The 56,976-nt window shown below is 61.1% G+C and carries 53 protein-coding genes and 1 tRNA gene (2 of these 54 only partly in view); 20 read left to right on the top strand and 34 right to left on the bottom strand.

The genetic code is table 11. The features are described 5' to 3' along the window. The 4 genes from Q0859_RS14990 to Q0859_RS14975 all read right to left on the bottom strand — a co-directional run. On the bottom strand, positions 1 to 793 hold the 5' portion of the coding sequence (locus Q0859_RS14990; RefSeq protein ID WP_299152462.1) for a glucokinase. It extends 104 nt beyond the left edge of the window; only the first 793 of its 897 coding nucleotides appear in the window; it begins with the start codon at positions 791 to 793; its stop codon lies beyond the left edge, outside the window. Positions 794 to 813: 20 nt separating this feature from the next. Next, positions 814 to 1,590, bottom strand: coding sequence for an ATP-binding cassette domain-containing protein (locus Q0859_RS14985; protein WP_299152459.1), 777 nt, complete (start codon positions 1,588 to 1,590; stop codon positions 814 to 816). After that, complete coding sequence (locus tag Q0859_RS14980) at positions 1,587 to 2,912, bottom strand: sugar ABC transporter permease (protein ID WP_299152456.1); 1,326 nt, start codon at positions 2,910 to 2,912, stop codon at positions 1,587 to 1,589. The genes Q0859_RS14985 and Q0859_RS14980 overlap by 4 nt, the downstream gene beginning before the upstream one ends. Before the next feature lie 132 nt (positions 2,913 to 3,044). Continuing rightward, complete coding sequence (locus Q0859_RS14975; RefSeq protein WP_299152452.1) at positions 3,045 to 4,079, bottom strand: substrate-binding domain-containing protein; 1,035 nt, start codon at positions 4,077 to 4,079, stop codon at positions 3,045 to 3,047. Positions 4,080 to 4,253: 174 nt separating this feature from the next. Between Q0859_RS14975 and Q0859_RS14970 the strand changes: the two genes are divergently transcribed. Both Q0859_RS14970 and Q0859_RS14965 read left to right on the top strand, forming a co-directional pair. Beyond that, positions 4,254 to 5,456, top strand: a complete 1,203-nt coding sequence (locus Q0859_RS14970) for an ROK family transcriptional regulator (protein WP_299152450.1) — start codon at positions 4,254 to 4,256, stop codon at positions 5,454 to 5,456. Next, complete coding sequence (locus Q0859_RS14965; RefSeq protein ID WP_299152448.1) at positions 5,449 to 6,948, top strand: CRTAC1 family protein; 1,500 nt, start codon at positions 5,449 to 5,451, stop codon at positions 6,946 to 6,948. Before Q0859_RS14970 ends, Q0859_RS14965 begins: the two co-directional genes overlap by 8 nt. A 7-nt stretch (positions 6,949 to 6,955) precedes the next feature. Here Q0859_RS14965 and Q0859_RS14960 read toward each other — a convergent pair whose 3' ends face one another. The 3 genes from Q0859_RS14960 to xylB are packed head-to-tail and all read right to left on the bottom strand — an operon-like array spanning position 6,956 to position 10,993. Next, positions 6,956 to 8,260 (bottom strand): cytochrome c peroxidase, encoded by a 1,305-nt coding sequence (locus tag Q0859_RS14960; RefSeq protein WP_299152446.1) that lies wholly within the window; start codon positions 8,258 to 8,260, stop codon positions 6,956 to 6,958. Continuing rightward, positions 8,241 to 9,548, bottom strand: a complete 1,308-nt coding sequence (gene xylA / locus Q0859_RS14955; RefSeq protein WP_299152444.1) for a xylose isomerase — start codon at positions 9,546 to 9,548, stop codon at positions 8,241 to 8,243. Before xylA ends, Q0859_RS14960 begins: the two co-directional genes overlap by 20 nt. Beyond that, positions 9,545 to 10,993, bottom strand: a complete 1,449-nt coding sequence (gene xylB, locus Q0859_RS14950; protein ID WP_299152441.1) for a xylulokinase — start codon at positions 10,991 to 10,993, stop codon at positions 9,545 to 9,547. Before xylB ends, xylA begins: the two co-directional genes overlap by 4 nt. Before the next feature lie 189 nt (positions 10,994 to 11,182). Here xylB and rpe point away from each other — a divergent pair, with 189 nt between their 5' ends. Next, a complete protein-coding gene (gene rpe / locus Q0859_RS14945) occupies positions 11,183 to 11,872 on the top strand; it encodes a ribulose-phosphate 3-epimerase (protein ID WP_299152439.1) in 690 nt (229 codons plus the stop codon). Positions 11,873 to 11,877: 5 nt separating this feature from the next. On the opposite strand, the gene Q0859_RS14940 is transcribed toward rpe, so the two are convergent. The 6 genes from Q0859_RS14940 to Q0859_RS14915 form a co-directional block, all read right to left on the bottom strand. Further along, the gene (locus Q0859_RS14940) at positions 11,878 to 13,368 is read right to left on the bottom strand and encodes a class I adenylate-forming enzyme family protein (protein WP_299152437.1); all 1,491 of its coding nucleotides are present in this window, start codon (positions 13,366 to 13,368) and stop codon (positions 11,878 to 11,880) included. Further along, on the bottom strand, positions 13,365 to 13,784 hold the full coding sequence (locus tag Q0859_RS14935; RefSeq protein WP_299152433.1) for a PaaI family thioesterase: 420 nt from the start codon (positions 13,782 to 13,784) through the stop codon (positions 13,365 to 13,367). The genes Q0859_RS14940 and Q0859_RS14935 overlap by 4 nt, the downstream gene beginning before the upstream one ends. Then, positions 13,765 to 14,835, bottom strand: a complete 1,071-nt coding sequence (locus tag Q0859_RS14930) for an acyl-CoA dehydrogenase family protein (RefSeq protein ID WP_299152431.1) — start codon at positions 14,833 to 14,835, stop codon at positions 13,765 to 13,767. Before Q0859_RS14930 ends, Q0859_RS14935 begins: the two co-directional genes overlap by 20 nt. Further along, positions 14,832 to 16,034: an acyl-CoA dehydrogenase family protein gene (locus Q0859_RS14925; protein WP_299152429.1), complete on the bottom strand. Its 1,203-nt coding sequence runs from the start codon at positions 16,032 to 16,034 to the stop codon at positions 14,832 to 14,834. Before Q0859_RS14925 ends, Q0859_RS14930 begins: the two co-directional genes overlap by 4 nt. Positions 16,035 to 16,038: 4 nt before the next feature. Continuing rightward, entirely contained in the window at positions 16,039 to 18,132 is a 2,094-nt protein-coding gene (locus Q0859_RS14920) for a 3-hydroxyacyl-CoA dehydrogenase NAD-binding domain-containing protein (protein ID WP_299152426.1), read from the bottom strand. A gap of 155 nt (positions 18,133 to 18,287) precedes the next feature. Continuing rightward, positions 18,288 to 18,785 carry a class I SAM-dependent methyltransferase gene (locus tag Q0859_RS14915; RefSeq protein WP_299152424.1) on the bottom strand — a complete coding sequence of 166 codons (498 nt, stop codon included), beginning with the start codon at positions 18,783 to 18,785 and terminating at the stop codon, positions 18,288 to 18,290. A gap of 161 nt (positions 18,786 to 18,946) precedes the next feature. Here Q0859_RS14915 and Q0859_RS14910 point away from each other — a divergent pair, with 161 nt between their 5' ends. From Q0859_RS14910 to Q0859_RS14895, 4 genes are read left to right on the top strand one after another with little or no spacing between them, the layout of a single operon-like run. Further along, on the top strand, positions 18,947 to 20,716 hold the full coding sequence (locus Q0859_RS14910; RefSeq protein ID WP_299152422.1) for an ABC transporter ATP-binding protein: 1,770 nt from the start codon (positions 18,947 to 18,949) through the stop codon (positions 20,714 to 20,716). Beyond that, positions 20,709 to 22,631 (top strand): ABC transporter substrate-binding protein, encoded by a 1,923-nt coding sequence (locus tag Q0859_RS14905; protein ID WP_299152420.1) that lies wholly within the window; start codon positions 20,709 to 20,711, stop codon positions 22,629 to 22,631. Before Q0859_RS14910 ends, Q0859_RS14905 begins: the two co-directional genes overlap by 8 nt. After that, positions 22,628 to 23,656, top strand: coding sequence for an ABC transporter permease (locus Q0859_RS14900; RefSeq protein ID WP_299152418.1), 1,029 nt, complete (start codon positions 22,628 to 22,630; stop codon positions 23,654 to 23,656). The genes Q0859_RS14905 and Q0859_RS14900 overlap by 4 nt, the downstream gene beginning before the upstream one ends. 4 nt (positions 23,657 to 23,660) lie before the next feature. Next, the gene (locus Q0859_RS14895; protein WP_299152416.1) at positions 23,661 to 24,815 is read left to right on the top strand and encodes an ABC transporter permease; all 1,155 of its coding nucleotides are present in this window, start codon (positions 23,661 to 23,663) and stop codon (positions 24,813 to 24,815) included. A gap of 27 nt (positions 24,816 to 24,842) precedes the next feature. On the opposite strand, the gene Q0859_RS14890 is transcribed toward Q0859_RS14895, so the two are convergent. Together Q0859_RS14890 and Q0859_RS14885 are read right to left on the bottom strand one after the other, a co-directional pair. Beyond that, on the bottom strand, positions 24,843 to 26,936 hold the full coding sequence (locus Q0859_RS14890; RefSeq protein WP_299152414.1) for a DEAD/DEAH box helicase: 2,094 nt from the start codon (positions 26,934 to 26,936) through the stop codon (positions 24,843 to 24,845). A gap of 90 nt (positions 26,937 to 27,026) precedes the next feature. Next, positions 27,027 to 29,357, bottom strand: coding sequence for a mechanosensitive ion channel domain-containing protein (locus Q0859_RS14885; protein WP_366523206.1), 2,331 nt, complete (start codon positions 29,355 to 29,357; stop codon positions 27,027 to 27,029). 281 nt (positions 29,358 to 29,638) lie between these two features. Here Q0859_RS14885 and Q0859_RS14880 point away from each other — a divergent pair, with 281 nt between their 5' ends. The 8 genes from Q0859_RS14880 (at position 29,639) to Q0859_RS14845 (ending at position 36,783) form a co-directional block, all read left to right on the top strand. Then, a complete protein-coding gene (locus Q0859_RS14880) occupies positions 29,639 to 30,862 on the top strand; it encodes a glycosyltransferase (protein ID WP_299152412.1) in 1,224 nt (407 codons plus the stop codon). Further along, a complete protein-coding gene (locus Q0859_RS14875; protein WP_299152410.1) occupies positions 30,859 to 32,097 on the top strand; it encodes a glycosyltransferase family 4 protein in 1,239 nt (412 codons plus the stop codon). The genes Q0859_RS14880 and Q0859_RS14875 overlap by 4 nt, the downstream gene beginning before the upstream one ends. Continuing rightward, positions 32,094 to 33,164 (top strand): glycosyltransferase family 4 protein, encoded by a 1,071-nt coding sequence (locus Q0859_RS14870; RefSeq protein ID WP_299152408.1) that lies wholly within the window; start codon positions 32,094 to 32,096, stop codon positions 33,162 to 33,164. Before Q0859_RS14875 ends, Q0859_RS14870 begins: the two co-directional genes overlap by 4 nt. Next, positions 33,161 to 33,745: a histidine phosphatase family protein gene (locus Q0859_RS14865; RefSeq protein WP_299152406.1), complete on the top strand. Its 585-nt coding sequence runs from the start codon at positions 33,161 to 33,163 to the stop codon at positions 33,743 to 33,745. Before Q0859_RS14870 ends, Q0859_RS14865 begins: the two co-directional genes overlap by 4 nt. Then, entirely contained in the window at positions 33,742 to 34,869 is a 1,128-nt protein-coding gene (locus tag Q0859_RS14860; RefSeq protein ID WP_299152404.1) for a glycosyltransferase, read from the top strand. The genes Q0859_RS14865 and Q0859_RS14860 overlap by 4 nt, the downstream gene beginning before the upstream one ends. Next, positions 34,866 to 35,627 (top strand): polysaccharide deacetylase family protein, encoded by a 762-nt coding sequence (locus Q0859_RS14855; RefSeq protein ID WP_299152402.1) that lies wholly within the window; start codon positions 34,866 to 34,868, stop codon positions 35,625 to 35,627. The genes Q0859_RS14860 and Q0859_RS14855 overlap by 4 nt, the downstream gene beginning before the upstream one ends. Next, positions 35,624 to 36,103 (top strand): class I SAM-dependent methyltransferase, encoded by a 480-nt coding sequence (locus Q0859_RS14850; RefSeq protein WP_299152400.1) that lies wholly within the window; start codon positions 35,624 to 35,626, stop codon positions 36,101 to 36,103. Before Q0859_RS14855 ends, Q0859_RS14850 begins: the two co-directional genes overlap by 4 nt. A gap of 116 nt (positions 36,104 to 36,219) precedes the next feature. Continuing rightward, entirely contained in the window at positions 36,220 to 36,783 is a 564-nt protein-coding gene (locus tag Q0859_RS14845; RefSeq protein ID WP_299152399.1) for a PA14 domain-containing protein, read from the top strand. A 140-nt stretch (positions 36,784 to 36,923) separates the two neighbouring features. Here the strand turns inward: Q0859_RS14845 and Q0859_RS14840 are convergent, their stop codons facing one another. Together Q0859_RS14840 and lepA are read right to left on the bottom strand one after the other, a co-directional pair. Beyond that, complete coding sequence (locus tag Q0859_RS14840; protein WP_299152396.1) at positions 36,924 to 37,784, bottom strand: hypothetical protein; 861 nt, start codon at positions 37,782 to 37,784, stop codon at positions 36,924 to 36,926. A 42-nt stretch (positions 37,785 to 37,826) separates the two neighbouring features. Then, positions 37,827 to 39,623 (bottom strand): translation elongation factor 4, encoded by a 1,797-nt coding sequence (gene lepA, locus Q0859_RS14835; RefSeq protein WP_299152393.1) that lies wholly within the window; start codon positions 39,621 to 39,623, stop codon positions 37,827 to 37,829. A 159-nt stretch (positions 39,624 to 39,782) separates the two neighbouring features. On the opposite strand from lepA, the gene Q0859_RS14830 reads away from it, so the two are divergent. After that, positions 39,783 to 41,087 (top strand): pitrilysin family protein, encoded by a 1,305-nt coding sequence (locus Q0859_RS14830; RefSeq protein ID WP_299152390.1) that lies wholly within the window; start codon positions 39,783 to 39,785, stop codon positions 41,085 to 41,087. A gap of 18 nt (positions 41,088 to 41,105) precedes the next feature. On the opposite strand, the gene Q0859_RS14825 is transcribed toward Q0859_RS14830, so the two are convergent. After that, positions 41,106 to 41,231, bottom strand: a complete 126-nt coding sequence (locus Q0859_RS14825; protein ID WP_299152387.1) for a hypothetical protein — start codon at positions 41,229 to 41,231, stop codon at positions 41,106 to 41,108. 317 nt (positions 41,232 to 41,548) lie between these two features. Here Q0859_RS14825 and Q0859_RS14820 point away from each other — a divergent pair, with 317 nt between their 5' ends. Next, the gene (locus Q0859_RS14820; RefSeq protein ID WP_299152385.1) at positions 41,549 to 41,911 is read left to right on the top strand and encodes a hypothetical protein; all 363 of its coding nucleotides are present in this window, start codon (positions 41,549 to 41,551) and stop codon (positions 41,909 to 41,911) included. On the opposite strand, the gene Q0859_RS14815 is transcribed toward Q0859_RS14820, so the two are convergent. The 9 genes from Q0859_RS14815 to Q0859_RS14775 form a co-directional block, all read right to left on the bottom strand. Continuing rightward, positions 41,908 to 42,489 carry a GNAT family N-acetyltransferase gene (locus tag Q0859_RS14815; protein ID WP_299152380.1) on the bottom strand — a complete coding sequence of 194 codons (582 nt, stop codon included), beginning with the start codon at positions 42,487 to 42,489 and terminating at the stop codon, positions 41,908 to 41,910. The two genes, Q0859_RS14820 and Q0859_RS14815, sit on opposite strands and share 4 nt — an antisense overlap. Then, entirely contained in the window at positions 42,486 to 42,881 is a 396-nt protein-coding gene (locus Q0859_RS14810; RefSeq protein ID WP_299152550.1) for a ketosteroid isomerase-related protein, read from the bottom strand. Before Q0859_RS14810 ends, Q0859_RS14815 begins: the two co-directional genes overlap by 4 nt. Continuing rightward, the gene (locus Q0859_RS14805; RefSeq protein ID WP_299152376.1) at positions 42,878 to 43,339 is read right to left on the bottom strand and encodes a low molecular weight phosphatase family protein; all 462 of its coding nucleotides are present in this window, start codon (positions 43,337 to 43,339) and stop codon (positions 42,878 to 42,880) included. Before Q0859_RS14805 ends, Q0859_RS14810 begins: the two co-directional genes overlap by 4 nt. Further along, positions 43,340 to 43,819: a UPF0262 family protein gene (locus Q0859_RS14800; protein WP_299152373.1), complete on the bottom strand. Its 480-nt coding sequence runs from the start codon at positions 43,817 to 43,819 to the stop codon at positions 43,340 to 43,342. Positions 43,820 to 43,975: 156 nt separating this feature from the next. Beyond that, positions 43,976 to 45,277: a histidinol dehydrogenase gene (gene hisD / locus Q0859_RS14795; RefSeq protein ID WP_299152369.1), complete on the bottom strand. Its 1,302-nt coding sequence runs from the start codon at positions 45,275 to 45,277 to the stop codon at positions 43,976 to 43,978. Between the two features lie 105 nt (positions 45,278 to 45,382). Further along, a complete protein-coding gene (locus tag Q0859_RS14790) occupies positions 45,383 to 45,889 on the bottom strand; it encodes a GNAT family N-acetyltransferase (RefSeq protein ID WP_299152366.1) in 507 nt (168 codons plus the stop codon). Beyond that, a complete protein-coding gene (locus tag Q0859_RS14785; RefSeq protein ID WP_299152362.1) occupies positions 45,882 to 46,364 on the bottom strand; it encodes a DUF2948 family protein in 483 nt (160 codons plus the stop codon). Before Q0859_RS14785 ends, Q0859_RS14790 begins: the two co-directional genes overlap by 8 nt. Next, positions 46,361 to 47,632: a UDP-N-acetylglucosamine 1-carboxyvinyltransferase gene (murA, locus tag Q0859_RS14780; RefSeq protein WP_299152358.1), complete on the bottom strand. Its 1,272-nt coding sequence runs from the start codon at positions 47,630 to 47,632 to the stop codon at positions 46,361 to 46,363. Before murA ends, Q0859_RS14785 begins: the two co-directional genes overlap by 4 nt. Then, on the bottom strand, positions 47,625 to 47,786 hold the full coding sequence (locus Q0859_RS14775; protein ID WP_299152354.1) for a hypothetical protein: 162 nt from the start codon (positions 47,784 to 47,786) through the stop codon (positions 47,625 to 47,627). The genes murA and Q0859_RS14775 overlap by 8 nt, the downstream gene beginning before the upstream one ends. A gap of 83 nt (positions 47,787 to 47,869) precedes the next feature. Between Q0859_RS14775 and Q0859_RS14770 the strand changes: the two genes are divergently transcribed. After that, positions 47,870 to 47,944, top strand: a tRNA-Thr gene (locus Q0859_RS14770). Positions 47,945 to 48,130: 186 nt separating this feature from the next. Here Q0859_RS14770 and Q0859_RS14765 read toward each other — a convergent pair. The 3 genes from Q0859_RS14765 to Q0859_RS14755 form a co-directional block, all read right to left on the bottom strand. Continuing rightward, complete coding sequence (locus tag Q0859_RS14765; protein WP_299152349.1) at positions 48,131 to 48,814, bottom strand: DUF1045 domain-containing protein; 684 nt, start codon at positions 48,812 to 48,814, stop codon at positions 48,131 to 48,133. A 72-nt stretch (positions 48,815 to 48,886) separates the two neighbouring features. Continuing rightward, positions 48,887 to 50,671, bottom strand: coding sequence for a gamma-glutamyltransferase family protein (locus Q0859_RS14760; protein ID WP_299152345.1), 1,785 nt, complete (start codon positions 50,669 to 50,671; stop codon positions 48,887 to 48,889). Between the two features lie 114 nt (positions 50,672 to 50,785). After that, positions 50,786 to 51,274, bottom strand: a complete 489-nt coding sequence (locus tag Q0859_RS14755; protein ID WP_299152342.1) for a fasciclin domain-containing protein — start codon at positions 51,272 to 51,274, stop codon at positions 50,786 to 50,788. Positions 51,275 to 51,455: 181 nt separating this feature from the next. On the opposite strand from Q0859_RS14755, the gene Q0859_RS14750 reads away from it, so the two are divergent. Both Q0859_RS14750 and Q0859_RS14745 read left to right on the top strand, forming a co-directional pair. Beyond that, positions 51,456 to 52,274 (top strand): DUF6502 family protein, encoded by an 819-nt coding sequence (locus tag Q0859_RS14750; protein WP_299152340.1) that lies wholly within the window; start codon positions 51,456 to 51,458, stop codon positions 52,272 to 52,274. After that, the gene (locus tag Q0859_RS14745; RefSeq protein ID WP_299152338.1) at positions 52,271 to 53,242 is read left to right on the top strand and encodes a hypothetical protein; all 972 of its coding nucleotides are present in this window, start codon (positions 52,271 to 52,273) and stop codon (positions 53,240 to 53,242) included. Before Q0859_RS14750 ends, Q0859_RS14745 begins: the two co-directional genes overlap by 4 nt. Here Q0859_RS14745 and urtE read toward each other — a convergent pair. From urtE to urtB, 4 genes are all read right to left on the bottom strand, one after another. Further along, entirely contained in the window at positions 53,239 to 53,925 is a 687-nt protein-coding gene (gene urtE, locus Q0859_RS14740) for an urea ABC transporter ATP-binding subunit UrtE (protein ID WP_299152545.1), read from the bottom strand. The two genes, Q0859_RS14745 and urtE, sit on opposite strands and share 4 nt — an antisense overlap. Positions 53,926 to 53,935: 10 nt before the next feature. After that, complete coding sequence (gene urtD, locus Q0859_RS14735; RefSeq protein ID WP_299152336.1) at positions 53,936 to 54,676, bottom strand: urea ABC transporter ATP-binding protein UrtD; 741 nt, start codon at positions 54,674 to 54,676, stop codon at positions 53,936 to 53,938. Next, positions 54,673 to 55,806 (bottom strand): urea ABC transporter permease subunit UrtC, encoded by a 1,134-nt coding sequence (urtC, locus tag Q0859_RS14730; protein ID WP_299152333.1) that lies wholly within the window; start codon positions 55,804 to 55,806, stop codon positions 54,673 to 54,675. The genes urtD and urtC overlap by 4 nt, the downstream gene beginning before the upstream one ends. A gap of 133 nt (positions 55,807 to 55,939) precedes the next feature. Then, positions 55,940 to 56,976, bottom strand: partial view of an urea ABC transporter permease subunit UrtB gene (urtB, locus tag Q0859_RS14725; RefSeq protein ID WP_299152331.1) — the 3' portion only. 913 nt of this gene lie beyond the right edge of the window; 1,037 of the gene's 1,950 nt are visible here — the last part of the coding sequence; its start codon lies beyond the right edge, outside the window — the gene reads right to left on this strand; its stop codon occupies positions 55,940 to 55,942.

The following is a 56,976-nucleotide window of genomic DNA, read 5'->3' as shown; positions in this document are numbered from 1 at the left end:
CAGACGTCAACGGCGCAAGGGCAGCCTCGCGGTTCGGCCCGGTCAGCAACGTGCGCGCCAGACTGCCGTTAAAGTAAATCCCCCCCTCGGGCAGATAGAGATATGCAACTTCACGGGTCAACGCGCCAAGGGCGCGCGCCATGATCGCAAGCGTCTCGGGACCCCCCGGTGCGCTGCTCAACTCTTCGGGGGCACATGTGACGCCTGTGCGGGCCGCGTGAAACCTGGCCAGACCTTTGCCGGACAACAGATGCTCGACCGTGTCAAAGGACCGCGCATCTTCGATTTCGGCCTCAACGATCGACGCCACGGGGTGCGGCAGTCGCGCATGGCCCATTTCAGCCGCATAGACCACACCCGACGGGCGGTGTGTCACGCTGACGTTGAACCCGGTGCCAAGGCCCACGACCATGGCCTGAGGTTCTTCCTCAATCGGCATCCCGCTCAGATGCTCAAGCGAGCTGTCCGGCAAGATGCTGATCGCATGGCCAAGTGCCTCAAGATCGTTGAGAAGGTGGACCGCCGACAGCGACAGATCGCGGGCCAGATCGACGGCATCAAAGTGCCAGTCCCGGTTGGTCAACCGCCCCTCCCCCTTGCCCACCGGTCCCGCGATGGCAATGGCCGCAGCACTTAGCGGGGGCTGTTCGGCAATATAGCCGCGCGCCAGATCGGCGAAACAGGCATGATCTTCATTGCGAAACCGACGTACCGTATCGGCGCGCACGCCTGTTGCATCCGCCAAAGCCAGACGGCAATTCGTGCCCCCCACATCTGCCACTAGATACAGCATCGCCGCCCGGTCCCGCATGTTTAGGATTCGCCTGGTTTCTTACCCAGAATGATCATTCCAAGCAGGTCATCGTCGGTTACGTCATCAACGTCAACTGTGCCCACCAATTGCCCGTTCTTCATCACCGAGGCCCGGTCACACAGCTCCATCACATCGTGGATATCGTGGCTGATCAGGAAAATGCCGATCCCGTCCGCCTTGAGTTGCTGGATCAGTTCGGACACCATCTGGGTCTCGTGTGGACCAAGGGCGGCTGTCGGCTCATCCATGATCAGGATGCGCGCGTTGAAATAGACCGCGCGCGCAATCGCCACCGACTGACGCTGACCACCCGAAAGGGCCGATACCGGATCCTTGAACTTTTTGAAGTTCGGATTGAGGCGCGCCATGATCTTGCGCGTCTCGGCCTCCATCGCATCATCATCCACGAAGCCGACCGCCGAAGTCAGCTCGCGCCCCAGAAACAGGTTGGACGCCGCATCAAGGTTATCGGCCAGCGCAAGCGTCTGGTAGATCGTCTCGATATTGTAGGACCGTGCATCGCGCGGGTTGGTGATCGTGGCCCTTTCGCCGTTCACATAGATCTCGCCCGAGTCCATCCCGTAGGCGCCCGACAGGATCTTGATCAGCGTCGATTTGCCCGCGCCGTTATGGCCCAGAAGGCCCACGACTTCGCCGGGGTATAGATCAACCGACACATGATCGACCGCATGGACCCCGCCAAACGAGATGCAGATGTCGCGCATGTCGACCAGCGGCGTGCCACTGCGGTCGATGGATTTCTTTTCAACGCTCATTTCGAAGACCTCCGATACAGGTTGTCCAGATAGACGGCCAGCACAAGGACGGAACCCACGACGACCTGTTGGATGGCCGCATCAAAGCCGATCAGGACCATCCCGGTTTGCAGGCTTTGCATGACAAAGGCCCCAAGGACCGCGCCATAGATCGTGCCGACCCCACCCGCGAGCGAGGTGCCCCCGATGACGGCCGCCGCAATCACGTACAACTCATCCAGCGTGCCAAGCGCGTTGGTGGCCGAGCCAAGCCGGGCCGAGGCGACCGAGGCCGACAGCCCCGTCAAGAACCCCATGAGCGCAAAGATCTTGACCGTCATCCATTTGGTGTTGATCCCCGCCAATGCCGCTGCTTCGGGATTGCCCCCGATGGCATAGACATAGCGTCCGAACCGGGTGCGGCTCATTACCAGTGCCATAATGATCGCAACCGCCAGCAGGATCAGAACGGGAATGGCAAAGCCGTGGCTGATGAACAACCCGCCCTCGGGGATTTCGATGCCCTCAGCCGCGGCATAGCGACGAACAACGCCGCGCGGCCACGGATAGGCGTTGACCAACAGAACCGCGCCAATGACGGACCCTGCCCCAATGGCGGCGATGAAGGTGTCGGCCCACATGGGGCGCTGTGCAAACCCATGTTTCTTGCGCTGCGAGCGGCCCGCAAAGACCAGACCGACCACGACCACAGCAGCGATCAGGCCGATGATCCATGACCCTGTCGAACCGACCGCCCCTTCGGGGGTTCCACCAAGTAGGCGGAAGGTACTGTCCACGGGCGAGATCGTCTCGCCCCGTGCCACAAGGAAAGCCGCGCCGCGCCAGACAAGCAACCCGCCAAGGGTTACGATAAAGGCCGGGATTTGCATGTAAGCGATCATGTAGCCGTGGAACGCCCCCACCAATGTGCCGGTGATCAGGCCCACGATGACGGCGATGATCCAGATCGACCAGTGTTCGAGCCCCACAAGCGTTGGCAGGAACCACACCTGGGTGACACCCATGACGATGGCGCAGAACCCAAGGACCGAACCGACCGACAGGTCGATGTGGCGGGTCACGATGACCAACACCATGCCACAGGCCATGATCCCGATAGATGAGGTCTGAACACTCAGATTCCAAAGGTTGCGTGGGGTCAGGAACGCGCCAAAGCCATTCACAAGCGCGCCGTAAAGGTGAAAGCCGATCCAGATCAGCGCCAGCGCGCCGATCATCCCCAACAGGCGGGTGTCAAGTTCGGTGGCCTGGATAAAGCGCGCGACAGGCCCTTTTGCGGCGGGGGGCGTCGGCTGTCCGGCAGAAGTCGATGTGTCAGTCATCACAATGTCCCGGATAAGGGGCACCCGTTAACCGCAAGACATATCCTGGGCATACGTGCGCGATGGGATATAAGGAAATTCGAGAGAGTGCATCGGCAGCACAAAAACGCTGCCGATGCAGGGAATCAACCCTTAGCTACAGCCGTCAACACCGTCGATGGCACCGGCACACACTTTGTCTTTGGCAATGTGGCCCGCGTCAATCACAGCACTGATGTTGTCTTTGGTCACAGGGGTCGGCTCAAGGAAGATGGCGTTCATTTCAACACCGTTCGCACCACCGGACCACTTTTCCGCGCCTTCGACATCGGCCAACGCGGTTCCACCGGCCAGAGCCACGGCAATCTCGGCGGCTTTGCCACCCAGATCCAGCGCGTTTTTCCAGACCGACACGGTTTGCTCGCCACGGGCCACACGGTTCAGCGCGGCGTGGTCGCCGTCTTGACCGCCAACCGGCACGGACAGACCTTGCGCTTGAAGAGCGGCAATTGCGCCACCGGCCATGCCGTCGTTCTGGGACAGAACCGCGTCAACGTCGTTGTTGGCCGCTGTCAGGATCTGCTCCATGTTCTTCTGGGCATTGTCAGGCTTCCAGCCGTCCGAGAACGCTTCGCCGACGATGTTGATATCACCGGATGCGACCTTGTCGCCGATCACTTCCATCATGCCTTCCAGCAGGAAACCGGCGTTTGGATCACCCTTGTCGCCCTTGATGATGGCATAGTTGCCTTCGGGCTGTGCGGCCATCACGGTCTGGGCGATGATGCGGCCCACACCCTTGTTGTCAAAGGTCAGGTAGAACGTACGATCATCTTCGATCAGACGGTCATAACCCACGACCGGGATGCCTTCGTTGTCGGCTTGGTCGATGGCGGGGCCGATTGCATCCTTGTCCATCGCAAGGATGATCAGCGCGTCCGCGCCTTGGGCGATCAGCGCCTCGACGTCGGTCAGCTGCTTGGCAGCCGAGGCTTGCGCATCTGCGGAAATATATGTCGCGCCCAACTCTTCGAGCTTGGCTTTGATGGCCGCTTCGTCTGTTTTCCAGCGCTCTTCCTGGAAGTTCGACCAGCTCACCCCCACGGTGACGCCGTGGCCATCGGCCAGGACGGGGCTTGTGAACATCGTGGCAGCCGCAAGGGCGCCGAGTATCGTGCGTCGTTTCATTAAGTGTCCTCCCAAAGACATGGCCCAACCATTTTTTTCGACTGGGTTCCTCATTGTTAGCTAATTAAATTCGAAAAGCAAATTAAATTGGACAGCTTTGCAAAAAAGGGTCACTATCGGCTGGAGAGGTCGCCGGCGGCGACCATCCTCGGGAAGAAAAAAGAAAGTCTTTTCATGGCGTTCGGGCACCAAAAAGTTGAAAGCAGGCGGTTGCTGCTGCGCGAGATCGCGCAACGCGGCCCCCTGCCCCGCATTGATCTGGCCGCACGTACCGGCATCAGCCGGGCGACTGTGACCTCCGTAACCGGAGAGTTGCTGCGCGGCGGATTGATCGAAGAAGTGCCGCGCGAATCACGCAGCGACGAGGCATCACGCGGCCGCCCGCGCGTCGACCTCAAGGTTGCAGGAGCGGCCCACCTGATCGCGGGTCTGAAGGTTTCGACCACTGCAATCTCTCTGGTCCTGATGGATTTCGAGGGGGCCCATATCGCCGATTTCGAACAACAGATCGCGCCGGGGCGTCATTCGCCCGACGCCCTTGCCGAAGAGATCGCCACCGCGCTAGAGGCGCTGACCGCCCAGGCCGGGCTGGGCCTTGGGGATGTCTCCGGTGTCGGCGTGGGGCTTGCGGGTGTGGTCGATGCCGATCACGGGCTGGTCTACTGGTCCCCCTCACTTGATCAGCGCAATGTCCCTTTCGGTACCGTATTATCCGAACGCCTGGGGATCGCCGTCTACCTCGATAACGATGCCAACCTTGTGGCGATGGCCGAACTGACCTTTGGCATTGGCAAGGATCACTCAGATTTTATCGTCATCACCATCGAAAGCGGTGTGGGGATGGGCATGGTCCTGGGCGGCCAGCTTTATCGCGGTACGCGCGGGTGCGGGGCTGAATTTGGTCATACCAAAGTACATCTGGACGGGGCCTTGTGCCGCTGTGGACAACGCGGATGTCTGGAGGCTTACGTGGCCGACTATGCCCTCGTGCGCGAGGCGGCCAGCGTGGGCGGCGTCAGCCTGACAATGCCGACCTCACAAGCCGTAAACACGGTATTGCGCGCCGCCAAGGCGGGTGATCCCACCGCCCGGACCGTCATTGAACGCGCGGGCAAGATGTTTGCCATGGGTCTTGCCAATCTGGTCAACATCTTTGACCCCGAACTGGTGATCCTCGCCGGTGAACAGATGCAATTTGACCACCTCTATGCGGACACGGTGATTGACGACATGCAAAAACTGATCGTCGAGATCGACAAACCCGCCCCCGCTGTCGTGGTCCACAAATGGAACAACCTGATGTGGGCCAAAGGGGCGGCCGCCTATGCGCTGGAATATGTGCAGGACACGGCCGTCGAGGAGTTGGCGGATGTTTAAGCCGCTCGCATTATATGCCGTTCTGGCAGGTCAGGTACTGGCGGACAGTACGCCTCGCTTTGAGCCTATCACGGTCCCCAAACACGTCTATGATGGCGGGTGGGAGCATTTTGTGGGCGGTGGCCTTGCGGTGCTGGATTGCGATGGTGACAGCCGGTTGGATCTGGTTGCAGCGGGCGGATCGAACCCGGCGATGCTGTTGCAAAACGTGTCAGCGGATGGCGGTGCCGTGGCTTTTGTGGACGCGACCCCACCTGCGCTGAAGATCACAGGTACCACCGGGGCCTATCCGCTGGATTTCGACGGTGATGGCACCCTTGATCTGGTCGTCTTGCGCGTCGGAGCCGACATCATGCTGCACGGCCTTGGCGGGTGCGATTTCGAGGCCATCCCTTGGGATTTCGAAGATCGCTGGAGCACTGCGTTTTCGGCAACTTGGGAGGCGGGGCAGTCCAGACCAACGCTCGCCTTCGGGCACTACGTGGACCGCGCCGACCCGGAAGGGCCGTTCGAAGCCTGCGATATCAATACGCTATGGAGACCAACAGCCAGCGGATATGCCGCAACCCCGCTCACACCAGGGCATTGTGCGCTGTCGATGCTGTTCACCGACTGGGCCCGCACGGGCCGCGCCGATCTGCGGGTGTCCAATGATCGTCACTACTATGTCCGCGACGGACAGGAACAGTTGTGGGCGATGGAGGATAGTCCCCGCCTCTATACCGAGGACGACGGTTGGGATCGTCACATGCTCTGGGGCATGGGAATCGCGGCGCGTGATCTGGATCGGGACGGGCGCGACGAGGTGTTTCTAAGCTCGATGGGCGATCAACGCCTGATGCACCGGGCGGAGGCGACGCCCACATATGTCGATGTCCCCTTTGACGTCGGCAGTACGGCGCAACGCCCCTATATCGGCGATGACGGGCGCCCCTCGACCGGGTGGCACATCGCCTTTGGCGACGTGAACAATGACGGGCGCGATGATGCGTTCATCGCCAAGGGCAATGTGCAGCAAATGCCGGGCAACGCGATGGAAGACCCCAACAACCTGTTGATCGCGCAAGGCGATGGCAGCTTTGCCGAAGCCGGAAATACCGCTGGCGTCGCATCACTGCACCGTGGTCGCGGCGCGGCATTGGCAGATTTCAACGGCGATGGTCTGCTCGATCTGGCAGTCGTCAATCGGCGCGCACCGCTTGAGGTCTGGCAGAACGTCACGTCGACCAACGGCCAGTGGCTGAGCGTGTCGCTGACCCAGGAAGATGGCAATGCGCAAGCCGTGGGTGCTTGGATCCAGGTGGATGATGGCACATCCGTACAAGCACGTGAGATCACAGTGGGCGGCGGCCATGCAGGCGGCATGGCAGGGCCGCAGCACTTTGGATTGGGCGATGCGAATGCCGTGAAGCTGCGGGTGCGCTGGCCGCACGACGGGTGGTCAGAATGGCAGGACGCAGATGCAAATCAGCACCTGCGCATCGCCAGATAGCGCGCGCCTAGCGATCGATCGGCAATCCACTCGGCACGCTGGCCGGGATACCCAACGCCCCGCGCACGCTTTGCGGATCGGTCAGCGCACCCATGAATGCAATCAGGTCCGAAACCTCTTCATCGCTCAGCGATTGGGGCGCAAGGCTGTTGGCCGCCGCGATGGCATTGATCTCGGCCGTGTCGCCCATCACCCGCAGATCATCCGCATCAAAGCCCGGCATCACAGCCTGCGAAGGATCATAGCTGCGCAAGCTGGTCACCGGATCAAGGTGGTGACGTATGACCCCTTCGAGGGTCGCATAGGCACCGCTATGTCCATACGGTGCCGTGTACACCACGTTACGCAAAGGCGGCGTGCGGAACGCATAGGCATCCGCCGGATCGCCCGTCACACGCATCCGCCCCGTGTCACGCGCATGATCCTCGAACCGGGCCGCCTTGCCCGGCCCGATCTGGGGCATGGCGATCGCATGAAAATCATGATCCGTCTGGAACCGACCGGAGTGGCAGCTCGTACAGTCGGCCTTGCCATAAAACAACGCCATCCCGCGCATCGCGGCGGGTTCCATCTCGGTTCCATTGCGCAGGTAAAGGTCAAACGGGCTCGCCACACCGCGCCATTCGAAATCGAGGAACGCAGCCAGCGCATCCGAAATGTCGGTGAACCCAATCCCCCTATCGCCGATGATCATATCAAAGCGCGCACGGTATTCCGGGATCGCGCTGACCCGCTCGGACAGGATATTCCACGCCCCGCCCTGCCCTGTCAGCAACCCTTGGCGCACGGCTTGAGCCACATCGTTTTCGGCGTAATGCCCCGCCATCTCATCAGGTGACAACACCGGGAACATGGATTGCGCGGACAAGGCAGAGGCAAAGCCCATCTCCATCTCGGACCCCAGGGGGGTGCGGATACCCGAGGGGCGGTTCGCATCCTCCTCCAACCGGCCATCGTGGAAAAAAACGGTAAATTCGCGTGCGCCCAGGTTGAACAGGGGCGATGCGTTGCGGGGGATGCGTTGTTCGGGGATGTTTTTCGCATCCACGACCCGATCAGGCCCCAGACCAACGCCGCCATCCCCAAGCCCGAGCGACACACCGTCACCGGTAGCATGTTTGGGGTGGTGGCAAGTGGCACAGCTGACCGTTTTGGACCCCGACAGGACCGGGTCATAAAACAGCAACTGTCCCAGTTCGATCAGAGCAGGGTCATGGGTCGGAAACTCGGGCTCGGCATATGGCAGATCGCTTGCCCAGATCGGCGCTGCGATCAATCCAAGGACTGCCGCCTTAAACGAAACGCGAAACATGGTTTTCCAAAATCTCCTGCCGCCCCGACTGCGGCTGCGGTTCGATCCCGTCGCCCAAGACCCGTTCGGAAATCGTGCCCAGATCGCTTTTCAGCATCGCCTGCGCGGCGTCCCGGTCCCATCCGGCATAGCGGGCAGCCAGCGCATCGCTCAGACCGCCATCCTCGATCATGGCGGCTGCGGCCTTGAGGCCCCGCGCGCAGATATCCATCGCCCCAACATGAGCAGCAATCAGATCCTCAGCGTCCAGTGATTGGCGGCGCAGCTTGGCATCAAAGTTCGTCCCCCCCTGCCCCAGACCGCCCGCTTGCAGGATATGGTAATAACACAACGCCACCTCGGGCACGTTGTTGGGGAATTGATCCGTGTCCCAGCCCGACTGGTAGTCGTTGCGGTTCATGTCGATGGAGCCGAGCATGCCTTCGCTTGCCGCCACTGCGATCTCGTGCTCAAAACTGTGGCCCGCCAAAATCGCGTGCCCCTGTTCGAGGTTCAGCTTGACCTCATCCTCAAGCCCATATTTACGCAGGAACCCGATACAGGTTGCCGCGTCATAGTCGTATTGATGTTTGGATGGCTCTTGCGGCTTGGGTTCAACCAATATCTGCCCCTTGAACCCGATCTTGTGCTTGTATTCGACCACCATGTTCAGGAACGCGCCCATATGGTCCAGCTCGCGGCCCATGTCGGTGTTTAGCAGGGTTTCGTACCCCTCGCGCCCGCCCCACAGCACGTAGTTGTCGCCGCCCAGCTTGTGGGTCGCATCCATGCAGGATTTCACGGTCGCCGCTGCATAGGCGAACACATCCGGGTCCGGGTTGGTCGAGGCCCCCGACATCCAGCGGCGGTGGCTGAACATGTTGGCCGTGCCCCAGAGCAGCCGGACCTTGGCGCTGTCCATCTTCTCCCCGAAATAGTCGGTCATCTCGTTCAACCGGTCGATGCTTTCGCCCAACGTATCGCCTTCGGGGCGCACATCGGCGTCGTGCCAGCAGAAGAACGGCACGCCGAGCCGCTCGAACATCTCGAACGCCACATCCGCCTTCATCTTGGCGCGGCCCATATCGTCTTGCGGATGCCAGGGCCGCACAAAGGTCGGCCCACCAAACGGGTCCCCGCCCTCCCACGCGAAGGAATGCCAATAGGCCACCGCAAAGCGCAGATGATCCTCCATCCGCTTGTCCATCACCTTTTCGTCGGGGTTATAGTGGCGAAAGGCCATGGGGTTCGTACTGTCAGGCCCTTCGAAGGCGGCGGGCGGAACGGCGTCAAAAAATCCGGAGGTCATGGCATGGCTTTCAATTTGGGATAGGCAGTGGTGAACGCGTTATAGGCGTCGTCATAGGCAGAGGTGAGGGTCGGGTCAGGTTTGATGATATCAGCAATCTGCGGTTTGGTCATAACGGTGGGAGGATCATCACCCGTTACACCGCACATCGCGATCCGCGCCGCACCAAGGGCCGCACCAAAGGCCCCGTCTGCCGGTCGCTCCAGCGGGATATTGAGGGTGGTCGCCAGCATTCTGGTCCACAGGTCTGACTTGGTACCGCCCCCGATGGCAAGGGCTGCCTCAAGCGTGGCCCCCGTGCCCTTGAGCGCCTCAAAACTGTCGCGCAGTGCAAAACTGACGCCCGTCATAACCGCATGGGTCAACACGGTCGGCCCTGCACCAATATCAAGGCCGGTAAAACCACCTCTGACATCTGCATCATTGTGCGGGGTGCGTTCGCCCGACAGGTAGGGATAGAATTTCGCGCTGCCCGGCGCGGTCAGGGTCGGCCCAAGCGCCTCGGTCAACGCGCCCTGCGACTGCCCTGTGATCCGCGAGAGCCAATTGAGGCTGTCGGTGGCCGCCAGAACAACCCCCATCTGGTACCACCGTTCGGGGACCGCATGGCAGAAGGTATGAACCGCCGTATCCGCGTCGGGCGCATAGCTGTCACGCCCCGCCAAGACGACGCCCGACGTGCCCAAGGACACAAAACCATCGCCCTGCCCAAGCGCGCCCACGCCGCAGGCAGCCACCGCATTGTCGGCCCCACCCGCAACCACCTGACAGTCGGTAGGCAAGCCAAGGTCGGCACGCGCGGATTGCACTGACCCAACCACGTCTGTCCCCTCAAGCAGCTCCGGCATCTGATCGCCGCGCATACCGCCAAGACGCAACAGATCGTCCGACCAGCAACGTTCTCCGACATCCAGCCACGCGCTGCCGGCGGCATCCGACATCTCGGTCACATGACGCCCTGTCAGCCACCAGACCACGTAGTCCTTGGGCAACATGACCTTGGCGACCTTGGCAAACACATCGGGTTCATGGGCTGCGACCCATGCCAGTTTGGGGGCGGTGAACCCCGGAAAGACGATATTGCCGCTGATCTTGCGGGCCAGCGGGTCCGCGTCCATCGCGGCAGCTTCAGCGTGGCTGCGCGTGTCATTCCACAGAATACAAGGGCGCAAGACCGCCCCCGCCGCGTCGACCAGAACCGCGCCGTGCATGTGACCGGACAGGGCCACGCCCCGCACCGTCGCAATGGCCTCAGGACGTGCAGCGCGCAACGCGGCCATTGCGGCCGTCATCCCGGCGATCCAATCGGCCGGGTCCTGCTCGCTCCATCCCGGTGCGGCGTTGGTCACATCATAGTGCGCATCCGCGCTGCCAATGGCCCGACCTTCGTCATCCACCAGCAACGCTTTCACACCGGATGTGCCCAAATCAAATCCCAGGTACATGGCCGTCCTCCCTGATCCGCACAGTCGCGCGCTTTAATTCGATTGTCAAATTTAATGACGCGCAATCGACGGATTGCATCGCGCGCGCGACACCTCTCTGAACTTGACAGGCCCACCTCGACGGGCCCCTTTCAACATGGGCGACTCGGCGATATATCGCGGCTACGCACAAACAGGAGCAGACAGCCCGTGACCTTTGATCGTTCCATCAAAATCGCACCTTCCATTCTCGCGGCAGACTTTGCCAATTTCGGGGCTGAATGCGCCGCGGTGGAGGCGCAGGGGGCCGATTGGATCCACGTCGATGTCATGGACGGCCATTTCGTGCCCAACATCACCTTCGGGCCTGCGACCTGTGCCGCGATCCGCCCCCATATCAAGGGGGTCATGGATGTCCACCTGATGATCGCGCCCGTTGATTCCTATATCGAAGCTTTTGCGGACGCGGGCGCCGATGTGCTGACCGCCCATGTGGAGGCTGGCCCCCACATTCACCGCACGCTGCAAGCGATCCGGGGTGCCGGAATGAAAGCGGGCGTTGCCTTGAACCCCGGCACACCCGCAAGTGCTGTGGCAGAGGTGATGGATATGGTCGATCTGATCTGCGTGATGACGGTCAATCCCGGCTTTGGTGGACAGAAATTCATCGATATGTCGGCCAAGATCACCGCCTTGCGTCAGATGATCGGGGATCGCCCTGTGCATATCGAAATCGATGGCGGCGTGGACCCTACAACCGCGCCTCTAGTGGCAAAGGCTGGTGCGGATGTGCTGGTCGCTGGCTCAGCTGTTTTTCGCGGCGGGTCCGTCAGCGACCCTGCCCCCTATGGTGAGAATATCCGCGCCATTCGGGAGGCCGCAAACGGGGTCTGGACCTAGGGCGATCACGCCAACTCGGCGGCAAACGTCTCGATCAGCTTGTGTTTCAGGACCTTGCCCGTCGGGGCCGCTGGCAGGCTCTGCGCCAGAATATAGCGCGCGGGGCGCTTATACCCTGCCAGCCGGTCGCGCACGAAGGTACGCAGAATATCCGCGCTCAATCCGCTGTCTCGTGCGACCTGAACAAAGGCAAGGACCTCTTCGTCCCCCTCGAAGGGTCGTCCGATCACGGCGGCCTGTACCACGTCGGGATGATCGTTCAGCGCCGCCTCGACCTCGGGTGGGTAGACGTTGAACCCGCCATGAATGATCAACTCCTTGGCGCGACCGACGATGTGCAGATGCCCGCGCCCATCGATGCAGCCCAGATCGCCGGTATGTAGCCACCCCTGCGCGTCAATGGTGCGTGCGGTTTCGACCTTGTTGCGGAAATATCCCCGCATTACATGTGGTCCACGGGTCAGGACTTCGCCCACACCATCCACCGCATCCGCCTGATCAATCGCAATCTCGATCTCGGGCAAGGCGGGGCCAACGGACGTGTCAAGGTCCCCAATCAGATTGCGCGTCGCGGCGGTGCCTGCGGTGCTTTCGGTCATTCCATATCCGTTCTGGATCGCAACGCCATAGAATGCCTCGGCCTCGCGTTTCCAGGTTGGGTCCAGCGGGGCCGCCCCGGACGAGACATAGCGCAACGTGTCGGACCCCAAAGCCTCCAGCCCATTCGCCCGCGCATGGGCCATCAGCAGCGCGTGCATCTGCGGAACGGCCGAGAACAGAGTGATCCCGTCACGCAACCCATCATAGACAGCGCAGACATCAAACCGGGGCACCAGACGCACAGGCGCGCCTGCATGGATCGCGGCAACCACCACCGAACACAAGCCGAACACATGGGTCGTGGGCAAAACCCCATAGATCAGGTCCGCAGGCGTCATCGCCCGCAAATTGGCCGACGTCTGGCCCCCAAAGCATACATTGGCTTGGGTCAACATCACGCCCTTGGGGTCGCCGGTGGTGCCCGTGGTATAGAGGATCACAGCAATATCGCGGTCGATATCCAACGCAGGTGCGGGCAGGCACAGCAGATCAAGCGCACCCCACGCCCCTGTCGTTTCGGAGGCGTTCAGGCGTGCACTGTGCGCAACCGCATCCGAAGACACAGCACTGGTCAGCAACACGGCGTGCGGCGCGGCATGCGCAATGATCCGGTCAAGTTCATGTGCCGTCTGGCGGGCGTTCACCGGCACCGCCACCGCACCAATCAGCCAAGTTGCAAACAGCGCGGCCACCGCCGCCCCGCAGTTTTCCGAAACGATCAGAACGCGGTCGCCTGCTGTCACACCCTCCTTGCCCAAAACCTCAGACAGGGCATCGGCAGCATGTTTCAGATCAGCGTAATTCCACTTGGTACCAAGGGAATCCTCAAGCGCAGGAGCCTCCGGTCGCGCCTCTGCTTGCCCAAGCAGCAGGTCTATGACCGAAGGCGCCCTCATTGCCCTTTGACCCGTTTGTAAACGCCCGTGGCTGTGGCCAGCACGCGGCCTTCCTCATCTTGCAAATGTCCTTCGGCAAACACGGTGGCGCGCCCGCCGCCGGTGACGACACCCTTGGCCGTCACCCGGCCTTGGGACGCGGGTGCGACGAAATTTGTGGTCATCGACAGGGTGTGGACGCGGGTTTGCGTATCCCCCTCAAAGCTCAGCGCAGCGGCATAGCCCATCGCATTGTCCAGCATGCAGGCGATGATCCCGCCGTGCAGCCCACCATGGCGATTGCCGTGCTGGGCCCCGATCTCAAGATGGCACAGCGCAACCCCATCCCCGACCGTAAGATCGACGACATAGCCAAGCAGCGTCTGAGCGCCCGTTTCGTCCCGGATAATGCCCGGATCAGGCGGCAGAGAGGGCAATGAACCGCTCCAGATGATAGTCGGTGTCGCCAAAACGGTGATCGGCCATGACGATGCGTTTGGCGATATGGGCCAGTTCGTATTCCTGCGTCATCGCGATGCCACCATGCATCTGGATCGACTCTTCGGCCACCAGCCGTCCAATCCTTCCGATCAGGTTCTTGGTGGCGGACAGGTGCAGGTCCGCATCCGGTGCCTCAAGATAACCAGCCGCATTGATCACCGCACTGCGGGCCTGTTCCAACTCGATCAACAGGTCGGCCATCCGGTGCGCGAGCGCCTGAAAGGTCCCGATGGGCCGGCCGAACTGGGTCCGCGTCATCAGATAGTCCTTGGTCAGGTGGGTGGCGGATTCCATCGCGCCAAGCGCTTCGGCACTGATCGCAACAAGTGCCAGATTGGTCGCGGCTTGCAGGTCCGACAGCGACAGGCCCAACGGCTCAGCAGGCGTATTGTCAAACGTCACTTCGCCCGCACGGCCCCCTGCCAGCAACGGATAACCCTGAATGTCGACGCCCTTGGCATCCTTCGCGACGAGGTAAAGCGCAATTGCATCGCCATCCCGCGCTGAGACGATCAGGTGATCCGCCGCTTCGGCGTTCATCACCACCGCTTTGCGCCCGGTCAATACGCCACCATCCGCTTTCGTATGCACGTAATCCATATCGTACCGGCCGCCGGGTTCGCCATGTGCCACGGCAAGGTGCAACGTCCCGGCAATCACCTGCTCGACCATATCCGACTTGCCCGCCGCCGCCAGCAACCGCCCGCCCATCAGCGCGCTATCGAGTACGGGTTCCACAACGCCAGCGCGCCCCAGTTCTTCAAACACCACGGCAAGATCAAAACCCGCACCGCCAAAGCCGCCCATCTCTTCGGTGAAGAGCGCGCCAAGAACACCAAGCTCCGCCAATTCGGCCCAAATGTCAGCGGACAGCCCAGCATCCGACGTCAGTATATCGTTGCGCACCGCAGTTGTGTATTTCTCACGCAGATAGCGGCGCAGCGTGTCCTGCAACATCTGCCGCTCTTCGGTCAGTTCAAAATTCATGCCCGGCCTCCGCTCATGGTGACCTTGGCAATGATGCCGCGTTGAATTTCGTTCGAACCGCCAAAGATCGACAGTTTGCGGTTGTTGAAATACTGCGCCGCCACCGGCCCCGCACCAAGCGGGTCGGGGATTGTGTCATTGGCACCTTCCAGCGCTTCTGAGGCAAAGGGCATCGCGTAAGGGCCTGCCACACGGCGTGCCAGGTCATTGATTTCCTGCCGAATAATCGACCCCTTCACCTTGAGCATGGAGGCCTCAAGGCCCGGCGCACCACCCGCAGCCGCCTTTGAAATGATCCGCAGGTTCGAGGTCGCCATGGCCCGCAGATCGATATCCACCTGCGCGACACGGGCCGCAAAATGGGGGTTTTCGATCAGCGGCTTGCCATTGTGGTTTTCCGCCCGCGCCATCCGTTTGACCGCCGCCAGCCCCGCCTGAGAGAAACCGACGCCCGCGATATTCGCCCGCTCATGGGTCAGCAGGTATTTGGCATAGGTCCAGCCCTTGTTCTCTTCGCCCACCAGATTTTCGACCGGCACGCGCACATCCGTGAACCAGACCTCGTTCACCTCATCACTGCCATCCAGCAGGATGATCGGGCGCACCTCGATCCCCGGCGTGTTCATGTCGATCAACAAAAAGGAAATGCCCTCCTGCTGTTTTACATCCGGATCCGTACGGACAAGACAGAAAATCATGTTGGCGTGCTGGCCAAGGGTCGTCCACGTCTTTTGGCCATTGACCACATAATGATCGCCATCGCGCACAGCGCGGGTCTTGAGCGAGGCGAGATCAGACCCAGCCCCCGGCTCGGAGTAGCCCTGACACCACCAGTCCGACCCATCCAGAATGCGGGGCAACCAATGGTCCTGCTGTTCTTTCGATCCGAATTTCTGCAACACAGGCCCCAGCATCGACAGCCCAAAGGGCACGATACGCGGGGCATTTGCAGCTGCTGCCTCGGTATCAAAGATGTGGCGCTGCACAGCGTTCCATTCGCCACCCCCAAAGGATTTGGGCCAGTTCGGGGCCAGCCATCCGCGCGCATTCAGAATGGCGTGCCACCGCTCAACCTCGTCCTTGCCGAGTTCAATCCCCTTGGCCACCTTGTCCACGATTTCGGAAGGCAGTTCATCGCGCAAGAACTCCCGCACCTCGCTTTGGAAGGCCAGTTCATCGTCGGTAAAGCTCATATCCATCGTGTCAGCCCTTTTTGTTCAGGTCGTCAAAGGTCCGGTTTTCGGCCACCAGTTGTTCAAGCAGGGGTGCCGCAGTCCAAAAATACGGGTCAGTCTGGGCATAGGATTTGATATCGTCCAGCAAACCGCCCAGCCCCTGCATATCCGCCCATTTCAGCGGCCCACCACGATAACGCGGAAATCCGTAGCCAAAGATCAATGTCATATCGACATCAAGCGGTCGGCGCGCGATGCCCTCACCCACGACCTTGGCCGCCTCGTTGACCATCGCCGCCATGTAACGGCGCACAATCTCGTCCCCGGTAAACGCACGGGGCGTAATGCCATGGGCCGCACGCTCCGCCTCGATCAACGGCATGACATCCGGGTTCGGCACACGCGCCTTGGCCCCCGCGGCGTAGTCATAATAGCCCTTGCCGGTCTTCTGACCAAAATGGCCCGCCTCGCACAGCTTGTCAGCATAGCTCGCATCGCGGGCTCGAGGATCAAGCCCCTCGGCCCGTTTGCGCTTGCGCACGGCCCAACCGATATCCAGCCCCGCAAGGTCCGCCACCGCGAACGGCCCCATCGCAAAGCCGAACCTTTCCAACGCTGTGTCGATCTCGTAAGGCGAGGCGCCATCAAGGATCATGTGATCAGCAGCTGTGCGGTAGGTCGACAGGATGCGGTTGCCGATGAAGCCATCGCATACGCCCGCCCGCACGCTGATCTTGCCCAGCCGCTTGCCCAGTTCGAAGCTGGTGGCTACCACGTCCAGTTCGGTTTTTTCCGCCACCACGATCTCAAGCAGCTTCATGACGTGGGCTGGAGAAAAAAAGTGCAGGCCGATCACGTCTTTGGGGCGCTTGGTCGTTGCCGAGATTTCGTTAATATCGAGGTATGACGTGTTGGAGGCGAGAATAGCGCCAGGCCTGCACACGCGGTCAAGCTCGGCAAAGACCTTTTTCTTAACATCCATGTCCTCAAAGACGGCTTCGATTACCAGGTCCACCTCGGATAGATCATCATAGGATGTAGTGATGCTTAGCGCCTTGGTAAGGATGTTTTCATGGTCTTCAGCGCTGATCTTGCCGCGTTTAAGCGCGCCCGACAGATTGCCCTCAATGCGTTTGCGGGCGGCCATCCCGGCCTCGGCGGTCATATCCAGCATGGTCACGGGTAGGCCAGAAAGTAGGGCAGCGGTGGCAATGCCCGCGCCCATCGTGCCGCCGCCGATGACGCCGATGGCATTCACGCCACGGGTCGCGACGCCCTTCAGTTCGGGTAAATTCGACACTTGCCGTTCCGAGAAAAACGCGTGGATCATCCCTTCGCGCTGATCCGTCTGCATCAGATCGTAAAATATCTGGCGCTCCGCCTTGAGGCCCTCCGCAAAGAGTTTTTCAACCGACGCCTGAACTGCGCGCACGCACCAGGCCGGGGAAATCTGGCCCTTGCTGCGCGCCAACGTAGCCTCGAACGTGGCATCCCAGTCAATCGGCGCAGGGGCTGGCATCCCGCTTACCGGGCGACGCGGCGCATCCTTGGCCAGAAGTTTCTGCGCATAGGCCAACCCATTCTCAGCTGGATCACCTTCTTGGATCACATCGATAATGCCCAGATCATGCGCTTCTTTTGCGCCCACGTGACGGCCCGTGGTCATCACCTCAAGGGCGGGCTCAACACCGCTCAGGCGCGGCAGACGTTGGGTACCACCGGCACCGGGCAACAACCCCAGATGCACCTCGGGCAAGCCGACGCGGGCCGAGGGCACCGCGATGCGGTAGTGACAGCCCAAGGCAACCTCAAGCCCACCGCCCAGGGACACGCCGTGCATCGAGGCCACAACCAAGAGCGGCGACGCCTCGATCCGGTTGATCAGGTCAGGCAGATGCGGCTGCAAGGGTGGTTTACCGAATTCAGTGATGTCGGCACCTGCAAAAAAGGCACGGCCTTCCCCGACGATCAGCACCGCGCGCACGCCAATATCGGCCTCGGCGCGGTCCATCATATCCCACAGCCCCTGGCGCACCGCTTGGCTCAGCGCATTCACAGGCGGGTTCTGAACGGTTAAAACGGCAACCTCACCGTGACGGGCATAGGCTATCTTATCGCTCATCGAGAACCTCCACTGATGCAGGCCACCCGGCAGGACATATTCCGCACGGGGCCCGAACCATCAGCGTAAGGGGCGCATCAAAAAGGGCAAGCCCCTCGCCGAAAGGACGCGACGTCCCGCTTCTTCTGTCCCTCGATGAGCGCGGGTTCAGTCAGTCACGCATCGCGACGATAGATAAAGCACCGCCCTTCAACAGCACCGGCGGGCAGCGGTTGCTCGACAAGTCCTTCAAAATACATCCGGTCCGAGGCAACCATCAGTCCCCCAACCGCCAACAGCGGCTCGACCAAAGGCGAGATATTGCGCGCAAAGATGTCGTTCTTGGCCCGATTGTGACCGCCAAGATCGGCGTGGATCAGTGCAGTCGTCGGACCAAACCGCGTCAACGCGGCAGGTAGCGTGTCATAGACATCGCCCAGCAACACCATATCCTCGGGCGGGGTGCTGTCGGGATGGGACGCCACCGCGCGCTCAAAAACAAACACATCCCGGTCCGGCAGAATATGGCGGATATGATGGTAGGTGCGCCCATTGCCCAACCCCAACTCAAAGACGGGACCCGGCAGTGCTGCAATCGCGTCGGCCGCATGATCAAGACAGGCACGCTGAGACACCATACGGTCCACAAACAGATCAAGGCGGCTTTGGGTCATCACGATATTCCTTTGTGTTTCCCATTAGATGGGTCAGAAATTCACAAATGCCCAGCACGAATCCGCGAGAAGCCCGTGTATGGACCTATGCGCGGAAATCGGGTTCACTGAAATTTGGCACGCCACGGTGAAACGAAGGCCCAAACAACTAAGGACGGTGTATGGCCCCCCTTCTTGACGTCAGAGACCTCTCTATCGGCTTTGGATCGGCACCGCCGGTTGTGGCGGGCGTCAACTTTTCCGTCAGCGCGGGCGAAACATTGGCGATCGTGGGCGAAAGCGGGTCGGGCAAGACACTTTCGTGCCGCTCTATCCTGCGCATCCTGCCCCGTACGGCCCAATTGCGGCGCGGGGCCATCGAGTTCGGCATCGGGTCGGCGCGTACCGACCTTCTCAAACTGCCCTCCTGCGACATCCGCGACATTCGCGGTGACCGCATTTCGATGATCTTTCAGGAACCCATGCACTCCCTGTCACCCCTGCACCGGATCGGTAATCAGGTGGCCGAAGTGCTGACCCTGCACCGTGACATGACCACAGCCGAGGCCAAAAAGGACGTGCTGGCCACGTTCGATCGCGTGGGCTTTGCCGATCCTGAACGCGCCTTTCGGGCCTATCCCTTCGAGATGTCGGGCGGTATGCGTCAACGCGCGATGATCGCCATGGCGATGGTGGCCAAACCCGATCTGCTGATCGCGGACGAGCCGACCACGGCGCTGGACGTGACCACCCAAGCGCAGGTGCTGGGGCTGATGAAAGACCTGCAACGCGATACCGGCATGGCCATGATCCTTGTGACCCACGACCTTGGCGTTGTGGCCAACATGGCCGACAGCGTGGTGGTGATGAGCAAGGGGCACGTCATGGAGAGCGGCCCCGCTCCGGCGGTGCTCGGCAATCCGGGCCATGGCTACACCAGAAAACTCTTTGCCGCCGCACCCATGATTCCCAAGGACGCCATCCCCGTGCCCCCGGTCGAAAAGGACGACCTGATCCTTGAACTTCAGAACGTGTCGAAAACCTACACGGTCCGCGCCGGGGGCTGGCGGGCCAAGAAACAGGTCTTTGCCTGTCGCGACGTTTCGCTGAAATTGCAACGCGGCAAAACGCTGGCCGTGGTGGGCGAAAGCGGATCGGGCAAGACGACCTGCGCACGCATCGCCTTGGGCGCCGAAATCCCGGACGACGGGTCGCGGGTGCTGTTTCGCGCCAAGGCAAATGACGAACCGGTCTGCATCAACGACCTCAGCCGCTCCGAAAAGATCGCGTTTCAGCGTCAGGCCCAGATGGTGTTTCAGGACCCCTATTCGTCCCTGTCCCCCCGGATGCGGGTGCAGGAGGCGCTGACCGAGCCGATGGAAATCCACCGCATCGGTGACAAGATCGCACGCCGCGACAAGGCGGCGGAAATGCTGCGGTGGGTCGGGCTTAACCCCGACATGCTCAAACGCTACCCCCACGCCTTTTCGGGCGGTCAGCGCCAACGCCTGTCGATTGCCCGCGCGCTCACGCTTGATCCGGTCTTGCTGGTCTGTGATGAGCCGACCTCGGCGCTCGATGTATCGGTACAGGAACAGATCCTGAGCTTGCTGGAACGGATTCGTGACGGTATGGGGCTGAGCTATCTGTTCATCAGCCACGATCTGGCTGTGGTGGCACGCATTGCAGACGAAGTGGCTGTGATGCGCCAAGGCGTGGTGGTCGAACAGGCCCCGCCCTCGACCTTGTTTTACAACCCGCGCCATCCATATACCAAGGCCCTGATCGCGGCCCAACCCGAACCGGACGTGAGCCGCCCGATTGATCTGGCACAAGTGGCCCACGGGGCGGGGTCCTCTGCGTCATGGCCCGATCAGTTTCGCTTTGAGGGGCGCGATGCCCCTGACCTCATCCAAGTTGAACCCGGACACAAGGTGCGTTGCCATGCTTGACCGACTGAGCGCCGTTTTGATCGCCGGGCTCGTGGCCCTGCCCGCCTTTGCACAACCTGTCGTGCAAGAAAGCGGCTTTTGGGCTACGGAGGTGAAAAAGGGGCAGATGGATCCCGCCCCCGACCGCATTCCCGACACCCCGCTTGTTGTCGATCTTGAGGCAAAGGGCCGGGAGTTCGGCAAGCAAGGCGGCACGCTGCGCACGATGGTCACCCGATCCAAGGACGTGCGTCAGATGGTGGTCTACGGCTATGCGCGGCTGGTGGGCTATAACGAAAAATACGAGCTGCGCGCCGATATTCTACGCGACTATGACGAGGTCGATGGGCGCATCTTTACGCTGCATCTGCGGCCCGGACATCGTTGGTCGGATGGCGCGCCCTTCACCTCCGAGGATTTCCGATATTGGTGGGAAAACGTCGCTCTCAACGAAGAACTCAGCCCCAATGGTCCACCCGAAGTGATGCGGGTCGGGACGGATTTGGGCACAATGACGTTCCCGGATGAACACACCGTCGTCATCGAATTCCCCCGCGCCAACCCGATGTTCCTGCAATCGCTGGCGCAGGCCAGCCCACCATTTATCTACCGCCCCTCCCATTACCTCAAACAGTTCCATGTCGACTTCAACACCATGGAAGAGATGGAGGAGATGATCGACGCCAAGCGGGTGCGAAGCTGGGCACCGCTGCACAACAAACTCGACAACATGTACAAATTCGACAACCACGAGCTGCCCACCCTCCAGCCGTGGATGCCCGCCAGCACCGGCGGGCAATCGCGCCAATTGTTCGTGCGCAATCCTTACTTCCACCGGATCGACGCGCGCGGGGTGCATCTGCCCTATATCGACGTGGTCGAGATGGGGATCGTGGGGTCAGGTCTGGTCGCAGCCAAATCCAACGCCGGTGAAAGCGATCTGCAGGCCCGCGGTCTGGATTTCCGGGATGTGTCGATCCTGAAGAAAGGCGAGGCGGACGGCGCGCCCTATCGCACCTATCTTTGGGCCAACAGCGCAGCGAGCCAGATCGCGATCTATCCCAACCTCAATTTTGCCGATCCGGTCTGGCGACAGGTCATCCGCGATGCCCGCTTTCGTCGTGCCCTGTCGATGGGCATCGACCGGCGGATGATCAACCGCGCGCTCTATTTCGGTCTGGGCAAGGAAGGGAACATGACGGCGCTGGCCGCCAGCCCGTTCTTTGAATCCGAGAACCTCACCAAATGGGCGCTGTATGATCCCTACACCGCCAACCTGCTGCTGGATGAGATGGGGCTGACCGAACGCGATGCCTCCGGCATTCGCAAACTGCCGGACGGGCGGGCGATGGAGTTTGTCATCGAAACTGCGGGCGAGCGTCAGGAAGTCGAAAATGCGCTCGCCATCATCACCGACACGTGGCGCGATCTGGGCATCAAGCTGATCATGCGCCCGCTTGATCGCGACATCCTGCGCAACCGGGTGTTTTCAGGCGTGACCATGGCCGCCGTCTGGTACGGCTGGGACAACGGTATCCCGCAACCCTACACGCCGCCCGCCTATCTTGCGCCCACGGATCAGGTGTTTTTTGCATGGCCCAAATGGGGGCAGTATTACCAGACCCACGGGGCAGCGGGCGAGCCTGTGGACATGCCCGAGGCCAAGCGTCTGATGGAACTCTCCGCCCTTTGGGAACGCAAGCCTGACCCCTATGACCGCACCCGGATCTGGCGCGAAATGCTCGCCATTCATGCCGACCAGCAATACGGGATCGGCATCCTGTCCGAGGCCCCTCAACCCGTTGTCGTGTCCGATCGGCTGCGCAATGTGCCGGAGTTTGGCAAATGGGCGTGGGATCCCGGCGCGCATTTCGGGATTTACCGCATTGACGAGTTTTTCTTTGACGACGAAGAGTTGGCGCAGGTGTCCCAATGATGTTCATCCGCTATGCGGTGTGGCGGTTTCTGACGATGCTGCTGACACTGGCCGTGGTGTCGGTGTTGGTCTTCATCATCATCAACCTGCCACCCGGCGACTATCTGTCAAACCAGATCGCGGAATTGCGTGCCACGGGACAAGCCGAGGGTGTCGCCAAAGCCGAGTTCCTGCGCAAAGAATACGCGCTGGATCGGCCCTTATGGCAGCAATACCTGATCTGGGTGGGGATGATCCCCGGCCCTCAGGGGTTTTCGGGGCTGATCCAGGGCGACTTTGGCTGGTCCTTCGAATTTGATGCCCCGGTGGCGGACATCGTTGGCGACGCACTTTGGCTGACAGTTCTGGTGAATCTTGCGGCTGTCCTGTTTGTCTATCTGGTGGCGTTGCCTTTGGGCGTACTCGCCGCGTGGAAATCAGCTACGTGGGTGGACTATACTACGGCATTTGTGGGTTATCTGGGGCTAGCGACACCCAACTTTCTGCTCGCATTGATCCTGTTTTACTACGGGCACAAATACCTCGGCCTGCCCATCGGGGGCCTCATGTCACCCGAGTTCGAGGGCGAGCCGATGAGTCTGGCCAAGGTGCAATCCATCCTGATCCACCTGATCGTGCCCACATTCGTGATCGGCACCTCGGGCGCGGCGGGGATGATGCAGCGGCTGCGGGCCAACATGCTGGATGAACTGAGCAAACCATACGTGGAAACGGGCAAGGCCAAGGGTCTGTCCTCGACCCGGTTGCTCACGAAATATCCGCTGCGCATGGCCTTCAACCCCTTTGTGGCCGATATTGGCAACCTGCTGCCCGCGATGGTGTCAGGGTCGGTTCTGGTGTCGGTCGTTCTGGGCCTGCAAACCATCGGGCCTGCGCTGCTGACGGCCCTCAAGTCACAGGATCAGTTTCTGGCGGCCTTCGTGTTGATGTTTGTCGCGCTGCTGACCCTGATCGGGACAATGATTTCAGATTTGCTGCTGGTGCTGCTTGATCCGCGCATTCGCTACGGCGCGCGGGAGGGATAGAGACATGAGCAATCTGCCAGACGGCCGCTTTATCGACGACGCGCCTTATGATCCGAATGTGGATCTGTCGGCCATCGACCGCACAGACATGGACGCACCCAACTGGCTGCTGGTGTGGCGCAAGTTCCGCCGCCATCGGCTTGGGCTGATTTCAGGGCTGTTCCTGCTGCTGGCCTATATGGCGATCCCCTTTGCGGGGTTCTTGTCGCCTTACACGCCCAATGAACGCAGCGCAGACTATCTTTATCACCCGCCCCAAGCCATCAAGTTCTGGCACGAAGGCGACTATATCGGCCCCTTCGTCTATCCGACCGAGGCGGTGGCCGATCTCGAAAATTATCGCTGGACCTATACCACGGACGAAACCCGGCCCATGCCACTGCAGTTCTTTTGCAAGCGGACCAGGTACAACCTGTTCGGCGTGATCCCGACGGAACGGCACCTGTTCTGCGCGCCCGAAGGGGCGACGGTGTTCATTTTCGGCTCGGACCGGTTGGGGCGGGACGTGTTTTCGCGCATTTCCTATGGCGCGCAATTGTCCCTGACCGTGGGGCTGATCGGGATCACCGTGTCCTTTATCCTCGGGATCGGATTTGGCGCGATTGCGGGCTATTTCGGAGGCTGGGTGGATTGGGTCGTCAACCGCGCAATCGAAATCCTGCGTTCCCTGCCGGAGTTGCCCTTGTGGCTTGCCCTGTCGGCGGCGGTGCCGTCAAATTGGGGGCCCGTTTCGGTGTTCTTCATCATCTCGATCATATTGGGATTGCTGGATTGGCCGGGCCTTGCGCGGGCGGTCCGAAGTAAGTTCCTGTCGCTCAGAGAGGAAGAATACGTGCGCGCCGCAGAGATGATGGGGGCCAAGCCGGGCCGCGTGATCCGCCGCCACCTGTTGCCCAACTTCATGTCGCATCTGATCGCCTCGGCCACCTTGTCGATCCCCGCGATGATCCTCGGTGAAACGGCGCTGAGCTTCCTTGGCCTTGGCCTGCGCGCCCCTGCGGTCTCGTGGGGCGTGATGCTCAACGATGCTCAGAACCTCGCATCCATCGAGATCTATCCGTGGACGGCGATCCCGATGCTGCCCATCATCATCGTGGTGCTGGCGTTCAACTTTCTTGGCGACGGCCTGCGCGACAGTCTGGACCCTTACACAAGCTGAACCGATGCAGGCGGGCCAGGGACCGCCTTACGGTTTGCGCCGGGGCGGTTGCCCGCCACCGGGTGCGCCCGCGGCCCGGCGTGCCTTGTTCTTCTTGCTATTGTACTTCGCGGTCTTGGGCGCGGCACCTGTCGGTTTGCCGCCTGGCTTGCCCTTTTGCGCGGTCTTGTGACGGGGTTTCTTTGGGGTGCTCACAGCCCCGTCCTGAATGGCCTTGTCCATGGTGCTGGGTGCTTTGGCAAAGCGTGATTTTGCAGCAGCCGGTTTCGCACCGGGTTTGGGTTTGCGTGGCTTGGGTGTCGAGGTGTCATTCCAGTCAATCGGCGCGCCATCATTGTGCGCCTTGGGTGGATCACCCCACACCCGTTTGGCCGAGGGTTTGGGCGCGTCTGCGCGCGCGGGCTTGTCCTTGAAGTCCCGTTTGGGTGTGTCATCGTAGGCGTGCTTGGGTTTATCCGCGTGGTCGCGTTTAGGCCTGTCACCAAAGTCACGTTTGGGCTTGCCACCGGGTTTGCCCTCAAACCGGGGCTTGGGCTGGCTGGCCGCATCTGGCACCCCGTCGAGTTTGGTGACTTTTGCCCCGCCCTCGACCACCATGTCAGCCCCGAGCGCCTTGAGGAACCCGTCCACCGCTTCGGTTTTCAACTCCACATAAGAGGTATCATTCTGGATGCGGATCGCGCCAATGTCGTCCTTGGTGATGTCGCCCGCATTGCACACGATGGGCAAGAGACGGCGCACTTCAACGCCCTGATCGCGCCCGCCCGATACGGAGAACCATGTGCTTGGCCCGAAGGGTGCACGTTCCTTCGGGGCTTTGCCCTCCGCCACGGCGGACAGATGTTCGGGGGCGGAATGGCGCAGCCCATGGATGCGCAGCAAGGCGGCGGCAAGCTGGTCGGTACTGAACTGATCGACCAGTTTGGCGATCATGTCCGCCTCACCTTCACCAATCGGATCGGTCCACATCGGATCGTCCATCAGGCGCAACTCGTCCTGTGCGCGTACAGCCTCGGCAGAGGGCGCGCTGATCCATTCCGCGTCCAGTTTGGCACTGCGCAGGATGCGTGTCGCCTTGGCGCGCACCTTGGCCGTCACGATCAACGCACTTGTGCCCTTGCGCCCGGCCCGGCCCGTACGACCCGAACGGTGCAACAAGGTTTCGTGGTTGGAGGGCAGTTCGGCATGCACCACGAGATCGAGGTTGGGCAGGTCGATGCCGCGCGCCGCCACGTCCGTTGCCACACACACCCGCGCGCGCCCGTCACGCATGGCTTGCAGCGCGTTGGTGCGTTCCGATTGGGTCAATTCCCCCGACAGTGCGACAACAGGAAAGCCCCGGTTGGACAGCCGGGTCGTGACCCGGTTCACCATGGCGCGGGTGTTGCAGAACACAATGGCATTGGGGGCCTCGTGAAAGCGCAGGATGTTGATGATCGCGTTTTCAGCGTCGTGATTGGCGACCGTCATGGCCTGATAGGTGATGTCGGCGTGCTGCTTTTCGCCTGTGGTGGTCGCAACGCGCACGGCGTCCTTCTGATAGGTCTTGGCCAGCCGCGCGATCTGCGCCGGCACCGTGGCCGAGAACATGAGCGTGCGGCGGCTGTCGGGGCATTCGCCCAGAATAAATTCGAGGTCCTCGCGAAAGCCAAGGTCGAGCATCTCGTCGGCCTCGTCCAGCACCACACCGCGGATGGCCGTCAAATCGATGGAGCCACGCATGATGTGATCGCGCAAACGGCCCGGCGTGGCGACCACGATATGCGCCCCCCGGCCAAGCGCGCGGCGCTCGTCGCGCATGTCCATGCCGCCCACGCAGGACGCCATGACGACGCCCGTCTCGCCATAAAGCCAACCAAGCTCGCGTTTGACCTGCATCGCCAACTCGCGCGTGGGCGCAATAACCAGTGCAAGCGGGGCGTCGGCGATCTGAAACAACTCTTCGTCACCCAGCAAGGTGGGGCCAAGCGCAAGGCCAAAGCCGACCGTCTTGCCTGACCCGGTCTGGGCAGAGACCAACAGGTCCGCACCGATCAGGTCAGGGTCAGTGACGGCCTCTTGAACAGGGGTCAGGTCAGTATAACCACGGGCGGTCAGAGCGGATTGAAGCGGTGCGATCACGGGAACGGTCCTAGCAAAACGAGGGCGCAAGACGGGACGCTGCGCCAAGCCTGCGCGCCTATGCCCTTTACCGGGGCTTGTCTAGGCAGTTTATCGGTCGTCGCCCCCATCCATCGCGTCCTCAAGCAGGTCCTCTTCGATCGAGGCCTGGGCGGCGGCGGTGATTGCCTTGCGATCCTCTTCGGTCAGATCCTCGGTTTTGCCGTCAGCCAGCCGCACGGTGACCTCGCGGTGCGCGAACTTGATCCCTTCGCGCTCAAACAGGGCGCGGATTTCCTCATAGACCTTTTTGCGCACCAGCCATTGATCGCCGGGTTTCGTCATAAACTTGACCCGGATGATCATTGCACTGTCCTGCATTTCAATCACGCCCTGCGACTTGAGCGGCTGGATGAAATTGTCACCAATCACCGGATCATCCAGCAATTGGACCCCAAGGTTCTTGATCAGCTTGCGCACCCGTTCGACATTGGTGTCATAGGTCACGCGCAAGGGCAGCTTCATAATCACCCAATCGCGCGAATAGTTGGTAAGCACCTGAATTTCGCCAAAAGGCATCGTGTGCAGTGCGCCAAGGTGATGGCGCAGCTGGAACGAACGCACGCTGATCTTTTCGACCGTGCCCTTGACCCCGCCCACGTCAATATACTCGCCCTTGCGGAACGCATCATCGAACAGAAAGAACGCACCCGAAAAGATGTCGCGCACAAGGCTCTGGCTGCCAAAACCCACCGCGACCCCGATAATCCCCGCGCCCGCAAACAGCGGGCCGACATTGATCCCCATCTCCATCAGCACAATCAGCACGATGGTGAGGATGATCAGCAGCAGCACGAAATTGCGAAACAGGGGCAGCAGCGTGGCAAGGCGCGACGCGGACGATCCACCGCCCTCGTCCCCCAATTCGGCCTCAATCATATCGCCCTGTTCTTCGATGATCTTGTTGTCGATCCAGATGCGGAACACGTTGTAGATGATGTAGCCGATGAACAGGATCACGATGATATCAAGCAACCGGTCCGCCCAGCTTTCGCCCATCACGTTCGATTCGGGTGCCCAGATCGCAACAAAGGCATAGCTGCCCGCCACAAAGGCAAGGATGCCCGCAATCCGCCGTGCCAGCCCTTCAAACGAGGTGATGCGCGGCCCTTGGACAACATCGTTGCGGGTTTGTACGGCTTCGGGCGTTTCACCTGCCAGGGCGTTGCGTTCCCGCAAGGCCCGCGCGCGTTCAAAGCTGCGCTCGATAAAGAAGTTGATCACCCCGTAAACCACGATGATCGTGGTCAGGATCGCCCACCCCGCCGCCAGCAAGGGCACGCCCAGAGGCTCGCCCAGCACCAGATGAAAGGTCTGATCCCCCCAAGCAAAAAGGAAATACAGCATCGCCAAAGGTGCCCATGTGCGTGCCAGCAGGCGCACCACCCACGAGGCCTGCGCCACCGTCTTTCCGTTCAGGATCGCGGTGGTGATCGTGCGGCCGTTCACGACAACCATCGCGATATTCAGCAGCATCACCCCAAAGCTCATCAGCGAAAACAGGAACACGTAGACTTCGTAATTCAACCCCAGCTCTTCGATCCATTCCCCGAACAGGATGGTAAAAAAACCCAGGGCCGCCCCGACCGACAGCCACAGGTGCAGCACGCGCGCGGGCCGGTCCTCCATCAATGGAATGCGGTATTGGGCAAGGTAGGGCGACAGGATCATGCGCCATATCCCGGCGGCGATACGGGCCAGAAAATAGCCTGCATTGATCAGCGAAACGGTGAACTGCATCGCAGAATCTTCGAGTGGGCCAAAGATGATCAGCCCCAGCAGATAGGCCACGGCCATGGACACAAGTATGCCCACCACCCCAAAGACGAAGCGGAACATGAGGAATGGCATCTTGCCCGAATAGCCCACCGGGTTTTCAAGGATACGGGCGACGACAAACCGCTTGGCGATGCGTTTGCCAAAGATTTGAGTTTCAAACATCATCCCTGCCGCAAACAGGGCCAGACTGATCAGCAACGCCTCGACATAGGCAAAGATCGTGCCGTCAGGGCTGGCGGCGCGCAGGATGAACACCACCTCGTTAAAGGCATCCGGCAGGTTCAGAAGCCGGTCAAACAAGGCCGAGCGGAAAGCCACCGCATCGTCCTGTATCCCCATCAACGTAGACCCCGATGCAGGGGTCGCACTGTGCGGCGCAGGCTCGCTCACTTGGGTCAGCACTTGCCCGTCGCTGTCGATGACCACCACGCTGACGCCATTTTCAGCAGCCGTACGCATGATTTCAGAGATATCGTTTTCCACCGCCGCAGGGGATGACGGCAACAGGTTGGTCAGCCCCTGCGCCTGAGCAGACATGGGCAGCGTGCACAACATCCACAGAAAAGCACCTGAAATCAGCGCGATAAATGTTCGATATGTCACAATCCGGGGGCCTCAAAATTCCATGCCAGAAACGCTACGCCAACCGTTGCCTCTTTGACAATCGATGCCCTTTCCTTTTTGGCACACATCAGATCACATCTGACGCTGGCATTTTGCAAATGCGCGGCAATAGTGTCATAGCGGAGTGCAGCGGCGTGGACATCTACACATCACATGCGCCGGGATTGGGAAACCGTTGGCCACGGCCTTCGAATATGGGTGAGGCTTTGGGCGCGGTCTGTCATGCGGCCAGGGGCGATACAGGAAACAAGACGACAACTATGGTCCATTCCACCTCTGCGACACCGGATCGATCCGGCATGCGCCGTCGGCGCGTCGTCCTTTACAGTCACGACACCTTTGGTCTGGGCCATTTGCGCCGCTCGCGCGCACTGGCCTCGGCGTTGACGCAGTCGGGCGTCGCCGACTCCGCGATCATCCTGACTGGCAGCCCAGTCGCGGGCCGCTTTACCTTTCCCGAAGCAGTCGACCACGTCCGCCTGCCCGGCGTCAAAAAGCTCGAAGATGGCTCCTATGCCAGCCAAAGCGCAGGGATGGACATTGACCAGACCACGGCCCTGCGCGCCGGTCTGATTGAATCAACCATTGCCCAATACGAGCCCGATCTGCTGATCGTCGACAAGGAACCAACGGGCTTTCGCGGTGAATTGCTGCCCGTGCTGAACACGCTCCGGCAACAAGGGCGCACCCGCATCGTGCTGGGTCTGCGCGACGTGCTGGACGAACCCGATGTGCTGGCCAGCGAATGGGCCCGCAAAGGTGCGGTTGAGGCCACCGAATCCTTTTATGACGAGTTGTGGGTCTATGGGGTGAAATCCGTCTATGACCCCACACAGGGTCTGCCCTTGTCGGATGCGGTACGTGCGCGCACCTTCTGGACCGGATATTTGCGCCGCAGCATCATCGACCCCGCAGATGTGCCTGACACCCCCTATATCCTAATCACGCCCGGTGGGGGTGGGGATGGGGCGGCCATGGTCGATCTGCTGCTCAAGGCCTATGAACAGGATCCGACCCTCACCCCCCATGCGGTGCTGGTCTATGGGCCGTTCCTGTCGGGTGACACCCGGGATGGGTTCGAGGCCCGCGTGGCTGCCCTTGGGGGTCGTGTCACCGCCACCGGGTTTGACAGCCGGATCGAGTCGCTTTTTGCCGGGGCCGAAGGGGTGATCTGCATGGGCGGATACAACACCTTCTGCGAGCTGTTGTCCTTTGACCAGCGCGCGGTGATCGTGCCGCGCACCAAGCCCCGGCTTGAACAGTGGATCCGCGCCAACCGGGCCGAAGAGTTGGGGCTGGTGCGTAATCTCGACCAGTTCCGTGACGAGTTGAACGTCGAGGGCATGATCGCCGCCATCCGCGCCTTGCCGCGCCAGCAGCGCCCATCCGAGGCCGGGGCCGATGGCCTGCTGGACGGGCTTGAGGTTGTGAACCAGCGCGCCCGCCACCTGATGGATCAACCCCTGAGCAACGCAGCTGAATGAACAACACCGCCCCTCGCCTGGCCATTGTGGTCAAGGGTTGGCCGCGCCTGTCCGAGACCTTCATCGCGCAAGAGCTTGTGGCCCTTGAACGGGCGGGCATTGACTTTGCGATCTGGTCCCTGCGCCACCCCACCGACAAAAAGACCCACCCGCTGCACGATCAGTTGCGCGCGGATGTCTTCTATCTACCCGAATATCTGCATGACGCACCGGGCCGTGTGTTACGCGGGGTTCTGTCTGCCATGACCCGGCCCGGATTCTGGGGCGCGGCAAGGCAATTCGCCCGCGACCTCGTGCGCGATTTCAACCGCAACCGGGTGCGCCGGTTCGGGCAGGCCTGTGTGCTGGCCCGCGAACTGCCCGCAGGGACCGAGGCGCTTTATGCCCATTTTCTGCACACCCCATCCTCTGTCGCACGCTACTGTGCAATGATCCGCGGCCTGCCATGGTCGTTCTCGGCCCATGCCAAGGATATCTGGACCTCGCCCGACTGGGAACTGCGCGAGAAACTGAGCGCTGGCAGCGCGGGTGCCACCTTTGGCGCGACCTGCACCGCGTTCGGGGCAGACCATCTGAACACTCTGGCCACTGGCACGCCTGTCGATCTGGTCTATCACGGTCTTGACCTTGCCCGCTTTCCACCGCCACCCGAGCGCCCCGCGCGCCAACAAGGCGATCCGCTCGTGCTTGTCTCAGTGGGGCGGCTGGTCGAGAAAAAGGGCTTTGACACCCTCATAGACGCGCTGGCGCTGTTGCCCCCCCAGATCGACTGGCACTGGGTCCATATTGGCGGTGGAGCGCTGGAAGATGACATGCGCGCGCGGGCAGATGCCGCAGGTGTCAGCAACCGCGTCACATGGCGCGGGGCCTGTGATCAGCCCGAAGTGATCGAGGCCATGCGCACGGCCGACCTGTTCGTTCTGCCCTCTCGGGTGGCCGCAGATGGCGACCGGGACGGACTGCCAAACGTGTTGATGGAGGCCGCGAGCCAAAAGCTCGCCATTCTGTCCACACCCGTCTCCGCCATCCCCGAATTCATCGACGATGGCGTCCACGGGATCCTCAGCGAGGATGCCCCCGGCGCATTAGCCGCCCACATGGTCCGCGTGGCCGAGGACCCGACCCTCGCCCCTGCCCTTGCCAAGGCCGCACATAGCCGCCTGCACGCCGAGTTCACCATGCAGCCCGGCATCGACCACCTTGCTGATCGGCTGCGTGGGATCATGCGCCCATGAGGCTCGCGTTTTATGCCCCGCTCAAGGCCCCCGATCATCCCGTCCCATCGGGTGATCGCACAATGGCGCGCGCGCTGATTGCCGCCCTTGGTCATGGCGGGCACGAGGTCGATATTGCCTCCGGTTTGCGCCTTTACGAAGGGACGGGCGATGCGGGTCGTCAATCCGTTCTGATGGCCAAGGCCGAACAGGAAATCGCCCGACTGCGCACCAGTCCGGACGCGGCATCGTGGCAGGCATGGATCACCTATCACAACTACTACAAAGCACCCGACCTGATCGGGCCTGTGGTCGCCGATGCGCTTGGCATTCCCTATCTCCAGATCGAAAGCTCGCGGGCGCGCAAGCGGCTGGACGGCCCATGGGCGCAATTCGCAGCCGCCGCCGAGGCCGCCAGTGATGCGGCCCACACGATCCTTTATGTCACACAGCACGATGCCCAGACGCTGCGGCGGGATGCGCCACAAGGGCAACGCTTGCGCCATCTGCCGCCCTTTCTGGCACATGCCGATCTGCCGCCAGCCAGCGATTTGACTGGTTCCATGATCAGTGTCGGCATGATGCGATCCGGGGACAAGCTGGCCTCTTACACGTTGATCGCCCAGACACTGACGGCCCTGCCAGACGGGCTGGATTGGCGCCTGATTATTGCCGGGGACGGGGAGGCGCGGGCCGATATTGCAACCCTGATGGCCCCCTTTGGCAACCGGGTGCAGATGCCGGGCACCCTCGACGCAGATGCTCTTGGTGCGCAGTTGCGCACCGCCAGCCTGCTGCTATGGCCCGGCGTGAACGAAGCCTTTGGGCTTGCCTATCTTGAAGCGCAGGCGGCGGGAGTTCCGGTCGTGGCCCAGGACCGGACCGGCGTGCGCGAAGTGGTGAACGGCCACCTGTCGGACGTGGATGCAGGTCCTGCCGCGATGGCAGATCACATCACGGCCCTTTTGACTGATGATCAGAGGCGCGCGCAGGCCGGATCAGCGGCGCGCAAAATGATCCAAGCCCACCACCTTTTGAGCCCTGCCGCAAACACCCTGACGGCCGTTCTGGATGAGGTCGCGCAATGATCCGCCTTGCCCTCTTGCGTCACGGCCACACCCATTGGAACCGCGCAGGGCGCATTCAGGGGCGCACCGACATCCCGCTGGATGACGCGGCACGGGCGCAGCTTGGCGATATGCGCCTGCCCGATGACTGGGCGGACGCTGATCTGGTGGCAAGCCCCCTGTCGCGCGCGATGGAGACGGGAACGCTGCTCACCGGGCGCACGCCGCTGACCGAACCCGCTCTGATCGAGATGGATTGGGGCACGTGGGAAGGAAAGCAAGGCGCCGACCTGCGCCGCAACCCCGCCTCGGGCTTTCGCGATATCCAAGCGTGGGGTTGGGACTATTGCCCGCCGGGTGGGGAAGACCCGCAAGCCGTGCGGGACCGGGTCCTGCCCTGGGCGCAAAGCCTGCGCCACGACACGGTCGCGATCTGTCATATCGGGGTGATGCGGGTCTTGATGGCGATCTCCACAGGTTGGGATTTCACAGGCCCTGCCCCGTTTCAGATCAAGCGAAACCGCCTGTTCTGCATCACGATAGACGGCACCGACTGGCACGCCGAACCCCATGCCACACGGCTGATTGCGCGGTCCACATGAAGGTGATGATCCTGGTCACGCACCTGCTTGGCACCGGGCATCTTGCCCGGGCGCTGACCTTGGCCCGCGCCTTTGGTGCTGCGGGGGATGAGGTGACGGTTCTCAGCGGTGGGCTGCCCGTCAACCACTTTGACACAGATGGGCAGACGCTGATCCAACTGCCCGCCATACGCTCAAACGGTGTGGAGTTTACAACCTTGCTGGATGCACAGGGACAGGTTGTTGACGCGGCGTATATGGCGGCGCGGTGCCGTGTGCTTTTGGCCGCTCTGCGCCACATCGGCCCTGATGTGCTGATCACCGAACTGTTCCCCTTTGGCCGTCGCATCCTGCACCAGGAGTTCCATGCCCTGCTGGAAGCCGCGCAGGCCTTGGCCTCTCCTCCGGTGATCCTGTCATCCATCCGCGACATCCTGGCCCCGCCGAGCAAACCGGCGAAAGTCCAGTTTGCCGACGACATGATCACGCAATTTTATGACGGGGTGTTGGTGCATTCCGATCCAGCACTGATCCCTCTGGATCGCAGCTGGCCCGTCTCCGGGATGCTGGAAAACCGGCTGCGATATACCGGCTTCGTAGCCCCGACACCCCCGCCACCGAGTGCGCCCAACCACGAGATACTGGTGAGCGCGGGCGGTGGCGGCGTGGGTGATCGGATCTTTGAGGCCGCATGCGAGGCGGCCCGCCTGACACCCGATCTGCACTGGCGATGCCTGGTCGGAGGGGCAGCGGAACGCATCCCGCCCCTTGCCGCACGCGCGCCTGCCAACATGATCTGCGAGGCCCCGCGCGCCGATTTCCGCACGCTATTGAATGGGGCGGCCGCTTCGGTGTCGATGTGCGGATACAACACCGCCATGGATGTTTTGCAAACCGGCGTTCCGGCGGTCTTTGTGCCCTTTGACGATGGGGGCGAGGTGGAACAAGGATTGCGGGCGCAGGCCCTGTCGGCCCTGCCCGGCATCGCTGTGGTGCGGCAGGATACGCTGGACAGCGCGACCCTGCTGCAAGGGCTGGATCAGGTCCGTTCGGCCCCCCGCCGCGGACCACAAACCGACTACATGGACGGTGCCATACACACCGTGCAGATTGTGCGCGACATATGCCAGAAGAGGGTGCGATGAGATTTGATTGGTCCCCTTTGCGCACAGCCCTCAAAGCCTGCCGCCGTGATGCACTGAACATCCCGATCTGGTGGCGCGATGATGATGCGATTGCGCACACGGCAGCACTGGATCAGCTTGGCACGCTTTCGAACCGACTGGAGCTGCCAGTGCATCTTGCGGTGATTCCGGCACATGCAAACCCTTCAGTTGTCGGGGCGGTTGCGGATTTCGGCATGGTCCCGGTCGTACATGGATGGGCGCATGTGGATCACAGCGCACCGGGTGAGAAAAAGAACGAATTTATGACGATGCGGGCCGGGGCCACTGAGGACACCGGCACGGCGCTGAACGTGATGACGCACCTGTTCGGGAACCGTTTGCGCCCCATGTTCGTCCCACCCTGGAACCGGATCAATGATCAGGTCACCACGGGGCTCGCACGCCAAGGCTACAGCGCGCTGTCAACCTTCGGAGCACGGACCCAAGACCGCGACACACCGGGCCTCGTCCATATCAACACCCATATCGATCCGATCTGGTGGAAGGGGACGCGCGATCTGCTTGATCCCGACCAATTGATCGCCCAAACCGTGACGCATCTGGATGCGCGACGGACAGGGACCGAAGACGCGGGCGAGCCTTTGGGCCTCTTGACCCACCACCTCGTTCACACCCCCGCGATCTGGTCTTTTACCGAACAATTCCTGCACGAAATGAGGACAGGTGGGGCGACCCCCTGGGCCATGGCCACACCTCGAACGGAGACTGAAACATGAGCAGACTTGAATCCATGCGCCGCCGCCTGACGGCCCAGATCGACGGGATCAACTGGGCCGCCACCAAAATCGCTGAGACACCGGGCGATGTGTTGGAAATGGGACTGGGGAATGGGCGCAGCTATGACCACCTGCGCCAGGAGGTGACGGACAGACGGATCTGGGTCATTGACCGGATCCTCAAATGTCACCCAAGTTGCGTACCACCCGCAGCAGACTTTCTGCAAGGCGAGGCCGAACCGATGTTGCAGCGCCTGATCGAGGGGGGGCACAAAATGGCGCTTACGCACTACGACTTCGGCTATGGGGTCAAGGAAAAGGATGTCGAGGAAGGGGCGCGGCTCAGCCCGTTGATCGCACAGCTGATAAGCCCCGGAGGGCTTGTACTGTCACAACAACCCCTCGTGGGGCTGACACAGATCGCAGGACCCGACACGATTGATCCGGAACGCTATCTTTTCTACCGGGCCGGGTGACCTCACTCTGCCTTGATCACATTTAGGGAACATTCTGTTGTCACCACGCCCTGGTCCCACATAGATTGCTGACGATACAAAGGCCATGCATGTGGTCGATCCAAAGGAGTACACGAATGACTGTTTTCAAGACCGCTGCCACAGCCGCATTGGCAACCTTTGTCGCCACGGCCAGCTTCGCCGCACCGCTGAAGCTGACACCCGCAAACCCGCAGCCCACAGGGCTGAAAGCGGGGCTGGCGGTAAAGTATGTCTACCCCTCGGATGTCAAAAGCCTGAACCAGGCCAACCGCTATCTGAAAGAAGCAACCCCCGGCACGCCGCTGAGCGGCCTTGATTATCGCGACACAGCCGAAGGCGACAAGACACTGACCTCGAAACAGGCCGAACAGGTGGTCGCGGGCATTTCGGGCTATGTGAGGTTCGACAGCCCCGGCACGTACACGATTGATTTCCTGACCAACGATGGGTTGGAGGCACAGATCAGCGGCCAGACGGTCGGGTATTTCGACGGTCGACAGGTCTGCCAAGAGACACCGGCCGTTCAGGTCGAGGTACCATCAGCGGGTTGGTACGAGTTGGAAGCCACATATTTCCAGCGGGTTGGAACGTCATGTCTGCACATGCGGGCCGGGAAGGGCGCACCCGACTGGATGCCCAATGCGGCGTTCGGGCACTGAGTTAGGGTTAGTTTTGAGGTTAAGGCGCGTCGGCTGGTTGGGTCGGCGCGTTTTTTATTAAAAAGACAATACTACACTTTTCTAGTGCTACAGTTTTCGCAAACTCCACCCTTGGCAACCGTGGAAGATATAGCTACACCTCAATCACCGATACCAAAACTGTATAGTTCTTTTTTGGACGAAACACCCATTTGTTTTAGAAAACTAACTTTATCGCGCACTGAAATTGCCTCAAACGGAGCTGGCATTATTTCAACGAAATATTCTAGAAGTGCCGACTTTTCAGAATCCTTAAGTTTTGACCACTTAGTCAATTTCTTATGGTCATCATCACTTAATTGCAATTCGACTAAACCGACATTATGCTTCTCAGCATACCTACGTAGCTCTTCTGTTTCTTTCGGATCATGTTCTTCGGTCTTGTACACAAAATAGACCCGTTCAGAGAAACGCTTGTGAGAAACTGCTTCAAAGAAGAAATACCGCCATTGATGTAATGATGGCTTCACCTCTACAGTAGTTATCTCAACATCAAAGAAACCGAGTTCCTCTATTGGAGTGAGGCCCACAACATCTGGGTTTGACCAAACACCTCCCTTTTTCAAATTGGCAATCTCATGGGTCGCGCTGTTAAGTTGTTTAACTTCACGTAGCCACATCGCCACTAAGGGCCACAAGTGACGTTCATATGTTTTCTCTTGGTCAGCTTCCTGTTTAGTTGGTAAATTTGGTTCAGTTGGCTGCAAAGTGGCCGCGACTAAAAAGTAACCACCATTTCGGCCTTTTCTACTACGAATTCGGCTTAATGGATCTTGAGCAGACGCATTGATATCACGATAAATCAGGTAAGACTTTGGATGCTCCGGAAGCTCTTCTACGATCGCATCCATAAGGTCACTAACAGTCATTGCGTTAAACTCGTTGGCATCTGAAAGCACGTCAAGTGCCGCCCGATAAACGTCGGGGTGAGCAACATTCTCCGGTATATACTCTTCGTCCAATTCTCTAACTCCAATTACTAGCTAAGTAAGACGGCTTACATATCACCCATCCATCTTCAACGCCGAAATGAACGCCTCCTGCGGGATGTCCACCTTCCCGAACTGGCGCATCTTCTTCTTGCCGGCCTTCTGCTTGTCCAGCAGCTTGCGTTTGCGGGTCGCGTCGCCGCCATAGCATTTGGCCGTCACATCCTTGCGCATCGCCGATAGCGTTTCGCGCGCGATGACCTTGCCGCCGATGGCCGCCTGGATCGGGATCTTGAACATGTGACGCGGGATCAGGTCCTTGAGCTTTTCGACCATCGCCCGGCCCCGCATCTCGGCCCGGTCGCGGTGCACCATGATCGACAGCGCATCCACAGGTTCGTCGTTCACAAGGATCGACATCTTGACCAGATGATCCTCGCGGTAGCCCGTCAGTTGATAATCAAATGACGCATAGCCCTTGGTCACCGATTTAAGCCGATCATAGAAATCAAACACCACCTCGTTCAGCGGCAGGTCATAGACCACCATCGCGCGGCTGCCCGCATATGTCAGGTCCAGCTGGATGCCCCGACGATCCTGACAAAGCTTAAGCACGTCGCCCAGATAGTCGTCAGGCACGAGGATGGTGGCCTTGATCCGCGGCTCCTCAAGATGATCGACAATGGACAGGTCCGGCATGTCGGCGGGGTTGTGCAGTTCCATCATCGTGCCGTCACGCATGTAGACGTGATAAATCACCGACGGCGCGGTGGTGATCAGTTCGATATCGTATTCCCGCTCGATCCGGTCGCGGATCACCTCAAGGTGCAGCAATCCAAGGAACCCGCAGCGGAACCCGAAACCAAGCGCGGCGGACGTTTCCATCTCGAAGCTGAAGGACGCGTCATTGAGCGCCAGCTTGTCGATGGCATCGCGCATATCCTCGAATTGCGCGGAATCCACCGGGAACAGACCACAGAACACCACAGGCTGTGCGGGTTTGAAGCCGGGCAGCGGGGTGACCTCTTTGCGTTCATGGGTGACGGTGTCGCCAACCCGGGTGTCGCGCACCTGCTTGATCGAGGCCGTCAGAAATCCAATCTCGCCGGGGCCAAGGCTGTCGACCATCTCCATCTGCGGGCGGAACACGCCGATGCGATCCACGTGATGGACCGTTTTGTTCGACATGAATTTGATCTTTTCGCCCTTCTTGAGCCGTCCGTCGATGACGCGAATCAGAACGATGACACCGAGATAGCTGTCATACCAACTGTCCACCAGCATCGCCTTGAGGTCCGCGTCCGGGTCCCCTCTGGGGGCGGGCAGCAGGGTCACGATGGCCTCAAGCGTTTCGTGGATCCCCTGCCCGGTCTTGGCAGACACCGCGATGGCACCGGAGGCGTCGATACCGATCACGTCCTCGACCTGCTCAGCCACGCGGTCGATGTCAGAAGCGGGCAGGTCGATCTTGTTGAAGACCGGGACGATGTCGTGATCCGCATCGATGGCTTGATATACGTTGGCCAGCGTCTGCGCCTCGACCCCCTGGGTGCTGTCCACAACCAGCAGCGAACCTTCGACCGCACGCATGGAGCGGGACACCTCATAGGCGAAATCCACGTGGCCGGGCGTGTCGATCAGGTTCAGCACATAGGCCTCGCCATTGTCGGCGGTATAGTCGATGCGCACCGTGTTGGCCTTGATCGTAATGCCACGCTCGCGTTCGATATCCATACTGTCGAGCAACTGTTCCTTCATGTCCCGGTCGGCCACAGTGTTTGTGGACTGGATCAGCCGGTCGGCAAGGGTCGATTTCCCGTGGTCGATATGGGCCACGATGGAGAAATTGCGGATATGTGAAAGCGGTGTCATGGGTGGGATATGGCGCGGTTTCCCCCCTTTGGCAATGCTGCGCAGACGCGGCGTGTTGACCGGTGTCAGACGTCTCTGCGGCAAATGACCAAACTGTTTCCTTCTTGGTGACAAATTTCGTGACCAGAACGGCCAGATACCACCAAAAGGAGAATACAGATGGCGCAGGGCATCACGCAAACCACCTTGGACAATGGCATCGTCATTGCGACGGATCACGCCCCGCATTTCAACGGCGTGGCGATCACACTGGCGTTTCGTGTCGGTTCGACCCAGGAACCCGAAGATCTGTGTGGCATTGCGCATCTGATCGAACACCTCGCCTTTCGCGGCACGGCGCAGCGCGACAGTCAGGCGTTGCAAAAGGCATTTGGCCGTCTTGGGGCTGAAACCAATGGGCGCACGGATGAAGATTCCACAGTCTATACCGCCAGCATCCTCAAGGATGACTACATCGCAACCCTGCGCGTGATGGCTGATATGGTGACGGCCCCGCTCTTTGCGCCGGACGACATCACATTGGAAAAGAGCATCATCGAGCAGGAAAACTGCCGTGGCTGCCCCAACTGTTCAGCCCGCGAGGCGCTCTATGGGGTTGCCTTCCCGGATCAAAGCCTGCGCCACCCCGTGATCGGCTATGAGGACACAATCGAGGCGATCACCCGCGACGATATCGTGACCTTTCACCGCACCCACTATGTGACCGGCAACCTGATCGTGTCGATTGCGGGCGATGTCGACCACGATGATGTTGTCGCAGAAGTCCAGGCGGCCTTCGCTGACTTGCCTGTGGGGGCCGCATCCGCCCGGCCCACCCTCACCTTTGCGCCGGGCGAAATTTCGATTGCATCGGGGGGCGATCAGGCCTCCTTCAGCCTGCTGTTTGATATCACATCCATGGTCGGCACCCAGCAACACAAAGCGACTGTATTCTACGAAGACATTCTGGGCGGCCACGGCTTTTCCCGGCTGATGGATGAGCTGCGCGAAAAGCGCGGACTGGTCTACAGCGCATGGACCCATTTCGAATGGGTCGGCCAAAACAACATGCTGCAACTGCAAGTCTGGTGCGAAGCCCGCAAGATGAAGGAAGTGTGCGACGTGACGCTTCAGACGATGCGCGACGTGGCACAATCCCTGTCGCAGCAAGACTTTGAGGATGCGCGTAACCGGTGCCGTTCCGGCCTGTTGATGGCCGCCGACAACGTCGAACGCAGATCTGGCGACATGGTCCACGACATCATCAGTCGCGGTCGGGTGATCGAAAGCGATGAAGAACTGGCCGGGTATATGGCGCTCAGCCGCGATCACGTCGCCGCCGCCGGTTGCGCCCTGATCGAACAAGAGCCCGCGATATTGCTGGCAGGGTCGCTGCGCGCGATGCCGAAATTCGCGCATCTGCGCAGCACCCTGAGGGGAGAGCAGGTCAAAACAGGGCCTTGGGGGCTGCTGCGCGCAGGGTAGCGCCCCCAAACCGCAGCCTTAAATCGCGCGATCCACGGCGTCCGCAGCGTTGGTGATGTCACGGCCAAAGCCCTTGGCGGTTTCGCAAGCTGTCAGGGCGACGGTGGCGATAAGGGTGATCAGGATCAGGCAGGTGCGGGCCATGGGACCTCCGTTTGGTTTGGGGCGGATATATCTTGCGTCATGGGTCCGGTCAAATCCGGCGCGAGTGTTCGAGGCGCCATTTGAGCGGACCTGCGCCACCGTAGGCCGCCTGCGCGACCTACCACCCGCTCCGGTCAAATCGCAGATTGAAAAGCCGTCCTGTCTCGGGCTCTTCCCCGCAGTGCGGTGCCCAGGCAACCCGCACCCGTTTGGCCACACGCCCACCCCTTCGTGAATTGCACCCGGCCCCCAAATCCGCCATACTCATGCGATCAGAGCGGGCAAACCCGCCGACCCTACAGGCCAAGGCATCCCGTATGAACCGCACTGCACTTTTTTCCATTGGCGTGGCCGCGTTATTTCTGGCGGCCTGTTCATCAAGCCCGGCGCGGTTCAACGACGCGGGCCGGTCCTCGACACCGTCCAACCTGTTTGCAACCGGACCCATCTATTCGGCCTGCCAGCTTGCAGGACGACGAGAGGCCAGCCGCGCGCGCTGTGGATGTGTGCAGGCGGTGGCCGATCAATCGCTCAATGCCAATGACCAACGCCGCGGATCGGTCTTTTTCGACAATCCCGGTCAGGCGCAGGAAGTCCGCACCTCGGATCGCGACATTGACGAACGGTTCTGGTTGCGCTGGAAAGCCTATAGCGAACGCGCCGCAAGGCTCTGCACCTAAAGGTCACGAAACCAGAATTGCAGGGGTTTGTTCGTCTCGACAGCCTGATCCACGTCCTTCCATGGAAAATGCGCCACAACGCCGGGTAAACGGCGATATCCGCGCCCTTCCCAGAACCCATCCAGCGACCTGTAGGCTGCGGGGCGCAAGGGGTGATCACTGGCCCGCATCACAGCGGCAAAACACATGTGCTCGTACCCCATCCCCCGCGCATAGTCTTCGCGCAAGTCATAGAACTGCCGCCCGATCCCCCGCCCCCGGTACCGGGGCAACAGAACGCTTTCCCCGCAATAAAACGTCTTGTCGATGTTGATGGTTGTGCCTGCGAAAGCCTCGAAAAAGTCGTCCGCATGTTCAGCCAGCGGTGCAGCGGTGGCCGCGCCCACCAGCCAATCCCCGTCAAAGACCGCGATCACAATGGCCCGGTTGCTTTGCTCGTAAATCTGCAAATAGCGGCGTTCGTAATCGTAATCCCCATCATAAAGATAGGGCCAGTCGCGAAACACGGCGATGCGCAGACGGGCCACGTCATCAAGCGCTTCGGTCAAGGCAGCGCCGGTCAGGGTTTCAATCCTCATGCGGACACCTGCGCCATCCAGTCAGCCAGATTGTAATAGGTGGTGACCCGACAAATCCGCCCGTCCCGAATGTCAAAGAATGACCCCGCAGGCAGCACGTAGGTCTGGCCATGGGCAACGGGCAGCCCCGCATCGGTGGCCATATAGGTGCCGTTCACCACATATTCGGCCGCGGCGCGAGTGCCGCCGGACGTTGTGAGGATCACCATATCGCTTAACTGTTCGCGGTAGCAGCGGTTCATGTGGGTGCAAAATTCGGTGAAGGCAGGTTTACCCGTTCGGACCTGACCCTCGTTGACATGATGGGCGATATCATCGCTCAGACACGCAACCATCCCCGGCACATCACCCGCATTGAAAGCCTCAAAGTAACGCGCCACGATCTCCATCAGCTGTCCTTTTGTGCAGTGCCCCACCGTTCGGTCAGGCGGGTGATAATCTGGTCGCGGGCCGCGCGATAACTGTCCAGCTTGGCGCTGCGTGTCTCCCCAAGGCCCGTGGGGTCAAGGATCGGCCAGTACTCGACCTCAAGGTGGTAAAACCGGGTCAACTCAAGAGCACGGCGCTGGCTGGCCGGGCTTAGCGCAACAACCAGATCAAACGAAGACAGATCATCGCCCCACTGCTCCATCTCGTCAAAACTGCGCGAGCGATGGCGGCTCAACTCGACATCAAGCTCCTGGCAGACTGCAATGGAAAACCCGTCAATCTCCATATCATTCTTCACACCCACGGATTGGACGTAAGTGCCTATGCCATAGAACTTTTTCATAATCCCCTCGGCCATGGGGGAACGGACCGCATTGTGATCGCAGCAAAACAGCACGGATTGCGGAAGCGGATGTGTCATCTATCCGCCGAAATGCAGAACGCAGATCAGGGTGAACAGGCGGCGGGCGGTGTCAGTGTCCACATCCGCCTTGCCCTCCAACCGCTCCTGAAGCACCCGGCTGCCTTCGTTGTGAATGCCGCGCCGGGCCATGTCGATGGTTTCGATCTGACTGGGCGGCAGTTTCTTGACCGCTTCGAAATAGCTCTCGCAAATCTGGAAATAGTCTTTGACAACCTGACGAAAAGGGCCAAGCGAGAGATGAAATTCCGCCGCCTTTTCAGCCGTTTCCGTCGCCACATCAAACACCAGCCGCTTGTCGCGGATGGACAGACCCACATGATAAGGCCCCGCTGGCACATCCTGACCATTGCGGGCCGGCAGGACAAAGGTGTTCTCCTCCAGCAAATCGAAAACAGCCACCTTGCGCTCCTGCTCGATCTCGGGCGTGGGCGGGGGCAGGTTCGCGTCATCAAGCGTTATGTGGATAATACGGGTCATGGCATCGATCTTGGCAAGGGGGCAACGACATGATGCTTACGCAAGGCCTCGGCCCAACACAATGCCAGCGGGAAATTTGATAGTGGCCTACCCGTTTCTTTTGACCAAAAAAACCGCGGGGGTGAGGCCGAAGGCCGAGGTGGCTGGCCCCCATCCTCACTCGTTCAACTTGCGCAACCGCGCGGTGACAGACAAGCCATGCGCCTCAAGACTTTCCGAGGCCGCGAGCCGCTCCGCACTCGGGCCAATGGCGCGCAAGGCGTCCGGGGTCATCTGCGCCAGCGTCGTGCGCTTCACAAAATCCATGACCGACAAGCCGGATGAAAACCGGGCCGATCGGGCGGTGGGCAACACGTGATTGGGGCCGCCAACGTAGTCACCAATCGCCTCAGGCGTCCATTGGCCCAGAAAAATCGCACCGGCATGGGTAATCTTCCCGGACAGTCCAGCAGGGTCCGCCACGCACAACTCCAGATGTTCGGGCGCAATCCGATCCGACAGGGTCGCAGCCACAGCCAGATCAGGGACCGTGATCACCGCGCCAAAGTCACGCCAGCTTGCGCCCGCAATCGCGCGCCGTTCCAGCGTTTCGAGCCGCCGGTTCACCGCGTCGGCCACCGCGCGACCAAAGGCGGCATCCGTGGTGATCAGCAAGGATTGCGCACTCTCGTCATGTTCGGCCTGGCTCAACAGATCGAGCGCGATCCAATCCGGGTCATTGTCCCCATCCGCAATCACCAGGATCTCGGAGGGGCCTGCGATCATATCGATGCCAACCTTGCCAAAGACGCGCCGCTTGGCGGCGGCCACAAACGCGTTTCCGGGGCCTGTGATCTTGTCCACGGGCGCGATGGTCTCGGTGCCATAGGCCAGCGCCGCAATCGCCTGCGCGCCACCGATGCGGTAAATCTCGTCCACATCTGACAGGTGTGCCGCCAGCAGCACCAGCGGGTTCAGCACACCGTCCGGCGTCGGCACCGTGATCGCCAAGCGGCCCACGCCCGCGACTTTGGCCGGGATCGCGTTCATCAGCACCGAGGACGGGTAACTCGCCAAGCCGCCGGGCACATAAAGGCCCGCCGCCGATACCGCAGTCCACCGCCACCCAAGAGTAGCACCCGCCTCATCCGTCCACTGCGCATCCGCTGGCATTTGTCGCGCGTGATAGGCTTCGATCCGGGCCGCCGCCAATTCCAGGGCCGCGCGATCCTCAGGGGATACGGTCGCAATGGCGGCGGATATCTCGTCGGGGCCAATCCGCAGCGTTTCGGGGGTCAACGCGATGCGGTCAAACCGCTCGGTCAGCGCAATCACAGCAGCATCCCCACGCGCCCGCACATCCGCGATGATCTCTGCCACAGCCGCGTCCACATCCGGGCTGTCCTCGCGCTTGGCACTCAGCAGAGCGGCAAACCTGGCCTCAAAATCGGCATCGCTGTGGTCAAGAAACTGGGGCATGGGCGTCCTTTCGGTTCGACCCTGCACATAGCGGGCGATAGAGGTCGGCTCAAGACGGGACAATTGCCGCAGGGCGTAAGGCGGACGTGTCGTCCGCCCCGGTGATCAGGTCTGTGACATCGTGCGGATCATCAGCGCATCCGTTTCCGGACCCGCTGCCCCCAGGATCGCGTTTGGCACCCGCCCCATCTCAACAAATCCATGGCGGGCATAAAACGCAATCGCACGGGGATTGTCGATATTCACGTACAACTCCAGTTGCCAGATGCCACGCGCGACAGCACTAGCACACATCGCCTCCATCAAAGCATCCGCAACGCCGCGGCCGCGGGCCTGATCCACCACGTAAAACGGACCAATCTCGGCGCGGTGGCGCGCGCGGGAGATACCATTGGGGTTCAGAGCGGCCAGCCCAACCGCATCCGCGCCCTCAAAGGCCAGAAACTTGCCACCGCCCGCAAGGCGTCTGGCATCAACCTCAACCGGGATCGCAACAGCCTCATCCGGTGTCACGATAAAGGCACCGGGATACCTGCAGATCCCGTCATAGCGCAACGCACACCAGACCGGCACATCATCCGGCGTCGCGACCCGGACGGTCAGGTCAGTCATCGTGGCGCGGCACGGACCTTGAGGGGGCCACATAGGGCTTGGTCACATCCTTGAGCGTGGCCTCAATCGTCTCGACCGACAGGCGGATCGCACCGTCGCCCGCGAGGGTCAACAGAATGTCCCCCGCCCCATCTTCGCCCGCCTCGAACGAGACCGACAGCAGCGACAGGATCGTGTCGGTATCCGCGCGATCAATCCCGTGGCTCGACACCCGCAACACCGTATCAAAGGCCAGCACCGACTGCACCCGTTCGGGGGTGTGACGCGCACTGGCCGCATCTTCCCACCGGAACCGATTCAAAAGCAGACCAAAACGGCGCGCCTTTGCGTCCCATTTCATTTCGGTGATCGGAAACACCGCGTCTTGCGCCAGGGACGAAAGGATCTGCAAATCGTCCCTGTCCAAAGCACCCAGATTCAACGGTGCCTCGCGCCCATCCTCGAACCGTGCGTCATCCGTGTCTGTGTTGCTCATTCGCCCTCAACCCGTTCAATCTGTGCGCCCACGCCCGACAGCTTGCGCACCACATGTTCATAGCCCCGGTCCAGATGATAGACCCGCGCGACCCGTGTTTCGCCTTCGGCGGCCAGCCCGGCCAGGATCAGACTGACGCTCGCCCGCAGGTCCGTCGCCATCACAGGCGCACCTTTCAGCTTGTCCACACCGCGTACAGTGGCCGTGCCACCATGCACGTCGATATCAGCCCCCATACGCTCGAGTTCGGGCGCGTGCATGAACCGGTTCTCGAATATCTTTTCTTCGAGAACCGATGTGCCCTCAGCCGTGCACAACAGCGCCATCATCTGCGCCTGAAGGTCGGTGGGAAAGCCAGGGAACGGCTCGGTGGTCACATCAACAGCTGCAATCCGTCCGTTCTTGCGGGCGACCTTCAGCCCATTGTCGGTTTCCTCGACGCTGATGCCCGCCGCATCCAGTTTTTCGCAGAACGCGGCCAGCAGATCGATCCGCCCGCCAAGGCATTCCACCTCACCACCGCACATGGCGGGGGCAAGCATATAGGTGCCCAGCTCAATCCGGTCGGTGACAACGCGGTGGGTCGCCCCATGCAGACGCTCCACCCCCTGCACCTCGATGCGCGAGGTTCCGTCACCATCGATCTGCGCCCCCATGGCGCGCAGGCACGTCGCGAGGTCCACGATCTCAGGCTCGCGCGCAGCGTTGTTGATAACCGTTGTGCCCCTGGCCAGCGTGGCAGCCATCAGGATATTTTCGGTAGCCCCGACACTGGCAAAGGGGAAGTCAATCACAGCGCCCTTGAGCGCACCACCCGCGGCCTTGGCATGCAGATACCCATCGCGCAATTCAATCTCGGCCCCCATCTGGGCCAGCCCATCGGTGTGAATGTCCATGGGCCGCGCCCCGATGGCACAGCCCCCCGGCAAGGACACTTCCGCGTGCCCTTCGCGCGCCAGCAGCGGACCGAGCACGAGGTTCGAGGCCCGCATCTTGCGCACGATGTCGTATTCGGCGCGGGTATTCACACCACCATGGCACGACATCGCAAGGACCTGTCCGTCCTGCATCGAGGTGACCTCCGCCCCAAGCGATTGCAGCAATTGGGTCATGGTGCGGATGTCCGACAAGCGCGGCGCATTGGTCAGCGTCAACGGCTCGTCACTCAGCAAGGTGGCCGGCATCAGGGTGAGGCAGGCATTCTTGGCCCCCGCAATCGGGATCTGGCCGTTCAACGCGCTGCCACCGCGTACTACAATACTATCCATCGTCCTGCTCCGTTGCCTCGGGGTCGGGTGTGCCCGTATTTTGCCGCGCCTTGGCCTGTGCCTTGCGCTTGGCCATGTTGGCCTTGAGCGCCGCCTTGAGCCGCGCATCGCGCGCGTCCTTGGGCGTGGGGGAGGGTGCGGATTTATCTGCCATGACGCCTCTCTACCGCAGGGGTGTCAGGGCGTCCAGAATAGGGTTGCAGGATGCCCCAATTAGGTCTAATCACCCGCCACGATGCTGTGGTAGCTCAGTGGTAGAGCACACCCTTGGTAAGGGTGAGGTCGAGAGTTCAATCCTCTCTCACAGCACCACCTTCACCGCTGATACTCACTTCTGTCGTTTCACGATGCCGAAGCTCTCGACTGACGCGCATCCCTTGCGGGCTACGCTGAGTGCGAGAGTTCAATCCTCTCTCACAGCACCATCCTTCACCGCTGATACTCACTTCTGTCGTTTCACGATGCCGAAGCTCTCGACCGACGCGCATCCCTTGCGGGCTACGGCTCCCCAAACCGATACCGCTCAATCTGATGAAAACAGCCTGCATCATCCTCACCCAGCAACGTCAGGCCCGTCATCACATAGGGGGACAAGGCAAGTGGACGCAGGAGAGCATCAAGAGCCGCCTCAACCCCGCACGCATCCTCTTTGGCCAGCCGTCCGGTCAAGGTCATGTGAAATCGAAACGCCTCCAACACAAACGGATAGCCCCACCGCACCAGATTGGCGTCTTGCGCAGCACTCAGCCGGGATTGGCGCCGCTTTGCCAACTCCCCCACGGTCAAAGGTGCGCGGAACGGGTCAAGGGTTTGCACAACCTCACCCGCCATCAAGGTCAATGCGGGTTGAGGCCCAACAGGCACCAGCGCCAGGAACCGTCCCAATCGGGCAATGGTCAATCCACTGATTTCCACCCGCGCCCTCTGCGCGCAGAACGCTCTCAATGCGTGCCCAAGCGCCTCAGCACTGTACTCCTCGGCAAGACGAAACGGCGCTTTGATAGTGCCGTGAAATCCGTACTTGCGCGGCGTTTCGGTGATCCGAGCCACATCCACATCCCCTGCGTCCGGATGCGCACAAGTGATGCCCATCGCGCTGTCCCACCCCAACCACTCCGCCCCAAAGCGGGCCAGTGGCGTGTCTGGGGCGGGGGTGTAAAAGATGGCATACCGACGATACATTACAGTCCTATCAGTAGAGCTTCACGCCAACGCAAGCAAAGTCCGTAAGGCGTAGGTGTCCTGCGCCCCGACCTAGCGGCCCATGGCATAGGCCTGCATGAGGCGCGGGGTTGCGGCCGCTTTCAATATCCCGTCCGGCATCCGCATCGCCGCGGTGAGACGACCGACGCTCCATGGTGCGGCCTCTTCAATCCCGTGCCCCATATCGGCTAGCACTTTGATCGTGGCCGCAAGGAACTGCGGCTCGATCATCAAATGCCCCGGCCTGATATCGCGTGGGTAAAAGCTGGCCGGTAGATGCCCGGTGTGAAACAGCGGCGCATCAATCGCGGCCTGCAAATCCATATCGTGATGGGCGAGCCTCAGGAAAAACGCCAGTTGCCACTGGTCCTGCTGATCCCCACCCGGCGTGCCAAAGGCCAGGGCGCGCCCATCCTCATGCAGCGCCATGGACGGTGACAGCGTCGTGCGTGGGCGGCGTCCAGGGGCGAGCGATGTGGGCAGGTCCGGCTCCAGCCAGAACATCTGGGCGCGCGAATTGAGCGGCACGCCAAGCCCGGGCACAACCGGATTGGATTGCAACCAGCCCCCCGATGGCGTGGCCGACACCATATTGCCCCACCGATCAATCACGTCGATATGCACCGTATCGCCTTTGCGGTTGACCAGATGGGCCATCGTCGGTTCGCCACCCCCGATGCCGGTTTGCGGCGCGGCACGCGTGGTGCGGGTATGAAACGCCTGCACCTGCGCCTCAAAGCCCGCAATGTGGCCGGGACGGTGATCCTGACTGGCGGTGCCGCTGATATCAGCGCGGTGCAGATCGGCATAATCGGCGCTCAGCAGTGTACCCATCGGGATATCAGCGTGATCCGGATCACCGTAATACACCTCGCGGTCCGCAAAGGCGTGTTTCAGCGCTTCGGTGGTCAGATGCACGAACTCAGGCCCTTGCGGATCAAGATCGCCAATGGGGTCGCTTCGCAGCATTTGCAGGGATTGGAGCAGGACGGGGCCTTGGCTCCACGGTCCGCATTTGTACACGTTCCACCCGTGATGAGTCACGCTGATGGCTGGTTCGTATGTGGCGGACCAATTGGCCATGTCCTCGCCGCTCAACACCCCTTTGCGCCGCGCGCCCGTCCCATCCATAGGCGCGGTATCAGCCACAAAGCGATCAATGGCCTCCGCCACGAAACCGGAGGAAAAGGCCCGCCGTGCCGCGTCAATCTGCGCCGCGCGGGAGGTCTCGCATTCGGCCTCGGCCAACAGGCGCTCCCAAAAATCAGCCAACTCGGGGTTCTTGAACAACGCACCCGGTGCAGGGGCCGCGCCACCCGGTGTCCACACAGCGGCAGAGCTCGGCCATTCAGCCGCAAAGAACGCCGCCTGCCCGGCAATCGTCGCACTGACACGGGCGAGGACGGGATGACCATGACGGGCATAGTGAATGGCGGGTTCAAGCACGCTGCGCAAATCGAGCCGCCCATGATCGCGTAACATCAACATCCACGCATCAAAGGCACCGGGCACCACCGTGGCCAAATGGCCCGCACCCGGGATCATCTCCAACCCCTCATCACGATAATGCGCAATGGTGGCACGTTGTGGGGCCACGCCTTGACCGCAGACAACCATGGGGGTCTCACCTGCCACCCTGATCAGCGCGGGCATGTCGCCCAAGGGCCCGTTCAGGTGCGGCTCGACAACGTTCAGGACGAACCCCATTCCGGCCGCCGCATCAAAGGCGGTGCCTCCTGCCTCAAGCAATTTCAATCCAACCGCGGACGCGATCCAGTGCGTGCATGTCGCCATGCCAAAGGTGCCGGTAAGTTCGGGACGGGTGGTGAAAGTCATGGACGGGCTCGGGCGTTGCCTGGGGTTTAGTGCAACTGTTGCCCGGCCCGTCCGGATTTGCAAAAGCAAATCCTGCGCTCCGCTTGCGGGACGGAGACACGTGTCAGGGGTGCCTTAGGGCAGCAGCACCTTGTCGATCACGTGGATCACACCGTTCGAGGCCAGCACATCGGCCTGAATGACATTGGCGTTTTCGACTTTGACGCCATTGCGCCCATCAATGTGCAGGTTCGCCCCGTTCACGGTTGCCACACTCAGGCGTTGACCCGCCAGATCAGCGGCCAGTGTCTGGCCGGGCACCACGTGATAGGTGAGGATCGCGGTCAGCTGGTCCTTGTTCTCGGGCTTGAGCAGATTTTCAACCGTGCCAGCGGGCAGTGCGGCAAAGGCTTCGTCCGTGGGTGCAAATACGGTGAAGGGGCCGGGGGATTTCAACGTGTCCACCAGACCGGCGGCCTGCACCGCGGCCACAAGCGTGGTAAAGGACCCGGCGGCGACGGCGGTGTCGACGATATCTGGCGTGGTGTTCATTTCTGCGCAGGCCCCGAGGGCGGCAAGTGCTGCACCGGCGGCAGTCATTTTGATGAAGGAACGGCGTTTCATTGGTGATCTCCTGTTAACATATTGGCTCGGGTGGCCCAGTCTAATTCGTGGGAATATTTCCCACACGAGACAAACTGACGCATCGAGATTACATTTCAAGGATTGGCGTGGAAAAAATTTCCACGTCCTGTAATGTCACCACATGGCCCAACAGGATCATACCAACTCTTCCGACGCTTTCTTGCGTGTTCTCAGTGGCTTACTGCGCCCCTTGGTGCGCGCGATGATCGCGCGTGGTTTGACGGCCCCCGTAATCTACAGCCTGTTGAAGCGGGTCTTTGTCGAAGTGGCCGAAGAGTCTTTCCGCCTTGATGACAAGCCCCTGACCGATAGCCGGGTTGCGATGCTGACCGGCGTGCACCGCAAGGACATCCGCACAATCCGCGCTCAGGAAGACGGCGCACCCGCCGAGGCACGGCGCAAAAGCGCACTGCTGGCCACGGTCATTGGGCAATGGATGTCTCACCCCGACTATGTAGACGAGGCGGGTGCTCCCATTGCCCTGCCCCGCACTGCCGACAATGACGCCAGTTTCGACACACTCGTGCGCGGCCTCAGCAAGGACGTGCGCCCGCGCACCGTGCTCGACGAATTGATGCACGCCGGGCTGATAGACGCCCGCGCGGATATGTTGCACCTGCGCGCCGAAGCCGTGGTCGGCACCGCAACCGCCTCCGACAAAGAGGTGTTCTTTGGCGCAAATGTCGGCGATCATCTGGCTGCCGCCACCGAAAACCTGCTGGCAGACAGCCCGGCCTTCTTTGAGCGCAGCGTGTTTTACAACCAGATGACGCCCGAGGCCGTAGACCAGATCGAGGCTACCGCCCGCACCCAGTCCCAGACCCTGCTCGAGACGCTGAATCGACAAAGCAGCGCATTGCATCGCGCCGATGCGAACACAGGTGGCCCCCGCCAGCGGTATCGTCTTGGCATCTATTTTTACCGCACGACGACCAAAGAGGCCGACGCACCCGCACCCCAGGAACTTGACGAGACGTGACCATGATCAACCGCCGCCACATGATTGGGCTGATGGGTGCCACCGCCATAAGCGGATGTGCCCCTGCGATTCCCACGGTGCAACTGGGCGACGATCCGTTTGAAGGCGGGATCGGCGGCACCGGCATTGTCGGGCTGATGACCGGGACGGGCAGCGTTCTGGTCAACGGGCTCCGGGTTGAAGTGCCAAGTGATGCAAGCCTGTTCATGGCCGGTCAACCCGTCGGGTCCGATGCGCTGGTGTCGGGCGTGGCGCTCAGCATCGTTGCGGCCATGCGATCAGGGCGGTTCGAGGCGCGGCGCGTGGATGTGGACATCCCCCTCATCGGGATCCTGCAACGACAGGCCACGGGCTTTGCCGTGAATGGCACACCGCTTATGATCGAAGCAGACATCGCGACAAGCAACGTGACAGGTCGGCGCGTGGCCGCCCATGGGGTCTGGCAACCCGACGGCACCGTGCGCACCAGCCTGATCACCCCGGCCAGTGGCGCAGATGTGGTCTCGGGCGTTTTGGCATTGGGATCAGACGTGGGCTGGCAGATCGGTCAGACACCGGTGATCCCACCCGCCGGTTTGCGCCTGACCGCCGGTCAGTTCGTGGTCGCACGCGGTGCGTTCATGGATGGTGTTCTGACGGCTTCATCCGTGCAGGTGGGCCGGTTCCGTCAAGGTGCCGAGACGATCCGCCAACTGTCCGTCGAGGGCTATCTCGAACCCGTCGCCACCGCCCCCGGCTTTGCGGTGTCAGGGCTTGGGCACAGCTTTGACCAGCGCCTTGCGCTTAGCCCCTTTGCCTCGCATCGCGCGCTGTATTTCGGCCCCTATGACGGGCGGTTCAGGGCGCGCCGCGCTGTGCTTCTGCCCGACGACGCGCACCTGCGCGCCGCATTGCTGCGCCCCGAGGACGATGCCACCTTTGCCACGGGTCTGGTTGGGCAAGCCGCGCGGCCCGTGTCGACGCGCTAAACCGATACGGCGGCCAGAAGGGTGTCGCGGGGGATATCGGCAGCCCTGCCGCGCAGCTTTTCCGCGCCCCGCTCCAGCACCAGAAACTGATCCCCAAGATCGCGGGCAAAGTCGAAATACTGTTCGACCAGCACAATCGCCATGTCACCGCGCGCCCGCAGTTGCGCGATGACTTCGCCGATCTGCTTGATGATGTTGGGCTGAATGCCCTCGGTCGGCTCATCCAGCAGCAACAGTTTCGGGCGGGTCACAAGAGCGCGGGCAATGGCAAGCTGTTGTTGCTGCCCGCCGGACAGATCGCCGCCACGCCGATGCAGAAAGTCGCGCAGGATGGGGAACAGATCGAAAATCTCGTCCGGCACATGGCGCTCGGCGCGGGGCAGACAGGCAAACCCGGTTTCAAGGTTCTCGCGCACGCTTAGAAACGGGAAAATCTCGCGCCCCTGCGGGACATAGGCAACGCCCTGCTGTGCGAGCCCATGCGCGGTGACCCTGCCCACATCGCGCCCCTCAAGATGATAGCTGCCGCCCGAGCGCGGATGTGTGCCCGAAATCACCTTGAGCAGGCTGGTCTTGCCCACACCATTGGTACCCATCACGCATGTAACCTCGCCGCGCGCCGCCGTGACATCAACATCATAGAGAATCTGACTGCCACCGTAGTGCAGGGTCAGATCCCGCATTTCGAGAACATTATCGGCCAAGATACACCTCGATTACCTTTTCATCCGCCGTCACATGGTTCAGTGATCCTTCGGCCAGCACCGACCCTTCATGCAGCACCGTCACCTTGCAATCGAGGCGGCGCACGAACTCCATGTCATGTTCAACGACGACCACCGCACGCGTCTTGGCCGCCTCGACCAGAATGTCGGTGGTGTGTTCCCGCTCCGCCGGGGTCATGCCAGCGGCGGGTTCATCTACCAGCAGCAGGCGCGGGTCCTGTGCCAGCAACATGCCAATCTCAAGCCACTGTTTCTGCCCGTGGCTCAGGTCGCCCGCGCGGCGGGTCAAATGATCCATCAACCCAATCTCATCCGCGAGTTGCGCCACCGCGTCGTGATCGCGCGGGCGCGGGCGGAATCGCAACACTGCCCATGGGCGGCGGTCCTTTTTCAAGGCCATCATCAGGTTGTCGGCTACGCTTTGATCCTCAAACACCGTGGGGCGCTGGAACTTGCGCCCGATCCCGGTCTGGGCAATCCGGCTTTCGCTCAGTTTGAGCAGCGAGATGGACTTTTCTCCAAAGATTACCCGACCTTCATCGGGCTTGGTCTTGCCCGTTACGATGTCCATAAAGGTCGTCTTGCCCGCCCCGTTCGGGCCGATCACCGCGCGCAGCTCAGGCTCACCAATCTGGAAGGACAGATTGTTGATGGCGCGGAACCCGTCAAAGGTCTTGGACACGCCGGACACTTCCAGAAGTGTGTTCATGGTTTGCGCCCCTTGCCGATCAGATCGAACAGCCCGCCGATGCCCTTGGGGGCCAGCAAGGTCACCACCACAAAGGACAGACCCAGCAGGACGGTCCACCAGTTCACCCACTGGATCGTGTAGACCCCCAGATTGGTGTCGGGGGCCTGCCCGCCGGTGAACCAAGTGGACAAGAGCGACACGAAAGCGGCCCCGATCACCGCCCCGTAAAGCCGCCCACGCCCGCCAATGGCCACCCAGACCGCCAGATAGATCGACGCAATGGGTGCGATTTCGGCAGGGTTGATGATGCCCGCCTGGGGGTAATAAAGCGCACCCGCAATGGCGGCGATAATCGCTGTGACGGTAAAGACGGTCAGCTTGTAGGCTTCGACCGAATAGCCCAGAAAGCGCACCCGCGCCTCGTCATCACGGATGGCCCGGATGACCGAGCCGAACTTGCCCGACACCATCCACGCACAAAACACATAGCCCAGCCCAAGCGCCAGCGCCGAAGCCCACAGGAACCACAGCGAGATCGTGGATTGCGGCGTGGCCCCCTGCCCCGGCAGGTTCTGCAACCCCGACAGCCCGTTATTGCCCCGCAGGCCGCTGTCGTTCTGAAAGAGGTAGAGCGCGAGGGCCAATGTCATCGCCTGGGTCAGGATCGACAGGTACACCCCCGTGACCCGCGCCCGGAACGCGAGCCAGCCAAAGGCAAGCGCGATGAGGCCGGGCACCAGCACAACGGCGGCCAGTTGCAGCGGAAGCGAGTGGGCAAAAGCCCAGATCGGCGGAAATTCAGAGGCGCCCACGACCCCGAAAATCTGTGTGGCGATCCCTTGTGAGATTTCTTGCGCCGTAGGTGGCAGAGGGGCCGCGGCGAGGCTTTGGATTACGATCAGTTCAGTGCGCGCATACATCAGCCACATCCCGATCGCGTAGCCTCCGATGCCGAAGAATGCCATGTGCCCGAGGCTGAGGATGCCGCAATAGCCCCAGACCACATCCATGGCGAGTGCCACAAGGCACAGACACAGCGTCTTGCCCAACGTCTTGACGAAAGAGGTCGAGATGAGGCCGACCCCGAACCCTTCCGACAAGACCGAGACTGTGAGCGTGAACAGGGCAAGGCAAGCGATGAAGATCATCACTGAGGGGTGGCGCTGGATGAACGGACGGGACTGGGGACCAGCCCGTCGTCCATCGCGCCTGGACCGATGGTGCCCGTTGGACGACCCCTCACGGTATTTTTGGTCAAAAGAAGAGGTATGGGTCATACTGTTACGCCTCTGCCGCGCGGCCCTTGAGGGCGATGATCCCGCGGGGGCGGAACTGGATGAACAGGATGATGAACAGGATCATGTAAGTCTGTGCCGCCAGCGTGTTGGAAGGGTTCAGCCACTCGATCCCCTTTTGAAGCGTGCCGACCATGGCGGCCCCCAACAGCGTGCCCCAGATGTTGCCAACCCCGCCCACAACCACCGTCATAAACGACTGCACGATATAGTCGGCACCCATCTCGGACGTGACCTTGGCATAAAGTCCGATGGCGACGCCTGCGATCCCGGCAATGCCCGAGCCGAACCCGAATGTCAGCATGTTGATCCGGTCCGGATTGATCCCCATGGAGGCCGCCATGCGCGGGTTTTGGGTGACCGCCCGCACTTCCAGCCCGAGCCGTGTGCGGTTCATCACAATCAGGAACACGGCCAGAAAGATCAGCGCGAGGATCAGGATCGCAATGCGGATATAGCTGATGGCGACGATGTCGTTGATGACCATCGACCCATCCAGCCATCCCGGCGCGGTCAGCGGGCGCGCTTGGGTGCCAAAGATATTCTTGGCCAGTTGTTGCAGCGCGATGGATACCCCGAACGTGGCCAGCAGTGTCTCAAGCGGGCGATGATAGAGCCAACGGATCACGAGACGCTCCATCGCGACCCCGGCGGCGAATGTCACCATGAACGCCAGCGGAATGGCGAGCAGGATGGACAGCGTATGATCGGGGATGAAGAGCTGCACGACGTAGCCGGTATAGGCACCCAACATGATGAATTCGCCATGGGCCATGTTGATCACCCCCATCACCCCGAAGGTGATGGCAAGCCCGATGGCGGCCAGAAAATATATGGACGCAAGCGAAATGGCATCAAGCGCCAGATCCGCCGTCTGGTTCAGCGCAACCTTGGTTTCGATACCCGACAGCACCGATTGGGCGGCAAGGGCGACAGCGGGGGCCCCGGTATAAAGCTCGAAGAACTGATAGGCGTCGAGCCGGTCGTCAATCTCCTGCTCGGTCGCTGCGGGGTTGGCGCGCC

Source organism: uncultured Tateyamaria sp. (genome assembly GCF_947497045.1).
In the GTDB taxonomy this organism is placed as follows: Bacteria; Pseudomonadota; Alphaproteobacteria; order Rhodobacterales; family Rhodobacteraceae; genus Tateyamaria.
Note: the sequence above shows the minus strand (reverse complement) of the source record. Positions and strands in the feature narration are given on the sequence as shown.

Excerpts from the sequence above, each read along its gene's own strand:
- Q0859_RS14985 (WP_299152459.1), bottom strand. The coding sequence starts at position 1,590 with ATGAGCGTTGAAAAGAAATCCATCGACCGCAGTGGCACGCCGCTGGTC.
- Q0859_RS14980 (WP_299152456.1), bottom strand. The coding sequence starts at position 2,912 with ATGACTGACACATCGACTTCTGCCGGACAGCCGACGCCCCCCGCCGCA.
- Q0859_RS14975 (WP_299152452.1), bottom strand. The coding sequence starts at position 4,079 with ATGAAACGACGCACGATACTCGGCGCCCTTGCGGCTGCCACGATGTTC.
- Q0859_RS14970 (WP_299152450.1), top strand. The coding sequence starts at position 4,254 with ATGGCGTTCGGGCACCAAAAAGTTGAAAGCAGGCGGTTGCTGCTGCGC.
- Q0859_RS14965 (WP_299152448.1), top strand. The coding sequence starts at position 5,449 with ATGTTTAAGCCGCTCGCATTATATGCCGTTCTGGCAGGTCAGGTACTG.
- Q0859_RS14960 (WP_299152446.1), bottom strand. The coding sequence starts at position 8,260 with ATGTTTCGCGTTTCGTTTAAGGCGGCAGTCCTTGGATTGATCGCAGCG.
- xylA (WP_299152444.1), bottom strand. The coding sequence starts at position 9,548 with ATGACCTCCGGATTTTTTGACGCCGTTCCGCCCGCCGCCTTCGAAGGG.
- xylB (WP_299152441.1), bottom strand. The coding sequence starts at position 10,993 with ATGTACCTGGGATTTGATTTGGGCACATCCGGTGTGAAAGCGTTGCTG.
- Q0859_RS14940 (WP_299152437.1), bottom strand. The coding sequence starts at position 13,368 with ATGAGGGCGCCTTCGGTCATAGACCTGCTGCTTGGGCAAGCAGAGGCG.
- Q0859_RS14930 (WP_299152431.1), bottom strand. The coding sequence starts at position 14,835 with ATGAATTTTGAACTGACCGAAGAGCGGCAGATGTTGCAGGACACGCTG.
- Q0859_RS14925 (WP_299152429.1), bottom strand. The coding sequence starts at position 16,034 with ATGGATATGAGCTTTACCGACGATGAACTGGCCTTCCAAAGCGAGGTG.
- Q0859_RS14920 (WP_299152426.1), bottom strand. The coding sequence starts at position 18,132 with ATGAGCGATAAGATAGCCTATGCCCGTCACGGTGAGGTTGCCGTTTTA.
- Q0859_RS14915 (WP_299152424.1), bottom strand. The coding sequence starts at position 18,785 with ATGACCCAAAGCCGCCTTGATCTGTTTGTGGACCGTATGGTGTCTCAG.
- Q0859_RS14910 (WP_299152422.1), top strand. The coding sequence starts at position 18,947 with ATGGCCCCCCTTCTTGACGTCAGAGACCTCTCTATCGGCTTTGGATCG.
- Q0859_RS14905 (WP_299152420.1), top strand. The coding sequence starts at position 20,709 with ATGCTTGACCGACTGAGCGCCGTTTTGATCGCCGGGCTCGTGGCCCTG.
- Q0859_RS14900 (WP_299152418.1), top strand. The coding sequence starts at position 22,628 with ATGATGTTCATCCGCTATGCGGTGTGGCGGTTTCTGACGATGCTGCTG.
- Q0859_RS14895 (WP_299152416.1), top strand. The coding sequence starts at position 23,661 with ATGAGCAATCTGCCAGACGGCCGCTTTATCGACGACGCGCCTTATGAT.
- Q0859_RS14880 (WP_299152412.1), top strand. The coding sequence starts at position 29,639 with ATGGTCCATTCCACCTCTGCGACACCGGATCGATCCGGCATGCGCCGT.
- Q0859_RS14875 (WP_299152410.1), top strand. The coding sequence starts at position 30,859 with ATGAACAACACCGCCCCTCGCCTGGCCATTGTGGTCAAGGGTTGGCCG.
- Q0859_RS14870 (WP_299152408.1), top strand. The coding sequence starts at position 32,094 with ATGAGGCTCGCGTTTTATGCCCCGCTCAAGGCCCCCGATCATCCCGTC.
- Q0859_RS14865 (WP_299152406.1), top strand. The coding sequence starts at position 33,161 with ATGATCCGCCTTGCCCTCTTGCGTCACGGCCACACCCATTGGAACCGC.
- Q0859_RS14860 (WP_299152404.1), top strand. The coding sequence starts at position 33,742 with ATGAAGGTGATGATCCTGGTCACGCACCTGCTTGGCACCGGGCATCTT.
- Q0859_RS14855 (WP_299152402.1), top strand. The coding sequence starts at position 34,866 with ATGAGATTTGATTGGTCCCCTTTGCGCACAGCCCTCAAAGCCTGCCGC.
- Q0859_RS14850 (WP_299152400.1), top strand. The coding sequence starts at position 35,624 with ATGAGCAGACTTGAATCCATGCGCCGCCGCCTGACGGCCCAGATCGAC.
- Q0859_RS14845 (WP_299152399.1), top strand. The coding sequence starts at position 36,220 with ATGACTGTTTTCAAGACCGCTGCCACAGCCGCATTGGCAACCTTTGTC.
- lepA (WP_299152393.1), bottom strand. The coding sequence starts at position 39,623 with ATGACACCGCTTTCACATATCCGCAATTTCTCCATCGTGGCCCATATC.
- Q0859_RS14830 (WP_299152390.1), top strand. The coding sequence starts at position 39,783 with ATGGCGCAGGGCATCACGCAAACCACCTTGGACAATGGCATCGTCATT.
- Q0859_RS14825 (WP_299152387.1), bottom strand. The coding sequence starts at position 41,231 with ATGGCCCGCACCTGCCTGATCCTGATCACCCTTATCGCCACCGTCGCC.
- Q0859_RS14820 (WP_299152385.1), top strand. The coding sequence starts at position 41,549 with ATGAACCGCACTGCACTTTTTTCCATTGGCGTGGCCGCGTTATTTCTG.
- Q0859_RS14815 (WP_299152380.1), bottom strand. The coding sequence starts at position 42,489 with ATGAGGATTGAAACCCTGACCGGCGCTGCCTTGACCGAAGCGCTTGAT.
- Q0859_RS14805 (WP_299152376.1), bottom strand. The coding sequence starts at position 43,339 with ATGACACATCCGCTTCCGCAATCCGTGCTGTTTTGCTGCGATCACAAT.
- Q0859_RS14800 (WP_299152373.1), bottom strand. The coding sequence starts at position 43,819 with ATGACCCGTATTATCCACATAACGCTTGATGACGCGAACCTGCCCCCG.
- hisD (WP_299152369.1), bottom strand. The coding sequence starts at position 45,277 with ATGCCCCAGTTTCTTGACCACAGCGATGCCGATTTTGAGGCCAGGTTT.
- Q0859_RS14790 (WP_299152366.1), bottom strand. The coding sequence starts at position 45,889 with ATGACTGACCTGACCGTCCGGGTCGCGACGCCGGATGATGTGCCGGTC.
- Q0859_RS14785 (WP_299152362.1), bottom strand. The coding sequence starts at position 46,364 with ATGAGCAACACAGACACGGATGACGCACGGTTCGAGGATGGGCGCGAG.
- murA (WP_299152358.1), bottom strand. The coding sequence starts at position 47,632 with ATGGATAGTATTGTAGTACGCGGTGGCAGCGCGTTGAACGGCCAGATC.
- Q0859_RS14775 (WP_299152354.1), bottom strand. The coding sequence starts at position 47,786 with ATGGCAGATAAATCCGCACCCTCCCCCACGCCCAAGGACGCGCGCGAT.
- Q0859_RS14765 (WP_299152349.1), bottom strand. The coding sequence starts at position 48,814 with ATGTATCGTCGGTATGCCATCTTTTACACCCCCGCCCCAGACACGCCA.
- Q0859_RS14760 (WP_299152345.1), bottom strand. The coding sequence starts at position 50,671 with ATGACTTTCACCACCCGTCCCGAACTTACCGGCACCTTTGGCATGGCG.
- Q0859_RS14755 (WP_299152342.1), bottom strand. The coding sequence starts at position 51,274 with ATGAAACGCCGTTCCTTCATCAAAATGACTGCCGCCGGTGCAGCACTT.
- urtE (WP_299152545.1), bottom strand. The coding sequence starts at position 53,925 with ATGCGGGATCTGACCCTGCACTACGGTGGCAGTCAGATTCTCTATGAT.
- urtD (WP_299152336.1), bottom strand. The coding sequence starts at position 54,676 with ATGAACACACTTCTGGAAGTGTCCGGCGTGTCCAAGACCTTTGACGGG.
- urtC (WP_299152333.1), bottom strand. The coding sequence starts at position 55,806 with ATGATCTTCATCGCTTGCCTTGCCCTGTTCACGCTCACAGTCTCGGTC.